A 57671-nucleotide genomic window follows, 5' to 3' on the forward strand; every position below is an offset into this window, starting at 1 on the left:
GTCATCCTGATTTACTGAACTTTATCCACCGTCTGAGTGCGCAGGCTGAGCAACATCGCTTGGGAACGGTATTGATTGGCGATATGGCAATGCCCGCCGGTGGGCGCTTTAGTAGTGGGCATGCCAGCCATCAATCTGGTCTGGATGTGGATATCTGGTTACAACTGCCAGTACAGCGCTGGAGCCAACAGCAATTGCTGAAACCGCAACCTGTTGATTTGGTGGCAGCCGACGGCAAACGGGTCGTCCCCGCACTGTGGCAACCTCAGGTCGAGAGCCTTATCAAGTTAGCGGCTAACGATAACGAAGTGACGCGTATTTTCGTCAATCCGGCGATTAAAAAGCAACTGTGTCTGGATGCCGGAACGGATCGTAATTGGTTGCATAAAGTGCGCCCGTGGTTCGGCCATCGTGCACATATGCATGTAAGATTGCGCTGCCCGGCAGATAGCCTGGAGTGTTTGGATCAAGACACGCCTCCTGCGGGGGATGGTTGTGGTGCAGAACTGGAAAGCTGGTTCCAGCCCCATCAACCGAGTGCTAAACCGGGTAAAACCTTACCCCCACCATTGCCGCCTTCATGTCAGGCTTTGTTGGATAACCATTTTGCTGCGGAATAAATCATGGATTGGTTTACGCTGGGCCCTGAGGTTTTAGGGATACTGTTTGTCGTCGCCTTATTGGCGGGTTTTATTGATTCCATTGCGGGTGGCGGAGGCTTGCTCACCGTGCCGGCATTACTGGCGGTTGGATTACCACCGGCACAGGCGTTGGCGACCAATAAATTGCAATCGGTCGGCGGGTCATTATCCGCCAGCCTCTATTTTATCCGCCGTGGGGCGGTGAATTTAAAAGAGCAAAAGCTGACCATTGCTCTAACACTGGTCGGCTCAATGCTGGGTGCTATTTTGGTTCAGCATATGCGGGCCGATATTTTGCGGCAAATTCTGCCATTGCTGGTGATAGGGATTGGTGTTTATTTTCTGCTCACTCCCAAGCTGGGTGAAGTTGATCAGCAGCGCCGTCTATCCGCACTACCCTTTGCCTTGATTGCTGGCGGTGGTGTCGGTTTTTATGATGGTTTCTTTGGCCCCGGAGCCGGTTCTTTCTATGCGCTGGCCTTTGTGACGCTGTGCGGATTTAATCTGGCAAAATCCACCGCTCATGCCAAAGTGCTTAATTTTACCTCCAACTTGGGTGGCCTGACCTTCTTCATCGTCGGCGGCAAAGTAGTGTGGAGTATCGGGTTGGTGATGCTAGTAGGGCAGGTGTTGGGCGCACGCCTTGGTGCACATATGGTGTTGACCAAAGGCCAAAAATTAATCCGCCCAATGATTGTCGTGGTGTCATTCGTAATGAGCTGCAAGCTGCTGTATGACAGCCACGGTTCTGAGATCTCCTCCTGGTTGGGGTTACACGTTTTCGCATAACTTAAGGTGTCAAAATAGCAGTGAGCCTGACTGTCGCTGACGATACCGCTCTTACGGACCCAAGTATGACCCATGATTATCAGCAATTAATCGATGTTTTTAATGCCTGTTTTAGCGACCAATATAATACCCGGCTGGTAAAAGGTGACGATGAGCCTATTTATCTGCCTGCCGATGACGAATTTCCCTATCATCGGGTGATTTTTGCCCATGGTTATTATGCCAGCGGAATGCATGAGATCTCCCATTGGTGTATTGCCGGTGAAGAGCGGCGCAAGTTGGTCGATTTTGGTTATTGGTACTGCCCGGATGGGCGTGATGCATTAACCCAGAGCCAGTTTGAAGTGGTTGAGATCAAGCCACAGGCACTGGAATGGATGTTCTGTGTAGCGGCGGGTTTCCCTTTCAACGTCAGTTGCGACAACCTGGAGGGGGATTGTGAGCCGGATCGCATAACATTCCAGCGCAAAGTACGCGAACAAGTGTTGTGGAATTTAGAAAACGGTATATCCCCACGATCTGCGGGCTTTATTCAGGCACTACAATCGTTTTACAATACGCCGCCGTTGGTAGCCGCGCTTTTCCCTTACCCGGAAGATCTCGTGTAGCTTGCAGCCTGGCTGTAACGCCATTATTTTTGGATATAGAATATAACCCAATAGATTTCAAGGTGTAGGAAGGCGGCAAGCAAGATACAAATTGGGTGTAAATCATTTTGAATAGCGCTTGCGCTGGCCCGCAGGGTGAGCCTCTGATGAGGCTCATAATCCCGATGAGCCCACGACGGTAAGTGATTCGGGTTAATGAATGCTGCCAACACACCTGCGCTTTGAAATATGACGGGTTATTGAGGAAAGTTGATGATCGCAGAGTTCGAAACGCACATATTAGCGCAGATTGATGACATGGTAGAGCACGCCAGTGATGATGATTTATTTGCCGGCGGCTATCTGCGCGGCCATCTGACCCTAGCCGTGGCAGAATCTGAAGAGTTTGGTGAACATACGGCTGAGCAGTTACATGCCCGCGTGCAGACCAGCCTGGAAAAAGCGATCAAAGCCGGGGAGCTTTCCCCACCGGATCAGGTTTTGGTATTGGGTTTATGGGATCGTTTACTTGAGCAAGCTATAAAATAGCGTTCATTGCTGGAGTCGCGGGGGGGTAGCGATGTTCGTTATTTGGCCTCGCCTCTGCGACTCCAATGACTTTGACGTCGCTGCAAGCCACCCCGCGAGCTGCCCGCTAAGATAACCTCGCAACGCGCTGTTGTACCGGCCTGCCTTTTAGCAATTTTCGAATCCAAAATCGATTGGGATTGAGTGCCGCCAGCGTCGGCGCATCTAATGGCTGCGGTTCCCCAAACATTTGTGCGGCCAAAATTTCTGCCACCAATGGCGCACTGCACAACCCCCGTGACCCCAATGCCCCCACCATGAATAATTCCGGCCATACCGGCGCTGGCGCTATCTCATCACCACGCTGAATTTTGCGTGGCAGATCCTGATATTGTGCCAGTGTTGCAGCATAATCCGGTACCGCGCCCACCATCGGTAAGTGATCACGAATAGCGCAACGCACCCCGCAGCGCGCTTGATTATCACTGATATCAACCTGATGCGGCCAATTTACTTGTGGCAGACAGCGTAACAGGCGGTCCCGGTTCTCTTGCTGCTCATCGGCACGAAAATCAGTGGCAATATCGCCGCGCTGATAACTGGCACCAATACAGTGATGCTGGTTAGCCGGGTTCACTGGCGTCAGATAGCCGTCATAGCACAGCACTTGCTGCAACTGACTGAGTACTGAGGTCGTGGGAATGTGCGAGACCTGCCCGCGCACGGCTGACAGTGGCAGATGCTGGGTTTGTTGCCACTCAGCTAAGCGGTGGCCGGTGGCCAGCACCACTGTAGCATGTTGTTTCGCCGTCAGTGGTTGTTGGGTATCGTGTTGTTGGCTATCGATGGGTTGGGCACTGAGTTGCTGGAAGCTGAGCTGCCATTGCCCGTCAACATGCTCTAACTGACTCAGTTCATGCTGATAGTGGCATGCCATGCCTTTTTGTTGGGCCAGCAGCAGCAGCGCTGTGGTGAGGTCTGATGGGCATAACCAGCCTCCGGCGGGATAATGTATACCATCGTGGGCGCAATCCAGCCCCGCGAGCGCACTGAGCTGTTCACGGCTCATGGCTTCGGCGAATGACACCGGCCAGCTTATTTGCAGCATTTTATCAATCTTGCCACGGCTTTTTTCATCAAATGCCAATTGGCTGACACCGCACCATTGATGATCAAAATGAATGCCTTGTGCTAACAATTGATCATATTGGCGGCGGGCAAAGGTAAATGCGCTGGTGAAAAAGTTTTCCAGTGCATCATCTTTGCCGTTTAGCAGGGGATAGAGCGCACCTTGCCGGTTACCTGATGCACCTTGCGCCGGTTGTGCATCGGCGCAATAGAGCGTGACCTTGGCCCCACGGCGCAATAAGGCTAATGCTGTCAATGCACTGACGATACCGCCGCCAATGATCGCGATATCATCACAACGGACCGCGGCTGGCCGATGGTACCAAGGCGCTGAGGCTGACCCGATGCTTTGCGGCAATCTGCCCGTGAGCATTTCACGTTTTTGCCCAAAACCTTTCACTTTAGCTACGTCAAAACCTGCTTGTTGCAAACCACGGCGAACAAATCCGGCGGCAGTAAATGTGGCAAAAGTGCCCCCCGGCCTTGCCATCCGCGCCATGGCATTGAACAGCATATCATTCCACATATCGGGGTTTTTCGCCGGGGCAAAGCCATCAAGAAACCAGGCATCTACTTGATTATTCAGGCTGGCATCCAACTGGGGCAGTAAGGTATTGACATCACCAAACCACAGATCCAGAGTGATACTCCCCTGCGCTAGCAGAATACGATGGCAGCCAGCAAGAGGTAACGGCCATTGCGCGCGCAATTGTTCGGCAAAAAATGCCAGTTCTGGCCAGCGGTCATGGGCGGCAGCTAAATCTGCCACCTGTAGGGGGTATTTTTCGAAGCTGATATAGTGTAATCGCTGGAGTTTTGCACTGGCGTGTTGCTGTTTGAACTGAGCGAAATCGCGCCATAATGTCAGAAAATTTAAGCCAGTCCCGAAGCCCGTTTCGGCAAAAATGCAGTTATCCCACGGGTGTTGAATGAAACGCTCAGGGAAGCCATTCCCCTTAAGAAAAACGTAGTGAGTCTCTTCCAGCCCATCTTCATTGGAAAAATAGATGTCACCAAACTGTTCCGATACAGGTGTACCCTGTTCATTCCAGCTTAATGTCGCGGTTTGGATTGGGGGATGGCTCACGTTGAAAGACTCGTATCTCAAGGGGTAGGGCGATTCTAACTATGTGACCGGCCGCGTGCAAATCGTAAAATTATCTGGGTATATTACGCTGATCGGACTTGTTCGGCGTACAACTGTACGCTAAAGTGCGTTGCAAAATCCCGAATGTAAAATAAGTGGAAGAGGTATTGAATGAAGCGTGCAGTAATTACTGGCTTGGGTATTGTCTCCAGCATTGGTAATAACCAGCAGGAAGTTCTGGCATCTTTGCAGGAAGGCCGCTCTGGCATTACTTTCGCTCAGGAATTTAAAGACGCAGGTATGCGTAGCCACGTATGGGGCGATGTAAAGCTGGCATCTGAGCCTAAAGACCTCATTGATCGCAAAGTGCTGCGTTTTATGAGCGACGCCTCAATTTATGCTTTTCTTGCGATGGAAGAAGCGATAGCAGACTCTGGCCTGTCAGACGATCAGGTATCTAATTTCCGCAGTGGGCTGGTGGTGGGTTCCGGTGGTGGTTCACCCCGTAATCAGGTTGCCGGTTCTGATGCAATGCGTACCCCGCGCGGTTTGAAAGGTGTTGGTCCTTATATGGTGACCAAAGCCATGGCATCTGGTGTGTCCGCGTGCCTGGCAACCCCCTTTAAAATCAAAGGTGTTAACTATTCAATCAGCTCTGCCTGTGCGACGTCTGCGCACTGTATTGGCCATGCTTTGGAGTTAATCCAACTGGGCAAGCAGGATGTAGTGTTTGCGGGTGGTGGTGAAGAACTGTGCTGGGAAATGGCCTGCGAGTTCGATGCCATGGGCGCGTTGTCGACCAAATACAATGAAACTCCGGCTAAAGCTTCCCGTACTTATGATCAAGACCGTGATGGCTTCGTAATCGCCGGTGGTGGCGGTATGGTGGTGGTTGAAGAACTTGAGCATGCTCTGGCGCGTGGTGCTCACATCTACGCTGAGATTGTTGGCTACGGCGCAACCTCTGATGGTGCTGATATGGTTGCACCATCAGGTGAAGGTGCTGTTCGTTGCATGCAGATGGCAATGGCAGGTGTTGATACACCAATTGACTACATGAACGTACATGGCACTTCTACACCGGTTGGTGATGTGAAAGAGCTAGGCGCGATTCGTGAGGTGTTTGGTGATAACACGCCAGCTATTTCCTCAACAAAAGCCATGACCGGTCACTCTCTGGGTGCGGCGGGTGTGCATGAAGCTATCTTCAGCCTGTTGATGGTAGAGCACGGCTTTATCGCACCAAGCATCAATATTGAAAATCTGGATGAGAAAGCGGCAGGGATGAATATCATCACTGAGCCAACTCAGCGCGAACTGACTACTGTTATGTCTAACAGCTTCGGTTTTGGTGGTACTAACGCCACTCTGGTCATGCGTAAATACCAGAAATAAGGTCAATCGCAGATATTTCTGCTCATTGATACTGAGTCATTAAGGCCCGCGAGCAATCGCGGGCCTTTTTATTCGCTATAAATAAACACTTCTACAGAAAAATACTATAATCATCAGGTGATTAACCTTTTTTAGTAATTTCATCTTTTTGTATCAAAGAAGACTAGTTGATCACTGACTATTCATAAAAATATCTTATACTCAATAACCAAGGTGAATAACATTATAAAATGTAGGTGATTGAATATTAATGCGTTAGCTCTAATTTCAGCTATTTTTAATGTTTTTTATTCCTTTAAAGCCAAATTTGAAGTTAAAAAATCCTTGCCTGCTCAAAAACGTCAATTACAATATTAGAACAATAATTAAACAATTTTATTTTTGTCTTTTAATTTACCAACACAGCAGGGTAGTTCAATGAGCCATAATCCAAGTGATCAGAAGGTTAAGATTGCCGATTTAAACGAGCGCGTTGTTCATGAAATTCTGGAAGTGATAAGTGATGGTATCTGGGATTGGAATGCCAACAATGGATTTGTTTATCGTAATACTGGCTGGTATGAAATGCTGGGCTATCCCGCCGATGCATTTGAAAATACAGTCCATACTTGGGAGAAAATCATCCATCCAGATGATTTTGACCGAGTGATGTTTCAGTTTGATGCCTATATTAATAATCAGGCCGAGAGATACCAGATTGAATACCGTTGCCGGACTCATGATGGCGATTATGTGTGGATTGAAGATCGCGGCAAGGTGATTGAGCGTAATAGTGATGGTTCAGTATCGAGGATGATCGGCGCTCACCGTAATATCCATGACAAAAAGCATCGTCTGGAAAAGTTAGAGTTAAAGAATAAATCTCTGGAAGCGTTAGTCGAAGAGCGAACCGTTGAATTACGCGAAACCAATTTCCGCTTACAACAGCAACTCGATATCAAAAAAAGTCTATCTGAAACAGATGTATTAACCTCTGCGGCTAACCGTTATTTGCTGGAAAAAGTACTCAAGCACGAATATAACCGCGCAAAACGATTTTGCCAGCCGTTGTCATTGCTTTCGTTGGATTTAGACAATTTTAAATCTATTAATGATAAGTATGGCCATTCTGTTGGGGACTTAACCTTGACGCATATTGTTGATGTGATTAGGAATAATATTAGGGAAATTGATGTTTTAGGCCGTTGGGGCGGCGATGAGTTTATGATTGTGTTACCTAACACGCAATTAAATGAGGCTAAATGTATCGCCGAGAAAATCAGGCAACGTATCGAAACCATGCCCGTGGAAGGGAATATCAATGTGACAATGAGTTTAGGTGTGGTGGAGCTGGGGCAAAATGAAGCACAGGAACAACTATTAATTCGCGCAGATAAAATGCTCTATAACTCAAAAGCGGCGGGACGGAATATTATTAGCGGTTGATATTTTTCGAACGTAATGGTGCATTGATGTAGCAGCCTTTATTACCCGGCCTATTGCTGAGCTTTGCAAGGGAGGCCGGAGTAAGCGGTGTTAAGCTCTGCTGCCATTGGGAAATGGGGCATGGGGCATAATCACCATTAGCATTTCAGTGCATATTCTGCGGCCGCACAGGCATGTATTGCGGTGGTATCAAATACCGGCACGCTCGCGTCTTGTGCGTTAACCAACAATGTTATTTCAGTGCAACCAAAGATAATCCCTTGCACGCCTTGCTGTTCTAATTTGCCCATAATGCGGCGATATTCCTGACGGGAAGTTTCACTGATAACGCCCAGACACAGCTCTTCATAAATAATACGGTTAACAATCTCGCGATCGATACTATCGGGGGTAATCACCTCAATACCGTGTTTTTGCGTCAATCGTCCCCGATAAAAATCTTGTTCCATGGTGTAGCGGGTACCCAATAAGCCAATTTTATTGCTCCCTTGCTGCTTAATTTGTGCGGCAGTGGCATCGGCAATATGCAATAACGGTAATCCGCTGGCCGCTTCAATGTCATCAGCCACTTTGTGCATAGTATTGGTGCATACCACGATGACGTCAGCCCCGGCATTTTTTAATGAAACGGCGGCATCAGACAGCAACTGTGCTGCGGTTTCCCAGTCACCCTTGGCCTGAAGTTGTTCAATCTCATGGAAGTCGACACTGTAGAGAATGATTTTGGCACTGTGTAAACCGCCAAGTTGTTCTTTAACCTGCTGGTTAATCATCCGGTAATAAGGGATGGTTGACTCCCAACTCATTCCGCCAATAAGACCCAAAATTTTCATTAGTTTATTCCTATGCAAACATCAGCACTGAGTATGGATAAGAGTTTAACGATGCGGAAACACCCGGATACGTTGTAACGAAGCAATTAGCGGAACTGTGACAAGACTCCGACTATAGCTGTTATCTCTGTCTATCATGTTTGTTGTAACAAATCTGTAGCAATAGAAAAATCTATTTATTCTTCTATCTATTTTTACACTATTACCATCAACAGGATGACGGAGATTAGGATGATAAAAATAAAGACGGCATACACCCTGACACTATTAGCGCTACTCTTGCCAGCGTCAACCCATGTTGTAGCACAGGATAAAAGTGACAACTATAAACTTGAACAAGTGCTGGTGATGAGCCGGCATGGTATACGCGCACCTTTAGTTAATTATGGCGATATGCTTTCCAGTGCGACACCAGATAAATGGCCACAATGGACCACCCCAGGAGGGTATCTGACACCGAAAGGGGCAGAGCTTGAGGCGATGATGGGGGGGTATTTCCGCGAGTGGCTGGTTAATGCCAAATTGCTGAAAGCGGCAGGATGCCCGGCAGATACCACGGTATTTACTTATGCTAACAGCTTGCCAAGGACCATTGGTACCGCGCAGCATTTCTTATTCGGCGCTTTCCCTGGTTGTAATGTGCCAGTGGCGCACCAAAAAGATATCGGCAAAATGGATCCGGTTTTTAATCCGATCATCACGCTAGATGTCACACCAGAATTTAAAGAAAAAGCCTTGGCATCGATTAATCAACACGCCGGGCCGGGTGGGGTCGAAGGGCTGAATAAACGTTTACAGCCTAATTACGACTTACTTTCCCGCGTATTGGATTATAAAAAATCACCCGCCTGTTTAACGGATAAGAAATGTGACTGGAGTACCCAGCCAACCAATATTGTATTGGTACAAAATAAAGAGCCAGGCATTACCGGCCCGTTAAAATTAGGTACCGGTGCATCAGATGCGTTTATGCTGCAATATTACGAGGGTTTTCCGATTAAAGATGTGGCTTGGGGACGGATTCAGTCAGCGGAAGAGTGGCGTAAATTAATCGATATCAAAAACCTCTACCATGAGACGTTATTCGGTTCTCCTGCCATTGCGGATAATGCGGCTGAGAAGTTAGTCGGTTTTATCAGTGCTGCTCTTGATCCCGTCGGTGAGAAAACGCCTAATGAATTAGCAGCGCAGAAAGCTAAATTGGCGGTATTGGTTGGGCATGACTCTAATATTGCATCATTGTTGGCAGCCCTTAAGACTAAAGAGTACCAATTGCCAGACCAATATGAGAAAACGCCAATCAGCGGCAAAGTGGTATTTGAGCGCTGGAAAGATACGAAACAAAATAAAGATATGATGAAGATCGAATATATCTATCTGTCGACTGAGCAAATTCGTAATAAGACGCCGCTGACCCTTCAGGCACCACCAAAACGTGTCACGCTGGAAATTAAGGGCTGTCCGATTGATGCTAACGGGTTCTGTTCAATGGATGATTTCAGAAAAGCGATAAAACACAACACGCAAAGTTAAGTTCACACTACCTCGCCGCAGGTTGCGGCAGCCAGTAGATAATAGGGGCTGGCATAAAATGATAGGCTACGCTAACGTAATCTCTCTTTGTCAGCCCCAGGCCGTTTGTAGATTTTCTGATGACATTATTTGCCACGACTCAGCGAGCAGTAAAAACACTATTCAGACCTTTTCTGGAAGATCGTCTATTACATATTCTATTGATCTTTGGGATAGGGTTAACCGTCTTAATGCCGGCCCAAATTGTCTCCTTTCCACAGTTTATTGACTGGACCACCATTGTTACTTTATTGGGATTAATGCTACTGACTAAAGGGGTTGAGGTTAGCGGTTACTTCGATTTTATTGGCCGGAAAATTATTAATACACTCCACACTGAGCGGCATCTGGCGCTGTTTTTAGTCTTAGCCGCGGCGCTGTTGTCATCCTTTCTAACCAATGATGTGGCGCTATTTATCATCATTCCACTGATTTTGACGTTGAAAAAAATATCGTCTTTGCCGGTTTCTCGTCTGATCATTTTCTCGGCGCTGGCAGTCAATGCTGGGTCGCTATTAACACCGATCGGCAACCCACAAAATATTCTGTTATGGAGCCGTTCCGAACTCTCTTTTATCGGTTTTACTCGCCAAATGGCACCTTTAGCAGCCATTATTCTGCTGACATTATTCGCGGTAACATGGTGGCGTTTTCCGGCGCGTAAGATAAAGAAACAGGCCTCAAGCCCGATTTATCCTTACCAGTTCCGCCTGTTGCTGAGTTGTTTGGCGCTGTATGTGATTTTTATTATCTGCGTGGATTTGGGCTGGGAAGGTTATGGGCTACTTATCGTTTTTGCCGGTTTATTGCTATTGGCGCGGCGGGTGTTACTGGCCATTGACTGGAGCTTGATTGTGGTCTTTATGGCGATGTTTATTGACGTGCGCCTACTGACGGAATTACCTGCTTTACAATCGCTGTTCGGTGAAATCAAAACATTGTCTACGGCTGCCGCCTATATTTTGGCTATTGGCCTATCGCAACTGATCAGTAATGTCCCCGCCACAATATTGCTGCTTAATTATCTGCCTTCCAGCGCGCTGGTGGCTTATGCGGTCAATATTGGTGGTTTTGGTTTTGTGTTGGGTTCTATGGCTAATTTAATTGCGCTGAGAATGGCGGCAGAGCCGGCCATTTGGTTAAAATTCCATGCTTACTCACTACCATTTTTGTTGTGGAGTGCTCTGGTTGGCTGGTGGTTATTATGATAGTCACAGGCGCGGCTCAGCGGGAAATAACCTGAGCCGACATCTGTCATTAGAAGAAGATAGCCAACAAAAAGACCATCACTATAATCAGCGCCACAAATGCCAGTGACGGTTTTTGCAACAATGGCTGTAATGATTGAGGTAAGGCGGCAATTAGCGGGTTAATCACTGGTTGCAGAATTTTTTGATCTTCTGCTAAACGTTGGGCTGCATTGGCCCGATCCAATCTGGCGGTAAACAGGACATTGATAATGTCGTTCAACTGCGCTTGCGTCAGCGGCGTGGTGGGACTGGCCTGGAAGCGACTCTGGCTGTAATCAATTAATAATTGTTGTTCCTGCGCATCAGCGGGCTGTTTCAACGCGGTTTGCAAGTTAACCAATGTCGGTGCTGTTTGCTGGCTGAGTGCCACTTTGGTCTGTAAAAACTGGCTGAGTATCTGGAAATGGCGTGCAGGTAACGGATCATTACTTTTCACCCCCACCATATCAAATAATGCCTGCCATATTTTGGCCGGTTGCTCGCCGGTTGCGGCACTAAGTTTTGCTACTAGCGATTGAATATTCTGATGCTCCGCCGGCAGTAACGGCCGATCAGTTATTGTTGCCAGTTGTGGCTGTGGAATATTCAGTGTCCCGGATTGCAGCAGCACCAGAACTTGTTGTAACTCTGAATGGCTTAACTGACTTAATACAGTATGACCAAAGTGCTGGCGGATAAAATCACTGACAGCTTGCCGGTTGTTGCCTTGAGGCAGCAGTTCGGTCAGTTGTTGGCGCAACTGGTGATTGGCATGATTTTCCTGTGCCTGCGCCAGACGGGTTTGCAGCAATTGCTCAGCGGGCTGGAAGTGGCGTGCCAGTAAGTCGCTAGTGCTACCCAAGGATAAATCATGACGCAGACCGGCCCAGATCTCAGCAGATTTGATTGGGCTAAGGGCCATGATCCGCACAATTAGCTTCTCCAGCGTAGTGCGTTGCGCAGGGGTAAGTGCCTGATCTTCCACTTGGCCCTGATGAGGTATTTTGGTCGGTGCGACATTGCGATCATTGGCAATCGGCACACTTGGGCCGTTCAAAGGTTGCATATAACCGGTCCTTCGCTGTGGAGGCGATACTGTGGAAATTCATAAAGTACCCGGCAATAGATGCAGGCTACCAATATGATACGCGCAAATGTGGGCGACCCATACCGTCAGATTATGTTTTTTTTGTTAACTACGTTTGTAATTAAATGTCACTTTGAGTGATTGTTTAAGTTCAGACATTGATAATCTTGATTATGCCGCTAAGATGGGCGCTCGGTCTTGAATGAGACTAATTTATCAATTTTACTGATGAATTATATGGATTAGAATTAAATACGGATAATGGTTAAACACGAATAATGGTTAAACAACAGCGCGCGGCAAAGTGGTTCCTCTGCCTGGCTTGCTTGGTCATATTAGTTTGTATGACACAACGCATCGCCAGCCTGCACGCGTTGGAAAAAAACCTCCTTCAGACATCATCATCACAGGTTGCTGCCGATGCTGATGAGGCACCCACCCCTTGTGAGCTAAGTGCCAAATCCCTGTTGGCATCCCCGCCTGTTCTGTTCGAATTAGCGATTTTTTCTCTGGGTTTATTACTCTTGCTATTGGGGCCGGTGATCCCGACCCGCATGAGGTTTCCACCACCCCGAGTGATATCACCCAGCCGTTTGAGGGTGCATCTGCGATTGTGCATTTTCCGGGAATAGAGATGCTTTTGGCATAAATACGGCATCCCTTGCGGTTGCTGTGATTAATCTATTTCTGGAGAAGAATCATGTTCAATTTAAGCAAGACAGCGTTGTTCTGTCTGTTACTGCTATGGATGCCCACCCTTTGGGCGGCAGACAGCGGCTGGTTGGTCAGCCCACAAAACTCACATGCTAAGGTGCGGATTCGTGCCGAACCTTCAACGAGCGGTGAAACCCGCCTGTTACTTTCCGTTCAACTGGAGAAAGGCTGGAAAACCTATTGGCGCTCACCGGGTGAAGGGGGCATTGCACCGACCATTGTCTGGAGCACCGCTCTTGATGCGGTAAAATGGTACTGGCCTGTACCACAACGGTTTGATGTTTCTGGTATCTCTACTCAGGGCTATCACGAGCAGGCCATGTTGCCGATCGTCATTTCCGCTAAGGCACCCAAAACGCTAAGTGGCATCTTGACCCTATCGACCTGTAGCAATGTCTGCATTTTGACTGACTACCCGTTTAGCATCGATCTTTCCTCGCCGTTAAGTGGCGAAAACCAACAGCAATTCCAACATGATTTTGCCCAGGCGATGGGGCAGGTACCCATTGCCAATGCCCTGACCCAACAGATCCAAGCTGGTTTTGATCATGGCGAGGTGCAAATTCTGGCGGTGCGTGACGAAGGTTGGCAACAGCCCGAGTTGTTCTTCGATACCTTGGCGGACGTGGATCTCGGTAAACCGCTGGTCAGTGTGCAGGGTAATCAGTTATCGGTACGGGTTCCTGCGACTGATGGTTGGGGGGAGGGCGTGGGGGATCTACGTGGTAAACCCCTGACGATGGTGATTACTGATGCGGGTCTGGCGCAAGAGACCACGGTGACCATTGGGCAAGCGCTCACTTTACCGCAATCCTCCACTCGTTTTTGGTCTTGGATAGTGATGGCGCTGGCGGGCGGATTTATTCTTAATCTGATGCCTTGTGTGCTTCCGGTCCTTGCAATGAAACTGGGGTCTATTTTGCAGACTGGGCAGCAAACCCGCCGTCAGATTCGTTGGCAGTTTCTGGCATCGTCTGCTGGGATTGTGACTTCGTTTTGGTTGTTGGCATTACTGATGACCGCCTTGCGTTTAGGTAATCATGCCCTTGGCTGGGGAATTCAGTTCCAAAGCCCTTGGTTTATCGGCTTTATGGTGTTGGTTACCGCACTCTTTACGGCCAACCTGTTCGGCTTGTTCGAAATTAACCTCTCCTCATCGCTCAATAGCCGTATTGCCGCGCCTCGTGTGGAGCAATCGGGGGCTCGCGGTTTGGCCGGCCACTTTGGACAGGGCGCATTGGCGACGCTACTGGCAACCCCGTGTTCCGCGCCATTTTTGGGGACGGCGGTAGCCTTTGCACTGGCCGCCCCTTTACCGGCGCTGTGGGGCATATTTACCGCCCTGGGGGTTGGTATGAGCCTGCCGTGGTTGGCGGTGGCGCTATGGCCTAGATTGGTGCTGTTTTTGCCCCGTCCAGGTCGTTGGATGAACCGTCTGCGTATCGGGATGGGGGGGCTGATGCTGGCATCAAGTCTGTGGTTACTGAGCCTGATGGTGAGCCATATTGGCTCACAACTGGTGATGGTGATTAGCGGAGTGTTGCTGTTAGCGCTATTACTGGCAATTGGCTGGCGCTATGGCGTGCGTGTTGCCGCAATCGTCAGCTTAATCGGGGTGTTGATTATCGGCGGATTACTGTTGGCGGGTTCGCTGACGGCTAATCTATGGCGCAAACCGCTACATGACACCATCCCGTGGCAGCCATTAACTGAATCAGCCATTAAGAAAGCCTTGATGGAGCATAAGCGGGTGTTTGTCGATGTCACTGCCGATTGGTGTGTGACCTGTAAAGTTAACAAAATACACGTCCTGATGCGTGACGATGTGCAGCAGGCGTTGCAAGCACCTGATGTGGTGGCGTTACGCGGTGACTGGACGCGACCTTCTGCTGATATTACTGAGTTTTTGCGCCAGCGCGGCAGTGTCGCAATCCCATTTAATCAAATTTATGGGCCACAGCAACCACAGGGTGTGGTGCTCTCGCCACTGTTGGACCGTGACGTGTTATTAAAAATTTTGGCCGATGCTAAAGGAAATAAAGAATGAAAATTATCATGGTTGTGTTGTTAGCGCTGATCTCGACCTCACTGTGGGCGGCTGCACCTTTTACGCCGGAGCAGGAAGTGCGGATTAAAGCGTTAATCCGTGAAACGCTGGTCGCCAATCCAGACATTCTTGAACAATCCATCAATGCCTTGCAACAGCAAGCTAATGAAGCGCAAGGGCAGCAAATGGATCAATTTATCGCAGCCAATAAGCAGGCGCTGTTCCAAGACCCTGGTAGCCCACGTTTCGGGGCTGCAACTCCAGCCCTGACATTGGTTTCATTTACCGATTACAACTGCCCATTTTGTAAAACTTTTGATCCGTTGCTGGAAAAGGTAGTGAAGGAGTACCCGCAAGTGGCGGTGGTGATAAAACCGCTACCGTTTAAAGGGGAAAGCTCGGTGACCAGTGCACGGTTGGCGTTGACACTGTGGCAACAACATCCGAATCAATTTCTGCCATTTCATCAGCGCTTGATGGCGAAAAAAGGTTTCCACGATGCTGACAGTATTGCCGCGGCGCAGAAAAAAACCGGTGTTACGCCGGTAGCACCAAGCGAGCAGAGCTTGAATGTGTTGCGTACCAACCTGAAATTAGCGGATCAACTGGGTATCCAAGGCACACCTGCCACTTTGATTGGTAATCAGATGATCCCAGGTGCTATTTCCTATGAGCAACTGGAGGAGATAGTGAAGCAGCAACTGGCTAAGGCGGGTAAATGAGTCGCTTGAAGCGGTGGGGTAAAGAGCTGGTTATTCTGCTGGTACTGGTCACGGTGGTCTCTTTGGCGATGGATTGGTTGCGTAGCCCGCAGGTACCTGCTGATTGGGGCGATGTGTCATTACAAACCCTGGAGGGCCAGACTGTCTCGCTAAAGGCGATGAGCCAGGACAAACCGTTGCTCATCTATTTTTGGGCAACATGGTGCGGCGTGTGTAAATTCACCAGCCCCAGTGTCAATCAATTGGTGCAGGAGGGGGAGAATGTGATGACAGTGGCACTACGCTCTGGTGAAGCACCACAGCTTGAGCGCTGGCTGACCAAAAAAGGCTACCGGTTACCGGTGATAAATGACCCACGCGGCGAGTTGTCAGCGCAGTGGCAAGTCAGTGTTACACCGACGTTAGTGATCCTTTATCAAGGCAAAATGGTACAAAATACCAGCGGATGGAGCAGCTATTGGGGCATGAAACTGCGTTTATGGCTGGCCTCGTTCTGAGGTAACGCTGTTTAGCCAACGCCACAGTGAAACGCACGCCAAAAGTTGGACTCAGTCTGACTTTTGGTGGTGCGTTTTTTTGATTAATATTATGCTTGGCACTGACCAATCGCCGCACTTAATCTGGCTATTCCTTGGCTAATCAGCTCGGGCGAATTAGCGGCAAAATTCAAACGGAGGGTGAACTCTCCATCTGACTCTTCGCGGTAAAACCCGCCACCTTTAGCGAAAGTGACCCCCGCCTGCCACGCCAGCGGCATTAATTGAGTCATTGGCACGTTTGCTGGCAATTGTAGCCAGATAAATAATCCCCCATCAGGAACTTCAAACTGGCAGCCGAGTGGCAGTGTCTGCTGGAGGGCATCGACCATGGCATCACGGTGCTGGCGGTACAAACGGCAAGCCCGACGAAGTTGTTTGTCATAGCGCCCGACAGTGACAAATGCATCCAACGCCCGTTGGATCAGGTTCGAGCTGGTAAAACTGTCAACATGCTTTAAGCGCGCCAGTTGGATGTAATGGGGCGCGTCTGCCACCAGATAACCAATGCGCATGCTGGGCAGTAACATTTTGGAAAAAGTACTGACATAGATAACTTCACCCGCGGCTGCCAGTGAACGCAGCGAAGGCAGCTTTTTGCCGCTGTAACGCAAGTCACCCACATAATCATCTTCAAGTATCGGCACCCCAGCAGTTCTGGCTATTTGCACTAACTGATGGCGGCGTTCTTCACTCATACAGCGTCCGGTGGGGTTATTAAAGTTGGGAATGCAATAGATAAGTTTCGGTTGATGCCTGGCTAACAGCGCAGGCAGGGTCGCCAGATTCATGCCTTGTTGGTCGCTGGGCAGAGCAATAATATTCACTTTATGCAGGCGGAACAGGGCTAATGCTTCGGCATAAGTGGGTTCTTCTACCAGCACACTATCACCTGGGGCCAGCAGTGATTGACTGATCAGACTGATGGCGTGTTGTGAACCGTTGGTTATCAACAGTTGCTCTGGCCGTGTTGGGATACCTTGTGCGGATAGAATGCGGCTGAGTGTATCGCGCAATGGATAATAGCCACAGTAATCGCCGTAACTGAATGCTTCTTCAGCATGGCGGCGCAGAATTGAATGCAAGATCTGGCGGAATTCATCCAATGGGAAAATTTTGGGGCTACCGATGCCAGCAGCAAAATTAATGGTATCTGGCGGTAAGGGGATATCGGCATACCCGTCCAGCCTTGAGGTGACAGTGGTAAAACGATCCAGTGGAAACTCACCATGTAGCCGTGGATGCGGATGGCTTGGCGGCGGCGAGAGGTGACAGACATAGGCACCGCTGCCGCGACGTTGTTGTAATAACCCCTTTGCCGCCAGCTCGGCATAAGCATTATCCACTGTGAGGCGGCTCACTGATAATTCTGCTGCCAAGGTGCGGGTTGAGGGCAGTTTGTCGCCATCAGCAAACACCCCACTGAGGATAGCACGGCGCAATGCCTCTTCGATTTGTAGATACAGTGGAATGTCTTGCTGGCGATCTAACGGAATATGCATGTCTCACCGACCAAAAGTGGCTCACTGTGGATAATATATTGTCACTATACTCAAGGTTAACAAGGCTTCAAGAGGAAAAAGTGGCCTGTATCAATCAGTGGGAAAGTGGCTCTGGTGGCAGAGAACATGGGGGGTACAATCGCTATCTGATTAATATCCTGAAAGTAGTTATGAGGTTGTTATGGCGATTCCGGCAGATTTATTCCCATCAGCATTTGGCTCTATCGGGGCGGGCAACGGCGGGTTTAGTGGCAAACGACAAGGCTATCTGCTGGCGATTATTAGTGCCATGTTGTTGGGTTTTACCGGCATCATAATTCGCATCCTCACGGCGCATTATCATCTACCCACTTCGGTATTGGCTTTCTGGCGGGCAGCACTGGTCGCCATGGTGTTATTACCTATTTTACTTCTGACCAAACCGGAATGGGCCAAATTACGCGGGTGCCAGCTAAAATTCTATACGGCATATGGCTTATTGCTGGCGGTCTTTAATGGGCTATGGACTGAATCTGTCGCTTTAAACGGTGCGTCGATCTCCACCATTCTGGTCTATTGCTCAATCGGTTTTACCGTGTTTCTCGGCTGGGTTTTCTATAACGAATATATGGGCTGGCGTGAATTACTGGTTATTATTATCAGCCTGTTGGGTTGTTTCTTAGTCAGCGATGGCCTGAATATTACTGCATCAGACTTTAATTTTGTTGGCTTATTTATCGGATTGGCCTCCGGTATTGGTTACAGCTTTTATACTCTGGCTGGGCGCATTGCGACTGAACGCTGTTATCCGGTCTGGAACACTATTCTTTACGTCTTTGGTTTCTCCGCCATCTACCAACTGATATTTAATCAGTTATTGCTGTGGTTTCCATTGTCTGGGTTACAGCCAATGGTGGGTGATCTATTTTTCTTATCCCATGGAGCTAATGGCATTCAATGGTCTGGTTGGGGGCTATTGTTAATTTTAGCCGCCGGTCCAACGTTACTGGGGTTTGGCCTGTTTAATCTCAGTTTGAAAACACTCTCTTTGGCGGTGGCTAGCCTACTATTAACGCTGGAACTGGTCTTCACTGCGGTGATTGCATATTTCTTGTTGGGCGAAACACTCTCTCCCTCCCAATTGTTGGGCAGCGCGCTGGTATTACTGGGGGTGTTGATGTTGCATCGTAAAGATAAGGCTCAAGCAGCAATGGTGGCGGTTAGCGCGGAATAAAAACAGGGCCGGGGTAGCTGCGCAGAATATACGCCGCTACCTTATTTTTACTGCGCCGCCGCTCTTCGCAATGGGGTGCGCAGGCGCTGAGCTAATATCACCCCAGCCAGCGTGATACCCCCGCCAATCAGGTGATAGCTGTGTAATTGCTCATGAAGGAAGGCCACGGCAATAATGGCGGTAAATACCGGTGTCAGATTCATAAATATCGACGCAGTATTTGCCCCTAACCGCATCACACCGTGGATCCACAAATAAGGCGCAATAATTGAGGCTGGGATCCCAGCAAATAGCACCAATGGAATATTCTGCGCCGTCAATTGCACATCTGAAGCCATCAGGAAATTAGGCAATAATAGCACCACGCCGAAAACGATCTGCATATAAAGGGACTGCCAGTTGGGTAATTGAATCGCCCAGCGTTTGGTTAATACGCCATACAGCGCATAGGATGCCGATGCGCCGAACATCATCAATTCGCCTTTGCCGATACCATGTTGCAACAGTTGTGCCGGGTTACCTGCACTAACCAACCACACTAGTCCCCCTAATGACAGCACGCTACCTAATGCAATGCCTACCGTGGGGGCGACTCGTAACACCACAATGCTAATAAGCACAGTCAGTAAGGGAATTAACGAACTGAGAATCCCCATAAACAGGGCGCTAACACTGTGAGCCGCGTAGTACGCCAGGCTTTGGTACAGCACCATCCCCAGCATCCCCAATATCATCAATTTCCACCAATAAACGCGGATTGCCTGCCAATTGCGGATAACACCCAGCAGCAAGAATGGGGTTAACGTTAGCAACGCCAGCACCCAGCGATAAAACGAGATGGCGGCGGGATCAATTGCGGTGGCAGAGACCTTACTGACTACGGCATTGATGGACCAGATGATCACCGCGAACAGGGGGAATAACATATTCATGATAATAATTCTCATCTAAATAACATGTGACGTAGTCTACAGTTGTCTGATTTATTCTATATACTGAAAATCAGACAATAACTGCTGCGATTAGGACAATCTCGGCAGGAATCATTTTTTACAGGAGACAGTTCACGATGGCAGAACCCTCTTTCCCGGTGGTTGCCACAACCGTGCCACTGAGCCTTTCCTTTCGCTGTGAGGCCTTTAATGCCAATACTGAGTTTTTGCCGCATACCCATCCTTACGGGCAGTTGATCTGCGTAAAGTCAGGTGTGGTAGCGATGAGTATCGGCGGGCAGCGTTTTCTGGCCCCCCCTGAATTCAGTGTCTGGATACCGGCCGGCATGGAGCACTCCAGCCATAACCGTAAGCCGATGCAATTTCGTGCCATTGATATTGCACCTACGCTGTGTGATGAGTTACCGCTATCAGCTTGCCTGATTAATGTCAGTCCAATCTTTAATACCATTGTGGAAGATTGCTTCTCCCGTGGTTTATTGATGCCGGAAAGCGAGCAAGATATGCGCTTAGCCCACGTATTAATTGATCAACTCAGGTTGTCACCGGTACAACGCACCTATCTGCCCACCTCACAGGATAAATTACTGTCACCTATTCTGGCGGCGCTAGAGCGCTGCCCGGCGGACAATACCTCGCTGGCGCAGTGGGCTAAGCGGGTCTATACCACCGAGCGGACGTTATCGCGCCGCTGCCAACAAGAACTGGGTATGGCTTTTAGCGAATGGCGGCAGCGGCTGCGTTTTTTACATGCGATCTCATTGTTAGAAAAGGGCAAAACCGTGCAAAGTGTCGCACTGGATGTTGGGTATAGCTCCTCATCGGCTTTTATCGCCATGTTCCAGCAAATTGCAGGGACTACGCCGGAGCGTTTTCGTCGCAACAATCCCCTTCATCCTTGACGCCGCAGGGGTGTTGGCTATGCTCACGCACCCGAATCACTGACTTGAGTCAGCTCATCGGGATTTATTCGCTTGCCGCCTACCTGCAACGCCAATGATTTTGGGGATCGTCTTCATCCTGAAGCTGTAGGGGGTTGGCTATGCTCACGCACCCGAATCACTGACTTGAGTCAGTGATTCGGGATTTATTCGCTTGCCGCCTACCTGCAACGCCAATGATTTTGGGGATCGTCTTCATCCTGAAGCTGTAGGGGGTTGGCTATGCTCACGCACCCGAATCACTGACTTGAGTCAGCTCATCGGGATTTATTCGCTTGCCGCCTACCTGCAACGCTAATGATTTTGGGGATCGTCTTCATCCTGAAGCTGTAGGGGGTTGGCTGCAACTCTAACTTCTTTGGGTATATACTAAGTCCCTGCTTTTCATCTATAGGGCAGTAAGCTGCCGGAGAATAAAGTGAAAATCCTGGTTGATGAGAATATGCCGTACGCAGATGTGCTATTTCGGCGTTTAGGTGAGGTACAGGCAGTGCCGGGGCGGCCAATCCCCCGTGAAGCACTGGCTAATGCTGACGCACTGATGGTGCGCTCGGTTACCAAAGTGAATGAGGCGTTGCTGCAAGGTACGTCAATTGGCTTTGTGGGCACGGCAACCGCCGGTACCGACCATGTCGACGATAACTGGCTACAGCAACAGGGAATCGGTTTCTCCGCAGCTCCCGGTTGTAATGCCATTGCGGTTGTGGAATATGTTTTTTCCGCACTGATGATGATGGCCGAACGTGATGGTTTCCAATTGCGTGACAAAACTGTCGGTATTATTGGGGTGGGGAATGTCGGGGCCAGATTGAATACCAGGCTACAAGCCCTTGGTGTGCGGACTTTACTGTGCGATCCACCACGAGCAGACAGAGGTGATAACGACACTTTCTGGCCGCTGGAAAAACTGGTGCGAGAGGCAGATGTTCTCACTTTCCATACGCCGTTGAATAAAACCGGCCCTTATCAAAGCCTGCACATGGCGGACGATGAATTACTGGCAGCCTTGCCGGATGGCCGTATTCTGATTAATGCCTGCCGCGGAGCCGTGGTGGATAATGCTGCGCTGCTTGGTGCGTTGGAAAAAGGTAAAAAACTCAGCGTGGTTCTGGATGTATGGGAACCGGAACCGGAATTATCTTTGCCGCTGTTAGGGCGGATTGATATCGGGACGCCACATATCGCCGGCTATACGCTGGAAGGTAAAGCACGTGGTACCACACAAGTGTTTGAAGCTTTTAGTCAACATCTGGGGCAGCCGCAGTCGGTAGAGCTAGCTTCTTTATTGCCTCAACCGGAGTTTAGCCACTTGAGACTGAACGGTGCGTTGGATGAAGGCAAATTAAAACGATTGATGCACTTGGTGTATGATGTGCGCCGCGATGATGCGCCACTGCGCCATGTGGCCGGTATCCCCGGTGAGTTTGATCGGCTGCGTAAGCACTATCAGGAACGCCGTGAGTGGTCATCACTCTGCGTGCAGTGCGATGATGCTGCCAGTGCTGAACTGTTGCAGAAATTAGGCTTTAGTACACAGTTATTATAAGCGCGGTATAAACGTTAATTTATTGATTGTCAGGCGGTTTTTTTACCGCCTTTCTCTTTCAATCGATCTTAGTATCTGAATGAACCCTTGTAATTTAATGAACGTTAGTGGAGAAAACCAACATGTCTGACGGCTGGAATATTGCTCTGTTAGGAGCAACGGGCGCAGTAGGTGAAGCTTTGCTGGAGCTGTTAAATGAGCGCCAGTTCCCGGTTGGTGAATTGTATCCGCTGGCCAGCGAACGCAGCGCCGGTGCTTCTGTGCGCTTTAATGGTAAAAGTTTACTGGTTGAAAATGTTGCTGAATTTGACTGGTCTCAGGCGCAGTTAGCTTTCTTTGTTGCCGGGCGCGAAGCCTCACAACTCTATGCGGAAGAAGCGGCGAATGCCGGTTGCTTGGTTATCGACAGCAGTGGCCTGTTCGCGATGGAACCAGATGTACCGCTGGTGGTGCCAAGTGTGAATCCTCAGGTGCTGGCAGAATATCGCAATCGCAATATTGTGGCGGTAGCCGATAGCCTGACCAGCCAGTTGCTGACGGCGATTAAACCACTGACGGAACAGGCTGGCTTGTCCCGCGTGCATGTCACTGCATTGATTTCAGCCTCCGCCCATGGCAAGGCCGCTGTGGACGATCTGGCCGGTCAAAGTGCCAAGTTGTTAAATGGCATTCCTGCGGAGCCAAGTATCTTCGCCAAACAACTGGCATTTAACGTGTTGCCGTTGCTGGCTGATGAAGAGGGCAGTGTGCGTGAAGAGCGCCGTCTGGTTGATCAGGTGCGCAAAGTATTGCAAGACGAAGGTCTGCCTATCTCGGTGAGTTGCATTCAATCACCGGTATTTTACGGTCAGGCACAAGTGGTTCATCTGGAAGCCTTGCGCCCAATCTCCGCAGATGAAGCGCGCAGCGAACTGGAAAATTGCGAAGATATCCAATTATCTGAAGAGGATGATTATCCAACACAGGTCAGTGATGCCTCGGGCAGTGAGGTGCTGAGTATTGGTTGTGTGCGTAATGACTATGGCATTCCCGAAGTGTTGCAGTTCTGGTCAGTGGCCGACAACATTCGTTTTGGTGGCGCATTGATGGCGATTGAAACGGCGGAGCACCTGTTGCAGGAGCAACTGTACTGATGTCCGAACTCGAGTTGGCTCAGCCACAAGACATAGTGGCTGAAACGGCCGGTATAAAAATTGCGCTGGGTATTGAATATAACGGCAGCCGCTATTTCGGCTGGCAACGGCAGTTGGAGGTTGCCAGTGTGCAGGCTTGTTTGGAGGCTGCCTTGTCAAAAGTTGCCGATGAATCCATTGGCGTATTTTGTGCTGGGCGCACTGATGCTGGTGTACATGCCACCGGGCAGGTGGTGCATTTTGTCACCTCGGCGGTGCGTAAAGATGCCGCCTGGACGATGGGGGTCAATAGCCATTTACCTCCAGATATCGCCGTACGCTGGATAAAAACAGTGGATGACGATTTTCACGCCCGTTTCAGCGCTACTGCCCGCCGTTATCGCTATATCATCTTTAACCATCGCTATCGTCCAGCGGTGTTGGCGCAAGGGGTAACCCATTGCTACCTGCCGCTGGATGCTGAAAAAATGGAACGAGCGGCGCAATGTTTACTCGGCGAGAATGATTTTACCTCGTTTCGTGCGATACAGTGCCAGTCGCGTACCCCATGGCGAAATGTAAAACATGTCAAAGTTACCCGACATGGCGCGTATATCGTGGTAGATATCAAGGCCAACGCTTTTGTTCATCATATGGTGCGTAATATTGTTGGTAGCTTGATTGAGATTGGCTGTGGTAATCAGGATGTCAACTGGATGGCCCAGTTGCTGGCACTGAAAGACCGATCACGTGCTGCGGCAACAGCGAAAGCCGAAGGGTTGTATTTAGTCGCGGTTGATTACCCCGAACGCTTTGCGTTACCAACAGCGCCAATGGGACCCCTTTTTTTGGCAGACGACTGATTTCTCTACATTGATGAGTGAGGTCGCCTTGGGCTAAGGAATACCTAAGGAAGTTCAGCTAATCTCACTCACTCAAAGCACAAGTATGTTTACCATTTGAGAGTATTTATGGAATTTATACGTTTCGTTATTGATTTTATTTTGCATATTGATGTCCATCTGGCGGAGCTGGTGGCGCAGTATGGGGTTTGGGTTTACGCCATTTTATTCCTGATCTTATTCTGTGAAACCGGTCTGGTGGTGACGCCGTTCCTGCCAGGAGATTCTTTGCTGTTTGTGGCCGGTGCGTTGGCAGCATTACCGTCCAATGATATCAATGTGCACATTATGGTGGCACTGATGGTTACCGCCGCTATTTTGGGCGATGCTATTAACTACACCATTGGGCGGGTGTTCGGAGAGAAACTATTCAGTAACCCGGACTCCAAAATTTTCCGCCGCAGCTATCTGGAAAAAACCCATCAGTTCTACGAAAAACATGGCGGTAAAGCGATTGTTTTGGCACGTTTTGTCCCGATTATCCGCACTTTTGCGCCGTTTGTCGCCGGAATGGGTAAAATGTCTTATCGCCACTTTGCGGCTTATAACGTGATTGGGGCGTTGGTATGGGTACTGTTATTCACCTATGCTGGTTATCTGTTTGGTAACGTACCTATCGTGCAGAACAATCTGAAATTGCTAATTGTTGCCATTATTGTGGTGTCAATTTTGCCGGGTGTATTTGAGGTATGGCGGCATCGGCGCGCGCAATCACGGCAAAAAAATCAGTAAAAACGTTACCTAAGCCGTGGGTTCGACCAGTTTTTTATCTACACTGTCGAGCCAATATGGTTTAATGAGTGACATTTATGGTCTGTTCCTGCGGACAACCCGAGTTCCAGTGCCTTAGCCACGTTGTAATGGCGTGTATCTCAGGCATTTTTTGTTGGGATGTTTTCAGGGAGATGGTTAAAGCATGAACAGCGGACTGGCAACAGCCAGGTTCAAACAGAAAGGTCATCGATGAGCTGGATTGAACGAATTCTTAACAAAAGCAATATTACACAAACCCGTAAAGCGAGTATTCCTGAAGGGGTGTGGACGAAATGTGACAGTTGCGGTCAGGTGCTTTACCGTGCCGAGTTAGAGCGTAATCTAGAAGTTTGTCCTAAGTGTGATCACCATATGCGTATGACAGCCCGTGCACGGTTACATATGCTACTGGATGCAGGCAGTGAAGTTGAATTGGGTAGCGAACTGGAGCCGAAGGATATCCTGAAATTCAAGGATTCCAAAAAGTATAAAGATCGCATTTCTGCCGCACAAAAAGATACCGGCGAAAAAGACGCTTTGGTTGCCATGAAAGGGACCTTACAAGGGATGCCGATCGTTGCCGCTTCATTTGAATTTGCCTTTATGGGTGGGTCAATGGCGTCAGTGGTGGGTGCCCGTTTTGTGCGTGCAGTTGAGCAGGCGCTGGAAGATAATTGCCCGTTGGTGTGCTTCTCCTCCAGTGGTGGTGCTCGTATGCAGGAAGCATTGATGTCACTGATGCAGATGGCAAAAACCAGTGCTGCTCTGGCTAAAATGCAAGAGCGTGGCTTGCCGTACATTTCTGTGCTGACGGATCCTACCATGGGTGGTGTCTCCGCCAGTCTGGCAATGTTGGGTGATATCAATATCGCAGAACCAAAAGCCTTAATCGGTTTTGCTGGTCCACGGGTTATTGAGCAAACCGTTCGGGAAAAACTGCCGCCGGGCTTCCAGCGCAGTGAGTTCTTGATTGAAAAAGGCGCTATCGACATGATCGTTCGCCGCCCGGTGATGCGTCAGACAATTGCCAGCATCTTGTCTAAATTAACGCATCAGCCACAACCCAGTGTGATTGAGAGTAAAGCCGATACTGCTCAGGCGGATAATCAGGCCGAAGCCTGATTATCCACGCGGGCATCACCCTGATAAGGTGATGCTCGGTTGTTGTGCATTGTCGCAACTTAAGCTTTATAGCTTTAAAAAAGAAAATATTTACCCAAAATAATTTGAGTTGCAGGAAGGCGGCAATTGAGTGACAACTTGGTTGTAAACCATGTTGAACATCGCTTGCGCTGGCCCGCAGGGTGAGTCTCATTAGAGGCTCATAATCCTGATGAGTTGACGCTAGTCATTGATTCGGGTGACAAATCGGTCAGGAACCGATTTGAACGCTGCTTGCAGCGGCCTCGCAGAGGCGAGGTCCATGGACGGGGCCGAGCAACGAAAGCAGTCAACGCACATGCAGCTTGAAGTATGATGGGTATAAAGGCCAGTGACGGGACTCATGAAAAACCATCAAATTCCCCAAGCCACGTCGCCTTTGGCCGCGTGGCTTTACTATCTTGAACGTTTGCACTCTCAACCAATCGAGTTGGGTCTGGAACGTGTTAAACAGGTTGCTGAGCGTTTGGATCTGCTTAACCCTGCCCCAAAAGTCTTCACCGTTGCCGGTACTAATGGCAAAGGCACCACCTGTTGTACCCTGGAATCAATTTTACTTGCAGCGGGTCTGCGGGTCGGGGTTTACAGCTCACCTCACCTTTTGCGTTACACCGAGCGAGTCCGTATTCAGGGGCAAGAACTGTCTGAGGCTGAACACAGCCACTCTTTTGCTCAAATTGAAGCCGGGCGCGCGGGTATATCACTGACTTACTTCGAATTTGGCACCTTATCTGCGCTGCAATTATTTAAGCAGGCTAAGCTTGATGTAGTGATTCTGGAAGTGGGGCTGGGTGGACGTTTGGATGCGACCAATATAGTCGATTCTGATGTTGCGGCTATTACCAGTATTGCCATAGACCATACTGACTGGTTGGGCTTCGATCGAGAAAGCATTGGCCGCGAGAAGGCTGGTGTTTTCCGTGCGGGGAAACCTGCCGTGGTTGGCGAACCGGATATGCCGCAGTCGATTGCCGATGTTGCGGCGCAATTGGGGGCACAACTGTATCGCCGTGATGACGCATGGCGGTTTAGCCAACAACAGCCAGGTGAACAACAAGAAAATGCCTGGGATTGGCAGTGTGGCAACCATCATTGGACCAATCTACCCTTACCAAACGTACCTTTGGCAAATGCGGCGACAGCTTTGGCCGTATTGCACTATTCTGGCCTGCCTTTAAGCGATAAGGTTATTCGCCAGGGCTTGTTGGCTGCCAGTTTGCCAGGGCGTTTTCAGGTTGTCAGTGAGCAACCACTGCTGATTTTGGATGTAGCCCATAACCCGCATGCAGCACGTTATCTCACCGACAGGCTGGCTCGATTGCCAAAACACGGTAAAGTACGGGCTGTGGTAGGTATGCTATCAGATAAAGATATCGGCGGGACGCTGGCCTGTTTATCTGAACAAGTCGATGAATGGTACTGCGCGCCGCTTGAAGGGCCGCGTGGGGCGACGGCGGAGCAATTAGCCGGGCATTTGGAGTTATCACGCCAGTTTAGCGATGTAGAAACGGCCTGGCGTCAGGCTATGTTGGATGCAAAACCACAGGATGTGGTTATTGTCTGTGGTTCTTTCCATACTGTCGCTCATGTGATGGCTGTATTGGATTTATGACAGCCTGAATTTGTGACAACTTGAGTTTATCAAGGCATTGAATTGGGAGTGCGAGTGGCAAGTAAGTTCCAGAACCGTTTAGTCGGGACCATAATTCTGGTGGCGTTAGGCGTGATTGTGCTGCCGGGGCTACTGGATGGTAAAAAGAAGCATTATGAGGATGAGTTCGCCGCTATCCCATTAGTGCCAAAACCAGGTGATAGTCAGGAGATCGATGCGGTTGGTCCGGTCAGTCAACCTCTGCCTATTGCTCCACCGGAAGGTGCGGCGCAAGCCGTGGATGTCCCCAAAGATGATTCCGCCTCTCAGGCTGCTAATGATGCTGGTAACCCTCCGTCTGAACCGACTATCGTGGCACCGCCAGTGATACAGAGTAAGCCGGTTGAGGTGAAACCTGTTGAGAAGAAACCGGTTGAGGTCAAACCGCTACCGGTAGAGAAAAAACCGCAGGAAGTGAAACCTAAACCTGAGGTTAAACCGGACGTTCAGCCGGAAACTAAACCGGTCACAGAAGAAAAAGCACCGGTAGGGCAGGCTTATGTCGTCCAACTGGGCGCGTTGAAAAACGCAGCTAAAGTGAATGAAATCGTGGCGACGCTGCGCTTGTCAGGTCATCGGGCGTTTACGGTGCCTGCAACGCCGGTTCAAGGCCAAATAACCCGTGTGTATGTCGGGCCAGATGCGTCAAAACAAAAATTGCAATCTGCGCTGCCAGAGCTTAATTCATTAAGCGGCCTGAATGGGCAAGTTAAGCCCTATGGCACGGCGCGTTAAGGTTTATGCCGAGAGTTAAGATATCAGGGTGTACGGGGTTTTTGAGCTAAGTTTGTGCGGCGATTGTTGTTTTTAAAATCGCCGCACTTTAATTTGTCGCGGGTAAGAATTCCCCTACGCAAACGTTTTCTTTTTCTGTTAGAATTCGCCGCGAACAGGATGCAGCGGCGATTTCGTCATTGGAATAGTCATGGTCTGGATTGATTACGTCATTATAGGGATTATCGGATTTTCTGCATTGGTCAGCTTAATCCGGGGTTTTGTCCGTGAAGCATTGTCACTTGTAACATGGGGATGTGCGTTTTTTGTTGCCAGCCATTTTTACACTTACCTTGCTGTCTATTTCACGCGTTTTGAAGATGAAGTAGTTCGCAACGGAATTGCCATCGGCATTTTGTTCATCGCGACATTGATCGTCGGGGCTATTGTTAACTATGTGATTGGTTCGTTGGTTGAACGTACTGGTTTATCAGGAACTGACAGGGTGCTGGGTGTCTGTTTTGGCGCGCTGCGAGGTGTTCTGATAGTCTCTGCCATGCTGTTCTTTCTGGATACGTTTACCGGCTTCTCACAGAGTGTTGACTGGAAACAGTCACAATTAATCCCGCAGTTCAGTTATATAATCAGGTGGTTCTTTGACTACCTGCAGAGCACGTCGAGTTTCTTACCGAATCAATTACCGATTCGGAGCGGCTTATGAGGAAAAGACAACATGTGCGGTATTGTCGGTATCGCCGGTTTTGCACCGGTAAACCAGTCGATTTATGATGCGCTGACGGTGCTTCAGCACCGAGGCCAGGATGCTGCGGGCATCGTTACCATTGATGCCCATAATGGGTTCCGGCTGCGTAAAGCAAACGGCTTGGTGAAGGATGTATTTGAAACCCGGCATATGCTGCGCTTACAGGGGAATATGGGTATTGGCCATGTTCGTTACCCGACGGCTGGCAGTTCCAGTGCTTCCGAGGCTCAGCCTTTCTACGTTAACTCACCGTTTGGCATCACTCTCGCTCATAACGGTAATCTGACTAACGCTCACCAACTGAGAAAGAAATTATTCGAAGTTTCTCGCCGTCATGTGAACACCACTTCTGACTCGGAAATTTTGCTGAATATTTTTGCCAGTGAATTGGACCGTTTCCAACATTATCCATTGGAATCAGACAATATTTTTGCTGCTGTTGCCGCAACACATCAGTTGATCCGTGGGGCATACGCTTGTGTTGCGATGATTATCGGCCACGGGATGGTCGCGTTCCGTGACCCTAACGGTATTCGCCCGCTGGTTATTGGTAAACGCACGTTAGTTGATGGCCGCAATGAATATATGGTCGCTTCTGAAAGTGTGGCATTGGATACCCTTGGCTTTGAATTCCTGCGGGATGTTGCGCCGGGCGAAGCTGTGTATATCACGGAAAAAGGCCAGTTGTTTACCCGCCAGTGTGCTGAAAATCCGAAATACAATCCGTGCTTGTTTGAGTATGTGTATTTTGCTCGCCCAGACTCCTTTATGGATAAAATTTCTGTTTACAGTGCGCGCGTGCGCATGGGCCAGAAGTTGGGTGCCAAAATTGCCAAGCAGTGGGAAGATCTGGATATTGATGTTGTCATTCCTATCCCGGAAACATCTTGCGATATCGCGCTGGAAATTGCCCGTATTCTAGATAAACCGTACCGCCAGGGGTTTGTGAAAAACCGTTATGTTGGCCGTACCTTTATCATGCCGGGTCAGCAGGAACGTCGTAAATCTGTGCGCCGTAAACTGAATGCCAACCGCGCAGAGTTCCGTGATAAGAACGTCTTATTAGTGGATGACTCTATCGTGCGTGGCACCACATCAGAACAGATTGTCGAGATGGCGCGTGAGGCTGGGGCGAAGAAGGTCTATTTCGCCTCTGCGGCACCGGAAATTCGTTTCCCGAATGTGTATGGCATTGATATGCCAAGTGCGAACGAATTGATTGCCCATGGTCGTGAAGTGGATGAAATCCGCCAGTTGATTGGTGCCGATGCACTGATTTTCCAGGACCTTAGCGATCTTATCGAGGCAGTACGCGAAGATAACCCAGACATCACCCAGTTTGAGTGCTCGGTCTTTAACGGCGTTTACGTGACTAAAGATGTCGATCAGAGCTATCTGGAATATCTTGAATCGTTACGTAACGATGATGCGCAGGCATTACGTAATCATAACGAAGCCGAGAATCTGGAGATGCATAACGAAGGGTAATACCCGTTATCTTTCAGGTTGCAGATGTGTTGGCCTCGACCAATCCACGGATCTTGCGATGCGGTCGCTGTTTAGTGCCTTGCTGCAACTTGAAATTTATTGGGTATCTTCAGTTATCGGCAGAGTGTGAATCAAAAAGGTGCAACCAGCGTTCCGGCGCGGTGCACCTTTTTTGTTATCTAGCCGAGGGCCATGGGTATTGTGGCAAAACGGGGCCAATAACTTGCTAATCCGTACTTGATACGGCAAAGTCGGGCGATATTTCTTTATGTTATGCTCACTCTATAAGGCATAACGTCAGTGCGAGGCTATACCCCATGAAACGACTTATTATCGGCATTAGCGGTGCCAGCGGTGCCATTTATGGCGTACGGCTGTTACAGGTGCTGCAACATGTCGAGGGTGTGGAAACTCATCTTATTCTCAGTAATGCGGCGCGCCAGACGCTGGCGCTGGAAACGGAATTTAGCGTGAAGGATGTGCAGGCACTGGCCGATGTTGTACATGACTCACGTGACATTGCTGCTTGTATCTCATCCGGATCATTCAAAACGCAAGGTATGGTTATTTTACCCTGTTCAATCAAAACGTTATCTGGAATTGTCCATAGCTATACCGAGGGTTTGCTGACCCGCGCCGCGGATGTGATCTTAAAAGAGCGCCGCCCGCTAGTGTTATGTGTGCGTGAAACCCCGTTGCATTTAGGGCATTTACGCCTGCTGGTACAAGCCGCTGAGCTGGGCGCTACCATTATGCCGCCAATGCCTGCGTTTTATCATCGACCACAAACCATTCAAGATATTGTTGATCAGACCGTTAATCGGGTTATCGATCAATTTGACATCGAACTGCCTGAAGACCTGTTTACACGATGGCAAGGCAATAATTAACATTTTTCCCTTAATTGATACATTTGTGCAACATCGCACTGAAATGGGGCGGATTATGCACCACAATGATCCTGTTTTAGAACGCGTATCATGGCATGAGTGTGGTATTCGATTTTTGTATACGACTTGATGCCTGTATTTCGTGGTGATCGTGCTAGTTAAGCGGTGGTGGAATTAGCTTTCCTACCAGATGATTACTGGCACGATTACTGCAAATTGATTTATGAACGCTCTGGGTTGTACAGAACATTAACGCGCTTTCTGGCATCGAAAATCAATTTGAGGGTTATGTATGAATAAGAAGATGTTGGTTCTTCCGCTAGTCTTAGCATTAGCTGCTGCCAGCAGTGCTTTTGCTGCCATTCCGAAAGATGTCAAAATTGGTACTGATCCAACTTATGCTCCTTTTGAATCCAAAAATGCCAGTGGTGAATTGGTAGGTTTTGATATCGATATAGCAAAAGAGTTATGCAAACGTATCGATACTAAATGTACTTTTGTTGAAAGTGACTTCGATGCATTAATCCCATCACTCAAAGCCAAAAAAATCGATGCCATTATCTCCTCACTCTCCATCACGGAAAAACGCCAGAAAGAGATTGCTTTCACCGACAAACTCTACGCTGCCAATGCCCGTTTAATCGCGACCAAAGACAGTAAAATAGAGCCAACATTAGTCGCCTTGAAAGGCAAACGTGTTGGGGTGTTGCAAGGCTCTACGCAGGAAGCATTCGCCAATGCTGAGTGGCAGCCAAAAGGTATCGATGTGGTTGCCTATCAAAATCAGGACTTGATCTACGCTGACTTGGCTTCAGGGCGCATTGATGCGGCTTTCCAGGATGAAGTTGCAGGCAGTGAAGGTTTCCTGAAACAAGAAGCGGGTAAAGGCTATGCTTTCGCTGGCCCATCAGTAAAAAATGATCAGTTCTTTGGCGTAGGTACCGGTATGGGCTTGCGTAAAGATGATGCGGAACTGAAAGCGGCGCTGGATAAAGCCTTTGCAGAAATGCGCAAAGATGGCACCTACGACAAGCTCGCGAAAAAGTATTTCGATTTTGATGTTTACGGCGGTTAAGCACCTTTGCCGTTAGAGCCTCTGCCAAGAGTGGCAGGGGCCTCTACATGCAATTAAACATAGCAATTAACCAGACTCCTTACTCAGTAAAACAGGATAACCCAGATGCTGGATGGATATTCGAAACTGATATTTGAAGGTGCGCTGGTGACGCTGGAGTTGGCACTGTGTTCAGTGCTGCTGTCAGTGATTATCGGCTTGATTGGTGCCGGTGGAAAGTTATCATCAAACCGGCTGTTATCTGGCTTGTTTGAGTGTTACACCACACTTATCCGTGGTGTACCCGATTTAGTCTTAATGCTGCTTATCTTCTATGGTTTGCAGATAACCCTAAATAGCATTACTGAATCAATTGGTTTTGAACAAATCAATATTGATCCTCTCTCCGCTGGGATTATTACCCTTGGCTTTATCTATGGTGCTTATTTCACTGAAACCTTCCGTGGCGCATATATGGCCGTACCCAGCGGCCAAATTGAGGCAGCGACGGCATTTGGTTTCACCCCTAGCCAGATTTTCCGCAGAATCATGTTTCCTGCCATGATGCGCTACGCACTGCCGGGTATTGGCAATAACTGGCAAGTCATTCTAAAGGCAACGGCACTGGTCTCTATTCTGGGATTAAATGATGTGGTTAAGGCCACACAGTTGGCAGGCAAAGGGACTTACCAGCCGTTTTTCTTCGCTTTAGTGGCCGGAGTGGTCTATCTCATCTTCACCACGGTATCGAATGGCGTATTACTGTGGCTAGAACGGCGCTATTCCCATGGGGTGAAGAGGGCTGAGCTATGATAGAAATCCTGCAACAATATTGGCAAGCGTTGCTCTGGAGCGATGGCTACCGCTTTACCGGGATGGCTGTCACCTTATGGTTACTTATTTCCTCGGTAGTGATGGGCGGGTTACTGGCAATTCCTTTGGCAGTCGCAAGGGTAGCCGAACGGCGTTGGATTCGTTTACCGGTCTGGGTTTTTACTTATATCTTTCGTGGCACGCCTCTATATGTACAATTATTGGTATTCTATTCCGGTATGTACAGTTTAGAGATTGTCCGAGGCAATGACCTGTTAAATGCCTTTTTCCGCAGTGGCTTGAATTGCACTATTTTGGCGCTGACACTGAATACCTGTGCTTATACCACTGAGATTTTCGCCGGTGCCATTCGTTCGGTGCCACACGGTGAAATCGAAGCCGCCAGAGCCTATGGTTTTTCACGTTTTAAATTGTATCGCTGTATTATTTTACCTTCTGCACTGCGTATTGCCTTACCGGCCTACAGTAATGAGGTAATCTTAATGCTGCACTCTACCGCTCTGGCATTTACTGCCACAGTGCCAGATATTCTGAAAATAGCGCGAGATATTAACGCCGCAACTTATCAGCCGTTTTATGCTTTTGGTATTGCTGCCGTACTTTATCTGATTATCTCCTTTACGCTAATTAGCCTGTTCCGCCAGGCAGAGAAACGTTGGCTGGCTCATATAAAACCTCAGGCATCGCATTAAGTACGGAGACCTTATGACTGACACATTAGAAACTAAAATAGCTGAAACCAAACTGTCTGTGACGGAATTGCATAAGCATTACGGTGAACACGAAGTACTCAAGGGCGTTTCACTTTCAGCTAAAGCAGGGGATGTTATCTCCATTATTGGTTCTTCCGGTTCAGGGAAAAGCACTTTTTTACGCTGTATCAACTTTTTGGAAAAACCCAGTGAAGGCTCGATTAGTGTAAATAATCGTGATATCCGTTTGGTACGAGATAAAGATGGGCAGTTGAAAGTTTTTGATAAAAAAGAGCTGCAACTGTTACGCACTCGCCTGACGATGGTATTCCAACATTTTAATTTGTGGAGCCATATGACGGTGTTGGAAAATGTGATGGAGGCGCCGGTTCAAGTCTTGGGGCTGAGTAAGTCAGTAGCCAAAGAGCGAGCTATCCGTTATCTGGATAAAGTCGGAATTGATGAGCGCGCACGCGCCAAATATCCGGTGCACCTATCTGGTGGGCAACAGCAACGCGTCTCCATTGCCCGGGCATTGGCGATGGAACCGGATGTATTACTGTTTGATGAACCCACCTCCGCACTGGATCCTGAATTAGTCGGCGAAGTATTGCGTATTATGCAAAAGCTGGCAGAGGAGGGGAAAACTATGGTGGTGGTAACCCATGAAATGGAGTTTGCCCGTCATGTCTCCAGCCATGTTATCTTTTTACACAAAGGCGTAATTGAAGAGGAAGGCCCGCCGGCTGAACTTTTTGGTAACCCAAAGAGTACCCGCTTGCAGCAGTTCCTTTCTGGTGCACTGAAGTAACCTGAGCACTAAGCCACTTATGGGAAATTTTTTTATCGACCATAAGTGGTTCCTATCTCACGACCTCTACTTATTTAGCCGATCACATCATAGGCTTGTTAATTAATAGATATCTTAAATATAAGATTAGATATTTATATTATTATATAAATAGATATAATAATAATTATGATTCTTTGAAATTATAGTATTCTTTTAAAGATATATTGAGATGTTATTTGATTTTTTAATATTGTTAATTAGTTAATAGATAGTATGTTCACTATTGGTCATCAAGATTAGTTGTTTGCATAATGAATGCAGCTTGATGATGTCTTTTTTTCTTAAGTGAACATACAATTTAAGGTTTTTCAATGCCAAATATAAAGTTAATTGCAAACGGTTTTTTTGAATTCAGCCAAGGATATGATCTTCTTTTACCCGAAAGTAAAAAAATATTTGATATTGCATTTTCTGTTGTTACTCATGGGAATACTATTTCTGCAAAAGAATTTAATAATGGCTTATGCCGGGCGTTATCTACAAAGTTTTTAATTGAGGACAGTAAATACGGCCCAGGTGGAGGTCAGGCGTATCTTTCTTGGTTAAAGAGAATTGTGCTTAATGATATAACTGACACAAGGATAACAGATCTAGATTCAAAATATTTAATAAATAACATAAGAACTCAATATTACAGGCAATTTGTTTCTGACGAGTTGAAATCACTCTTATGGGTCCAATACTGTGAAAGGAGATATCATAACGCAAAGTTTATCGGTGATATTATTCAAGATTTCAAAGTAGCCTTAGTAAATGAAGATAACACACAACGTCATGTTAATTTAGAGCAGTTCATTAAATTGTTAAAAAGAAAATCCTCCAAAGGTACTATTAATAATGAAAGATTAATAAATTCCCTCGGAAATACGATCAAAGATAAAAGTGGTGCGTTTAAACGTGTTTTGGCCGATTTACGTAAAACAGGTAAAGGTAGTGAATATATAATTGATGGTCTGGTAAATAATTTACTTTATGAGCAAAAAGTAAGAAATAATGATAATTTATCAATCAATGATTTTCTGAATATATTAACTGATACTACCATTAAAGAAAAAAATATCGCTGATAATGACTACACAAAAATTCTAATAGAAGGTGGTTTGTATGATGGGGAAGACTCGCTGAGTAAAACAAAAACAGAAGGTATGGTAAATAAATTAAACCCAGAAAAAATAGAATTTAATAAATTAATGGAGATTCTAAAGCGGACTAAAGAAAATACATTTTTCAGTTTTGACTCACCTAACCATGCTATGAGCATATCTATTTTTATGGAGAATGGGAGATTTCTCTATAAGTTTTTCGATCCTATTATTGGAATATACACATTTGATAAGATAAATTTATTTGAAAACTTTCTTGACCAATATTTAAAAATTAATGGTGACATGTATCTATTTAATGAAAAGAGTAATTTAACAGAAGGAGGGAGTGACTTTAATATTGAATATCAGAAATATCAATCTAATCCTAATCATATCAACCAGGACTCAATGTGGAAGATCTCCAGAGATGGAGAGAAGGAATATATATTAAGGTCTCTCAAAGAAAAGAATTATAAATTTAGTATAAATAAACATCATGATGCGCAAATAGTCGATTTCAACTTTGAGACAGGTGTTGATGGCAAAAGGGTTATGAAATCTATAATCATGGAGCTAAATACTGGCGACAAACTATCCCGGATACTTATACAACCCGATTATTTTGATGGAATTCTGAAAGAAGGTGAAAAAAGGAATGTCCTTAATTCTGATATAACCGATAAAGTATCTGCGTCAAAACAGCTAGCCGACTGGAATCGGGTAAAACCGGAGCTCATAAAAAGCCTGGATAATGATGATGGTGCGGGAACTCAGTACGACTATCAAATTATTTTCCAGTTGTCAGGTGAGCGTGAGATTATTGAAGGCGATGAAAGGCTTGCCAGCAAGCATCCGGATAAAACAGTAATCATTCAATATGACATTAATGCCGGGGAACATAAAATTGTCTACGGCGATTTAGAGAAATCACAAGGGGATAATGTTCGTTGGGTATTAAGCAGTCATGGCAGTGATGTGGTAGATGGGACGAATACCACTCTGGCAGGTTATAAACCCAATGAGGTGATTTCGGCTCTACAAAGAATACAAGAAAAATTAAATTTAACTAAACCTAAACATGTTGTTATTGCTGGCTGTAATTTAGGTAATGAACGCAGTATTAGCCATTTTGGTTTGGATTTTTCCAGGGGCTTATGGGCAACAGGTATTAATGCGTCGGTCAAGGCTTATAATCAGGATTTAACCGTTAATATTATTGGACAGAAAAATACAATAGATTCAGCAAACCAGCAACATAGTAAGAATAAATATCATCGCATTAAATATAGCAAGGACGAACACGGAAATATTATTGTCAATGATGTCATAGCAACATCTCTATTGATAAATGATATAATAAATGAAAGAGTTTCAGTTGATGATGCGATCAACATTTACCCTGATATATTACAAAAAGACTTTTCTCAGGATGGCGTCATATCCCGTGAAATGATATTAGATGTGATTGATAATGATGATAGCTATTTAAAATTTAATGAATTCCTTGATAAGAAGCTAGATAAAGATATTTCAGGTGATCAATCATTTGCTGATTGGTCAATCAGAAGGAGTAATAATAAAAGTGTACTGAGTTCATGGGGCTATGTTAATGCGGAAGAGATTTATGACAACAAATTAATTAAGCCTACTCCGCTAGACTACGACTATCAAGTCATTATTCAATTAGCAGACGATGAAGTGATCGTTCGTTCAACTCAAGAACTTGCCAGCAAGCATCCAGATAAAACGCTAATCATTCAATATGATATTACCAGTGGAGAGTCACGATTTGTATATGGAAATCCCAATGCATTAAGCGGTGATAAGATTAAATGGATATTAACTGGCCATGGGGATGACGATGAAAATACATTAGATGGTCACTCTGCTGATAAAGTTTATAGTGCACTACAAGATTTAGCCAAACAGAAGAAATTAACAATACCTGAACGGATGGTTATACTATCATGTGAGTTGGGGAAAAACCCTGATACCGATGGAATTGTGCCTCACTTCGCTTTGAAATATGCAGAAATTGCACAAAAAAATGGAGAAAATTTATCATTACGTGCCTACACACAAGAGGTTATTGTTGATGATGATGGGCATCGTAAAACAATTGTTTATGGTCAAAATGAAAGTGAAGGTCAGCTATATACCAAAGAAAGTAGCCATAGAGTTGATTACCAGACAACTAAAAATGGTCAACTATTAATTAATGATATGCCAGTGGCTAGCTATATATTACTGGATATTGCTGCAGATAAAATAACACCAAATGAAGCCATAGAAAAATATAGCCAATATCTAGAATACTACTTTGCTGATGAAAATAATAAGATTGATAAAAAGCTGTTGGCTCAAGCTGCGCACGATCCCTTGGTGTGGCAACGATTTGCTGAGTATGCAGAAAAAACACAGCAGGATCCTGCAGCTCATCAATACAATAATTGGGTCGAGTCGACGGCTGGACATAAGAGCCGAACGCTTAGCCAGCGTGCACGCAGCGCTGTAACCGTGTTAGATGCTTTAGCTGAAAGCAGAGTATCGATAACTCAGTTGCATAAAGACTCTAAAAAACTATTAGGAGATTTTATAGCGGATTCTGATAATCCTCTTTTAAGTAGAGAAATACTAAAAAAAATAAATGATCCTGACTCTTATCTCGATTTACGTTTGGATTTACTGGAGTTACAGCAGCTAAGTGATAATAATTCTAACCTGACACAACTGACAGATGTAGAAGCATTAAATTTGAGTGTGGCATGGCATAAAAGTCAGGCGGACAATAACTTAAGATTAATGGAGATAGCGGGTGATTATCATACCAAAAATAGTGATATTAAATATTCTGCTCTAAGTCAATCGATCACTTTATCAGGAGATCTCAATAGGATAAAAAAACGCACTATGGATCTGGGCGTTACTTATTTATATTTTTCGTCTAAAGGGAATACTTCCGGTTTTCATGATCTATTATCCCGACATCAGGATATTTGTCACAATATAACCAATGAGTATGCTTCTATTGATGAAGTTAAACAGTTAGATAAAATAAATCAAAAGATAAACACTTTAGAAAGTAACACATATAATGATATTGCGCTAATGGGGGCCAGAGGAAATTTAAATAGAGGTATTGAAATCAATGCTAATGGGTATTATCAGGTTGTTTTTGAAAATAAAACCATCAACCTGGTTGTCGAAAATGATGATGGGAATTATCGTTATCGTATTTATGATCCAGAAGCTGGAGAGTTAGTTTTTCGTGCGAATAGTATAGATGATGGCAATAAAGTTCTTACGTCACAATTAACTAAATATGTTTCGGCTACTAATCAAAACAACTTATCATTTGAAATTAACAGTTTTGACTTTTCAAGTGCAAAAAATTCTAATTATGGTTCTACATTAGATTCTTTATTTAAAACCAGATTAGAGACTGAGAGATACAAGCTAAGTTTACAGAACGATATTATACTTAAAGGGCAGCCCATTTCTCTTAGTACATTATATGATATGGGTGCAATGATTGATGGTAAGTTGATTACTGTTGATGTTCTTTCAACTAACCCAGAATGGAGTAAAAAAGTTTGCTTTGATCCTGCTAAATTAAATGAATTTTATACATTGCCTGATCAAACATCTGTTGAACAACAACAGTCGGTTAAGGTGATTAAGATATTATTAGATAATAATAAAAATTTATTGAATTCTCACCCTGATCCTAATGTGATGCAAAATGCAGCGCGGTATATAGCTGCGATTAATAAATCGGTTGATTTAAACTGCAATATCCGCCCAAAACTGTGGGATAGCCTAACCCAGGCAACAGTTAAATCAAGTCGTTTCCAATCATTTGGCCAAAAATTAGGGGCTGGTACACAGGCTATTGGGATACTCACGTTCTCCATATCCTCTTATGGAATGACAAAAAGATTACAAGACCCTAATATAACAGAGGCAGAGCGTGCTGAAATAATCAAACAACTAGCAATTGGTTTGAGTTCTCTCGCTGTTGATTTTGGCACTGACCTTATGCAGCCTGCTTTTGATAAAGCCTATAATTTTTTCACTCGTAAACTATTATCTGGATCGAAATCAGGTATCGGGCGTATGGGTTATAAGGCCTCCGCTAAAATAGTAAAACACATGGGGGCGGCATTAAATGTAGCCTCAGCAGGTTTTGATATTCGTGAAGCTATTGATAATTTTACTAAAGCGTTGCAAGAAACGAACCCAGATTTGAAAAGAGACTACATCGTTAATGGTAGCCTTTCCGTAGTGGGTGCCGCAATAAGCATAGCCACTGCGGTAGCATTAGCGATGGGGCTGAGCGCTGCTGGCCCTATTGGAATCGCAGTCGGTGCCACTCTTATGTTAGGGGGGATGATATATAACGCAGTTCGGCAAGTTGAGTATATTAAACGTGAAATTGAACTCACTGGTTGGCAGGAGTTTAAAACTGGCTTCCGTTTGGCATTCGGGGCAGAGCCGGAGAAGGAGATACTCAATAAGCTTAGTGCTGAGCAAAAACGTAAAATGGATAATTTCAGGCTTGAGTTAGTTAAAAATACCTATACTAAAATAATTGAACCTATGGGATTTAATACTCTTTTATACGTTAATGAAGAAGTTGATATTACCCCAGTTAAAAAATATATTTTCATCTATAAGGCAGACTCAGTATATAGTCACTCCACTGAGAAATGGCTTAGAATGTATACTAATGATACTGCAACAGGATATCTGCCTGATAAGGAAGTCAGTGATTCCATATCAAAAGATCCGACTAAGTCGGATATAGAAAGATATTATCTGATGCGTTATAAAACAAAACCATTATCTGAAAATGATTATAGGAAATGGCTTGATGATAAAAATGTTGACCATTTTAAATTTGATATTGTAGAAATACATGAATCTGATATTGATAATCGTCATGCTCAGGATAATGTAATTATTAAAAATCATGAGCTATTTATGAGTCATGAATATTTTAATGGAATAAGAAATCTTTGGAGGTATAATGAAGTAACTCCAACTATAGAAATTTCAAAAAATATTGATGGCAGTATCAATACGAACTTTAATTATTATGAAAATGTCACAGAGTCAATACATGCTCCTTCGTTTGGAAATAATCCGGATAAAAGTACACACTTTAATCCGGGCCGAGGAAGTGATCTTATTATTGGTTATAAAGAACACAGGAACAGCTTTGATGTAGGGGAAGGTGAAAAAACTTTTTTTGGCGGGGATAAAGAAGATACGTTTTATCTAATGGGGGATGTCAGAGCTAGTACACATAGCTTGACTACAGTATTGGACGGGCAAGGGGGGAGTGATACACTCGTCCTACTGGGGTTGCGTTTTGGTAACGGATATGATGTTGATCTGGCTAAAAACGATGTAAGATATATTGGCGATGAGTTAAGATTGCTATCAGTTTATAATATAGAAAATGTTTATGGTCATGATGGTTTTTTCAATAAAATAAAAGGAAATGCTAGCGATAACTTTCTTAAGGTTGGCAATGGGTTGGCCTGTCTGGACGGTAGAGAGGGTAATGATATATTGGCATTGAACAGAGGAACGGCTATAGGGGGGAGTGGCATCGATACTTATATTATATCATCTAATGAAAATATACCGATTGATGTGACAATTATTGATTCTGGGATTGATGAAGTAAGTACCATTATATTACCTGTTAATGTTGAAGATATACGCGTTATTTTACTCGAAGGGAATGATGTTATTATATCTGTAGATGAAGAAAAATATTTTGGTAGCAAAATTAGATTAAAGGATGTTTATAAGCTAAAAGACACTGGTGATAAAAAAATATTATCTCATAACTTTATTATTAACACGGCTGATAGCTTAATATTAGTACCTAATTGGCCTAAGGAGTTAGATAAAAATGTAAATGAATTACCATCATCCCTTGAAATGATGGCATATTATAATCCGATGATTAAACAAGCTGAAAAACCATCAGGGAAACAAGAGGTTACTATATATAAAAGGTCCTATAGCCAGGACTCTATCATTATTGATAAGGAGGTTAATAAATTACCTGATTTTATAAAAGCTTCACTTAATGGTAGTGTATTAACAAAAAATATCATTTTTAGTGATGGTCTTTATCATAAATTTGAAAATTTAGGAGCAGGAGATACTGTTACTGCTAATGGTGGTGATAATGAATTTCACATACCTAATTTATTACTTACAGAGAGCGATGGGGATAGTGTATTAACTATTGATTGCCGTCTTTTGATAAACAGCAATAATCCTGATAATACTGTCTATTTGTCATTTGGTGATGTCACCGGTTATGATCTTAATGTCACTAAAAATAGGTTAGGGGATTTAATAATCAGTCATCGTGATAAGCCTAATGAGTTTTTAAGTATTGATATTATTTATCTGGATAAGCTTAAATACAAAAATAATAAAGTTATTACATTTTCTGATAAAAATGGCTCGACATTCTTCGTTGAACAAAGTGGTGAGGGATATAGTGTTTATGAAGAGAGTGCTGTGGATATTAAGGCCACAGAAGGAAATGATAATATCAATTTACCGGAAGGTTATCGCTTATTAAATAACGTCATCGATCTTTTAGATGGCGATGACGTTATATTCGATGGAAGTGGCAGAGGTAATACCATCAATGGTGGCATAGGTAATGATATTCTCCATGCAAAATCAGGGAATAATCGTCTCAATGGTGGTCAAGGTCATGATCAGTTATTCAGTGGTAATGGTAATGATCATTTACATGCAGCGCAGGGCAACGATACGTTGTGCAGCGGTGGTGGTATCGACTTTATGGATGGTGGTAAAGGTAATGATACTTTTGTCATTGAAAAAGGTCAGGGTATAACCACTATCCGTGATGGTTACGGCAAGAATAGGGTACATTTTGAAGGTATTGATTATAGAGAGCTGTGGTTTAAAAAACAGAATAGCCAACTGTTGATTACCATAAAGGGAACCGAGAAAGAGGTCATTATTGATGATTACTATTCAGGGCAAGAGGTATCTTCCCATTTTTCTTTTCAAACAAATCATCATAAAATTGAAGGTGATAACCTTGCGTTGCTGATTGATAATATGTCTAATGTTCCCGATAAAACTCGGGAACTTATACAAGGCGTAGGTCACAAAATGTACGGCGCTGATCTTAATCGAGCCTGGGCTCTGATTGCCGCCTGATAAAAGTAGGGTAGTGTAGATATTCCCCCGAGGGGGAATATCTACTGAGATTATCACCTGAATTTAATAATTCGATCTGGCCGCAGGTTTATTCAGCACATTGCGCAGTGCTTCTTCCAATTCAAAATAACGAAAACCAAAACCGGCTTCTTCCAATCGTTTCGGCACTGCCCGTTGCCCGCCCAGCACTAACGCTGCGGATTCACCCAGTAATAAACGAATCGCGGCGGCAGGTGTGCGGATAACCGCTGGTCTGTCTAACACATCGGCCAGAGTGGCAATAAATTGCTCGTTATGTACCGGATAAGGCGAAACCATATTAAATGGACCCTTGAGGCCATCGGTGGTCAGCAAATAATGGATACCATGTACCATATCATCGATATGGATCCAGGGTAGATATTGGCGACCATCCCCTATCGGGCCACCCAATCCAAGACGTAATAGCGGGACCATTTTGGCTAGTGCACCGCCGTGTGGCGCTAATACAATACCGGTGCGTAACAGGCAAACACGGGTATGACTACTTTCAGCCGCCCGAGCCAGATTTTCCCAGCGTTCGCACAACTGATGGGTAAATTCATCATGTGGCGTCTCTTCTTCGGTAACCAGAGCTTGCCCCTGATCACCATAAAAGCCAACGGCGGACCCTGAAATAAATACTGCTGGCGGTGTCGTGCTGGCCTGTATTAGCGTGGTCAGGCGCTCGGTTATCTGCCAGCGGCTTTGGCATAGAATCTCTTTTTGCTGCGGGGTCCAGCGTTTTTCCGCAATAGGCTCACCGGCCAGGTTGATTACTGCATCAAAATCATTGAGATCATGTTTATCATCCAGCGTTGACCAGCAGGTGACTTGTGCGCCGAGTACCTGATTTGCCCGCTGAGTGTCACGGGTCAGTGCGGTTACTTGATGGGCTTGCGATAAAAGGAAGGCAGTCAGACTGCGCCCTATTAGGCCTGTAGCTCCGGTTATTAATATACGCATAGCCAACCTCCATTTATTCCCTTCTTAATTTGAAGCCGCAGAGGTGTTATCTGCGTTCACTTACCCAAATAACTTACTTGATGCCTGAATAGTGGCAGTCTGGTGTCTCTTTCAGCATAGGCTAACCTACGCTCTTCTCCTACGATACTGAGCATATCTTGAGATTAAAATTTTTATCTCATCAGAGCGTCTGGTGAGTCACATCATTTGGAAAAATAAAAAATTTTAACTAAATAAATGCACCAATCTGTCCGATTAATACGGTATTGAGTGCTTAAGTAATACCACTTCGACGGTAGAAAACGGCCGAAATGGTTATTTTTTCTGAGCAACAAGAACGACTATAAGCCATACGCTGATTATTTTTAAAACACTGATTTTGCGAATTTCTGCTAGAGTGAACAGACTAACCTGAATGGACGAGAGGGCAGTTGGCCTTCTCCCTTGTGAAGTTTGGATGTTTTATAAATAAATATTGGGTGTTTTATAAAAACTCACGGTGGCTTATAAATCCTCCGGCTGAGATCTGGTTGTGATCTCATTGTTGTCCATACACTTTTTCAGGTGCGCATGAAGCTAAATATCGAAGTTAATTGTTCTTATGTATGCGAACCCATACATAGACAAGATGGTAGCTTACTGGCAGTAGAGCTATTAAGCCGATTTTCAGCTAAATCGGTTGATTTGCCCATCGATGTTGAAAAGTTTATTAAAGAATTAGATGTCGACGGAAAGACTAATTTATTCCAGGATCAATTGCGTGCAGTAAAAGCCTATAGCGCTTGGTTTATCACTCACCATGTTTTGCTCTCAATCAATATTGATTTTGATTTGGCGGGAGTGATTGTGACTGATGCCGCAACGCGCCAGTTGTTGGATGAGATGCCCTTCCTACGGTTGGAGATCATGGAGACTTTTTCTAATTTATCCGATGGTATGAATAACCCATTGTTACGGGAATTGGCGCAGCGGTATCCGTTATGGCTGGATGATTTGGGCAGCGGCGGCTCCACCTTGAATGCGGTCACAGCCAATATTTTTGAATATGTAAAAATCGATAAGCATTTTTTCTGGCAGCACAATAAGCATACCTTCCCGATCTTAATCAATAACATTAAGAAATATTGCTTCGGTGTCATTGTGGTGGGCGTGGAAAATGAAGACGAGTCGGCGCAACTTAAGGGTAGCAATATTGATGCAATGCAGGGATATTTATTCAATCCTGTGACATTGGATGAATTGGTATCTCAGCCCTCATTATAACGGTTTCCTCGTATTGTCGTTCACCTTGCGCTGATATTATTTTTTCATGTCGGCGCTGCTTTTTGCGATAAAATTTTTGCATAACAGATATCGATTTTTATCGGATTAATCCGATCAATTGGATGATAGAATAGGCTTCTTTTATCTCTCATTGAGTGCCATGGCGTTTACGTCGCCTGATTTGCTGAGAGTAGACCTAAGAGAAGACGATATCATGAAGTTAATGTTTGCTTCTGACCTGCATGGTTCGTTGCCCGCAACGGAAAAGGTGCTGGCTACCTTCGAGCGCAGTGGTGCGCAATGGCTGGTGCTATTGGGTGATTTTCTTAACCACGGGCCACGTAATGCGTTGCCCGCGGGTTATCAGCCAGCAGAGGTGGCACAGCGCCTTAATGCCTATAAAGAAAGGATCATTGCGGTTCGTGGCAACTGCGACAGTGAAGTGGATCAGATGCTATTGCAGTTCCCGATGATGGCGGGTTGGCAGCAGATTATTATGCCAGAAACCCGTCTATTTTTGACGCATGGTCACCTTTATCACCCTGGCGCACTTCCTCCGTTGCGTAATGGTGATGTCTTAGTCTATGGTCATACTCATCTGCCTGAAGCTCGGTGGCAGGGAGAGGTTATTTGCTTTAATCCAGGTTCGGTCAGTATCCCCAAAGGTGGGTACCCGGCAAGTTATGGCATGTTAGAAGAGGGGGTTTTACAGGTTTTGACCCTACATAATGATGAATCTGTCACCCAATTGAATTTAAAAAAATTATTATAAATAGTTAGTTACCTAAAGTGATTGACGTTATGTCAGAGGGTAAACATATAATTAACAATTGCGCGAGTCTCACCGCGCCCAGATAGAAGGTTTCAGAGGATGGTGGAGCAAAATCCAGCAGCAGTCATCGAGTGGGTTGATATTGTTGATGAGCAAAATGACGTTATTGCTCAATCCAGCCGTCAACAAATGAGAGCTCAACGACTACGCCACCGTGCTACCTATATTGTGGTGCACGATGGAATGGGGAAAATTCTGGTACAACGTCGTACCGAGAGTAAAGATTTCTATCCCGGTAAACTGGATGCCACTGCGGGGGGGGTGGTGCAGAGTGGTGAAAACTACCTGGAGTCTGCGCGGCGTGAGGCAGAGGAAGAGTTAGGGATAGCCGGTGTCCCGTTTGCCGAACATGGCCTGTTTTATTTTGAAGAAGAGTGCTGTCGGGTATGGGGCGGATTATTCAGTTGCGTGTCCCATGGGCCGTTTGCACTACAGGCTGAGGAAATTGAAGAAGTATGCTGGATGGTACCGGAAGATATCACTGCCCGTTGTGACGAATTTACCCCAGACTCTCTGAAAGCGCTGTCACTGTGGCTGACGCGCAACAATGAGCAGGATTACGGTAAAATTACCCCACGCGAAGATTGATTCCCGCTTAGCCATAAAAAAAGCCCCTTTGCAGGGGCTTTTGTGTATCTCACCTTCATCTCACTGATTATCTTACAATAATACCCAGCAAGATACCCAGCGCACCAAAGTCGGCATCACTGAATGTGGTATTGGCAAAGCCGATATCACCCAGCACTGGCAGTAGGAAGACTGGCAGGAAGGTAATCAACAATCCCTGTGCGAAGGCACCTAAAATAGCGCCACGGCGGCCACCGGTTGCATTACCAAATACGCCCGCTGCCGCACCAACGAAGAAGTGAGGAACGACGCCTGGGATAATCACGGTCATGTTCATCAAATAGAGCGCGAACATACCGATAAGGCCTGCGGCAAAGCTGCTCAGGAAGCCAACCAGAACCGCATTAGGTGCATAAGGGAACACCACCGGGCAATCCAATGCAGGTTTTGCGTTAGGAACTAACTTATCTGAAATCCCTTTAAATGCTGGCACTATCTCAGCAATAACCATACGTACACCTTGCAAGATGATGTACACACCCGCGGCGAAAGTGATGGATTGCATCAGCGAGAACATGAACCAGTTCTTACCACCACTCAGGCTTTTCACTACTTCCGGCCCGGCGAACAGGCAAGTCACGATGAAAATGATACACATGGTGAATGAGATAGCCACTGGCGTATCACGCAGGAACAGCAAGCTTTTCGGCACATTCATATCTTCAGTCGAATGTTCTTTATTACCGAATTTGCTACCAATAAAGCCAGCCAGCACATAAGACAAGGTAGAGAAGTGGCCAATTGCCACATCATCAGAACCGGTCACTTTTTTCATGTAAGGGTGGGCAATGGCTGGGAAGAACACCATCGCAACCCCAACCACCAACGAACCGATCACAATCAGTGTCACGCCACTGATACCTGCGGTGGCTAGAATTACTGCCACCATCATCGACATAAACAGGGTGTGATGACCGGTCAGGAAGATAAATTTCCATGGCGTAAAGCGGGCAATCAGAATATTGATCACCATAGCGAAGAACATAATCATCGCCATCTCTTTACCAAAACTCTTTTGTGCCACAGAAACGATCGCTTCGTTATTCGGCACCACGCCCTGAATACCGAAAGCGTGTTGGAAGATATTGGCAAAATCACCCAAAGATGAAACCACCAGGCCAGCACCCGCACCTAAAATCACAAAGCCCATGATGGTCTTTACGGTGCCTTTAATACACTCTGTCACCGGTTTTTTCTGGGCAATCAGGCCAATTAACGCAATCAAACCGACCAGAACAGCCGGCTCAGAAAGCACATCACTCATTAAGAAACGAAAGAAATCCATGCCAGCCTCCGCTTACAGCGCGCCTAATTCAGTTAATGCCACAGACAAACGTTCTTTCATGGCTTTTTTATCAATCATGTTATCAAGAGCAACGATTTTGCCACCAACGGCCTGAGCAATCAGCTGTTCGGCAATATCTTTGGTACCGATGAAGATGTCGCTTGGTGTCCCTTTGGCAGAGCCAAGATCCACATGATCCACTTCGGCTGTGACTGCCAGTTCTTTCAGAATACTTTTGATGCTGATTTCCATCATCAGGCTGGTACCTAAGCCGTTACCGCAAACCACTGTAATTTTCATTTTTTTTTCCCTTAAAATTATTATCCGTACAGAATGCTGTGATTAATAACGCGCAATGACAGATTGGATCTCTTGCGGCGTTTGCGCATTAAGTAGGGTTTGTACATCGTTATCGTTATCGAACAACTGAGCGAGTTGAGAAATAGCCTCGATGTGGCTGTTGCTGTCTGTCGCGGCTAACACTATGAGCAGTTTGACCGGGTCATTACCTTCAGCATTGAAAGTGACACCCTCGGTAATGACGGTTAATGCCAAGGCGAGTTTATTCACACCTTCTTCCGGGCGGGCATGTGGCATCGCAATGCCGGGGCCGACTACGTAATAAGGGCCAATCGCCTCATGGGAGAGATAAATAGCCTCGACATAACGCGCTTCAATAGATCCATTATCAATCAGTGGCTTACATGAAATGGCGATGGCATCACGCCAGTCTTTTGCCTGGCTAACCACCTGAATGACGTCTGACGTTAACAGTGTTTTTAACATGATATTGATGACTCCCGATGACTGTTAACCTGAGAGTAGATAGTTATCGTTGCTATTAATGTGACGAATATCTCAATTGGTAGCGCTACCTGATAGCGCTATCAAATTTTGTGATAGCGCTATCATTTGTCGCGTCAGGGCCTTTGGCTATCTCGGAATAAGCCATATACAATGCAATGTATTGTCGAGACCCCGCAGACTGGCTTGTTTTATCCAGACAGAAAATTTTAATCCGACAAGAAATTTTAATTAGGCAGGAACTCAGCATGGAAAAAACGCGCAAGCGCCGTAATACCGGGCGGGTCACTCTATCGGATGTGGCGAATTACGCTGGGGTAGGGTCGATGACTGTTTCCCGAGCGCTGCGAACGCCGGAGCAGGTTTCAGATAAGTTACGTGAGAAGATAGAGCAAGCGGTTGAAACATTGGGATATATTCCTAATCGCACGGCAGGGGCTTTGGCTTCGGGGCATAGTGATACCGTGGCGGTTTTGATTCCGTCGCTGACCGATAAAGCCAGCTCCCGATTTATGCAGGCGCTGCAACAGATTCTGAACAAAAATGAATTTCAGTTATTGCTGGGTTGCCATGAATATAGTCAGCGGAAAGAAGCTGAAATACTGATGACGTTACTGCAAAGCAATCCGGCAGCCGTGGTGATATTTGGCTCACAACTGGCAGATAAAACCTATCAACTGCTTGAACGGGCCAATATTCCTACCGTTAATGTGGTGGGGTCCTATTTTAAAGGGGCGAAAATTACCCTTGAGGCGGCATTTTTTGAATCCGCTTATGCATTAAGCCGTCATTTACTGGAGCGCGGTTATCACAATATTGGTTTTATTGGCGCTCATATGGATAACCGCTTACAACGTCAGCAACTGAATGGCTGGCATAAAGCGATGCTGGAACATTATAAAAATGCTGATCAAACCGTCACCACACCAGAAACAGCCAGCTTACAGTTTGGTCGCTATGCCTTGACGGAAATTCTGCAACGCCAGCCTGAGCTGGATGCGGTTATTTGCAGCCACGAAGATATCGCTTTGGGGGTACTGTTTGAATGCCAACGTCGCTTGCTGAAAATTCCCGGCGGGATCGCGGTTGCCTGCCTGGATGGTTCTGATAACTGCGATCAGACTCACCCGACGCTGACGTCGATGCGTATCGATTACCGGAAGATGGGTAAAGATGCTGGCAAGATGTTGATCGAACTGCTCGAGAGTGAGGACGATGGCGAGTTGAGTGAACCGGTTAGCCAGAGTTTCAGCTATAAATTTGAACCACGGCAGAGTACCTGAGGCTAGCGCCAAACAATAAAGGAAAACCGCCCCGCAGGGCGGCTTACCGGGCTTACTTGCCTGACGTGTTGATTATCACCGTGATTGAGTTGTTGAAAATACGCCAACCCCCATTCCCGGATGTTAACAATGCGCCAAATACAACGAGCACAATACAAAAGTACCGTTTCATTGTGCGGTCCATGCTTAGACCGCTTCACGCCAGCACCACCGGTGATACTAGCGTGAATACAAGTACAGGGTTGCACTTGCGTTACGGCCAATGGATATCCTTCCCTTAAACCGATGCCCGCTTGCTTAAGGCGGCGAAAAGGTCCGCCGCGATTGTACACGAATGCACCCCAGCCGATACTTGACAGTGAATAGCAACTGGCCCAAAATATCAGAACAGGGTTGCACTTGCGATATGTTGGTAACAGTTATTTTGATACTAACAACCCCGCTGGAATGGCCGCTTACCGGACCAGCACAGAGAAACCGCCTATATGGCGGTTTTTTTGTTGGCGTATTTTAGGGATACGGTCTTTTGGCGAGTGTGGTTGCGAGGTGAAAACGTTCTAACCCCAATTTATACATCGCTTTGCCAACAAACAAAAACACCAGCACAAGGCTGGCGTTTCTTAGACAACGTAATCTTAGAATTAAGATGCGCTGGCGTCAGCCTGAGCGGATTGAATCGCCGTCAGTGCTACGGTATAGACGATATCGTCAACCAATGCACCACGGGACAAATCGTTAACTGGCTTACGCATACCTTGCAGCATCGGCCCGATAGAGATCAGGTCAGCAGAGCGTTGCACCGCTTTATAGGTAGTGTTGCCGGTGTTCAAGTCTGGGAAGATGAACACGGTGGCTTTACCTGCAACCGGTGAGTTAGGCGCTTTGGATTTAGCCACATCCGCCATGATTGCCGCGTCATATTGCAACGGACCATCGATGATCAAATCTGGGCGTTTTTCCTGTGCCAGACGGGTCGCTTCACGTACTTTTTCGACATCGCTACCCGCACCGGAATTACCGGTAGAGTAAGAGATCATCGCCACACGTGGTTCAATGCCGAATGCCGCAGCAGAATCCGCAGATTGGATAGCAATCTCAGACAGTTGTTCAGCCGTAGGATCTGGGTTGATTGCACAGTCACCATAAACCAGAACCTGGTCAGGCAGCAGCATAAAGAACACCGAAGAAACCAGTGAACTGCCCGGTGCGGTTTTGATCAACTGCAATGGTGGGCGGATGGTGTTTGCGGTGGTATGTACTGCACCGGAAACCAGACCATCAACTTCACCTTTTTCCAGCATCAGGGTGCCGAGAACGACGTTGTCTTCCAACTGTTCACGCGCGACCACTTCGGTCATGCCTTTGCTCTTACGCAGCTCAACCAGACGCGGAACATATTGCTCACGTACAGCAACAGGATCGATGATTTCAACGCCTTTGCCCAGCTCAACACCTTGCGCGGCAGCAACGCGTTGGATCTCTTCTGGGTTACCCAGCAGCACACAAGTTGCGATACCGCGTTCAGCACAGATAGAAGCGGCTTTAACGGTACGTGGCTCATCGCCTTCTGGCAGCACGATGCGTTTACCCGCTTTACGGGCCAATTCGGTCAGTTCGTAGCGGAATGCTGGTGGTGACAAGCGACGTGAACGCTCAGACGTTGCGCTCAGAGAGTCAATCCAATCACTGCTGATATGGCTGGCAACATAGTTTTGCAGCTTTTCAACACGCTCATGGTCATCTGCAGGGACTTCCAGATTGAAGCTTTGCAGGCTCAAAGAGGTCTGCCAAGTATTGGTATCAACCATAAATACTGGCAAGCCAGTTTGGAAGGCACGTTCACACAGGCTGTTGATACGCTCATCAATAGCGTAACCGCCAGTCAACAGGATGGCACCAATTTCAACGCCATTCATGGCTGCCAAACAAGCAGAAACCAACACATCAGGACGATCGGCTGAGGTAACCAGCAGAGAACCCGGGCGGAAGTGTTCCAGCATATGCGGAATGCTACGAGCACAGAAAGTCACAGATTTAACGCGGCGAGTGTTGATATCACCTTTGTTAATGATGGTGGCTTTCAGGTGCTTGGCCATATCAATGGCGCGAGTTGCAATCAACTCGAAGCTCCACGGCACACAGCCGAGAACTGGCAGTGGGCTGTTGGCAAACAGTTGGCTTGGATCGATGTTCGCGACGCTGGCCTTAGTGGAGTCATCAAAGATTTCAGACAGGTCAGGGCGGGTACGACCTTGTTCATCAACCGGCGCATTCAATTTGTTAATGATAACGCCAGTGATGTTTTTGTTTTTACTGCCACCGAAACTGGAACGAGCCAGTTCGATACGCTCTTTCAACTGATCTGGTGAGTCATTACCCAGAGCAATAACAAAGACGATTTCAGCATTCAGGGTTTTAGCAATTTCATAGTTCAATGCATTGGCAAACTGATGTTTGCGTGTTGGCACCAAGCCTTCGACCAGAACCACTTCTGCGTCTTTGGTATTTTCGTGATAACGGGCAACAATCTCTTCCATTAACACGTCTTGCTGGTTAGAACTCAGCAAGGTTTCCACATAACCCATATTCAGCGGCTCAGCAGCAGTGATGCTGGAGTTCGCACGAATGATGGTGGTGGTTTGGTCAGGTGCATCATCACCGGCACGAGGCTGGGCGATTGGCTTGAATACGCTCAGGCGTACACCTTTTTGTTCCATGGAACGGATGACACCCAAGCTTACGCTGGTTAAACCAACGCTGGTGCCGGTAGGAATCAACATTATTGTACGGGACACGGCTAAACCTCTTTACGGTTATGCCCTTCGTCCTTGAAGCCGCAGGGTTGTTGGCTACGCTCATGCACCCGAATCACTGACCTGAGTCAGCTCATCGGGATTTATTCGCTTGCCGCCTACCTGCAACTCCAATGACTTTGGGGACATCCTTCGTCCTTGAAGCCGCAGGGTTGTTGGCTACGCTCATGCACCCGAATTACTGACCTGAGTCAGCTCATCGGGATTTATTCATTTGCCGCCTACCTGCAACTTCAATGACTTTGGGTATATGTCAAAAACTCTTACGCAGTCAGACGGGCTGCGTCTTGTGCGATGACCAGCTCTTCATTGGTTGGGATAACCAGAGCCAGGCGGCTGCCCTCTTTGGTGATGGTGCCTGATTTACCAAAGCGTGCTGCCAGGTTGCGTTCGTGGTCAATTTCAAAGCCCAACAGGCCCAATTTGTCCAAAGTCAGTTCACGTACCATTGCGGCGTTCTCACCAATACCGCCGGTGAAGACCACGGCATCCAGACGACCATCCATCAGCGCAGTATATGCACCGATGTATTTCGCCAGGCGATGACAGAACACATCCATTGCGCGGCGTGCATCTGCTTTAGTTGCATAGTTGTCTTCAACATAACGGCAGTCACTGGTGACTTCAGTCAGGCCCAGCAGGCCAGATTCTTTGGTCAACAGCTTGCTGATCTGTTCCATGCTCATGCCCATGGCATCATACAAATGGAAAATGATCGCCGGGTCGATATCACCACTACGGGTGCCCATGACCAAACCTTCCAGTGGTGTCAGGCCCATAGAGGTATCAACACATTTACCGTTACGAACAGCAGTGACAGAACCACCGTTGCCCAAATGGCAAGTGATGACGTTCAGTTCTTCCAGCGGTTTGTTCAGGGTTTTAGCGGCTTCCTGGCTGACGTAGAAGTGGCTGGTGCCGTGTGCGCCATAGCGACGGATACCGTTTTCTTTGTATAAACGGTACGGCAGGGCGTAGAGATAAGATTCTTCCGGCATGGTCTGATGGAAAGCGGTGTCAAAAACAGCGACATTTTTATCAGCCAGATTTGGGAATGATTTCAACGCTTCAGCGATACCAATCAAGTGAGCTGGGTTATGCAGTGGTGCAAATGGGATGGAATCTTTGATACCCTGAATAACTTCTTCGGTAACGATAGCTGATGCTGTAAATTTCTCGCCACCATGAACAATGCGGTGACCGATAGCTGTCAACTGAGCGGAAAGCTCTGGTTTTTGTGCCAGAATAGTATTAACAATGAAATTCAGTGCTTCGCTGTGTGCTGCACCAGCACCCAATGCTGCTTCCTGTTTGCCACCATCAAGTTTCCATTTGATGCGGGCTTCAGGCAGATGGAAGCATTCGGCTAAACCAGAGAGGTGTTCTTCACCGTTGGTCGCGTCGATGATAGCAAATTTTAGGGAAGAGCTACCGCAGTTAAGAACCAGTACTAGCTTACTCGACATGGAAGTACCTATTTTATAGTCGTGTTCAACATTTGTTTTGCAAAAACAGCGCGCATGCGACATTGATGATGCAAAAACAGCGAAAAACATATGGTTAATAAAACGTCAATCATTCCAAAAGCGTAGCGCATATTGGCGTCGACATTAATGATTAACATCATGCGATAGAGAAAAAGGCATGATGATGGAAAAATCGCGGATTAAACGTTAAGTGCAAACGTTAAAACCTGGTGGTAAAAATCGGTGCGATTTAACAAAAATGATTTAAAAGCTGCAAAAAGTTGACATATTTAGCGTCATCTTCTAGCGGCCAAAAGGCCGAGTTAGGATACCGATAGCGGAGCCTAAAAACAAAATATATTTAACAGACTAATTTTTAGTTTGTGGATTACAAAAAAATTTTAATTTTTGCTTGTGAAGTTGAGGTGAGCCATGACAACAAAACCCTCTGATTCTGTAAGTTGGTTTCAGGTACTCCAGCGCGGCCAGCTTTATATGAAGACCTGGCCTGCCGATAAGCGCTTGGCGCCGATGTTTCCCGAAAATCGCGTGGTTACGGCGACACGCTTCGGTATCCGCTTTATGCCACCACTGGCCATTTTTACCCTGACCTGGCAGATAGCCCTCGGTGGCCAGTTGGGACCCGCCATCGCTACGGCGCTGTTCGCCTGTGGTTTACCCTTGCAAGGGTTATGGTGGTTAGGCAAGCGAGCGATAACCCCGTTACCGCCAACCTTACTCCAGTGGTTCCATGAGGTACGTAACAAGCTAACAGAAGCGGGGCAGGCTGTTGCGCCTATCGAGCAGACGCCGACTTATCAATCCCTGGCCGATGTGCTGAAACGGGCCTTCAAACAGTTGGATAAAACGTTTCTTGATGACCTCTAGTGGCGGTTTCATGCCAGCGGGCTTTTATGCCTCAAAGGATTAGTGGTGCAAAATCCCCTGTCAAATCAAAGTATGGCCCAAGCCTGTGTGCGATGATTTCCTCATTATTTATGTCTTAGGAGTTAGTGATGGATATGACCAACGCCCAACGACTGATTCTGTCGAATCAGTACAAAATGATGACCATGCTGGATCCGGAAAATGCTGAGCGTTATCGTCGCCAGCAAACCATTGTCGAGCGCGGCTTTGGTTTGCAGATGCGTGAATTGGACCGTGATTTTGGTGAGATGAGCGAAGATACTTGCCGTACTATTATTAATATCATGGAGATGCACCACGCCCTGCAAGTCTCCTGTGGTAACCTGAAAGACAAGCAAGACTTGGATGAACGCCGTATCGCGTTCCTCGGTTTTGATGCTGCTACCGAATCCCGTTACCTGAGTTATGTGCGCTTTATGGTCAATACTGAAGGGCGCTACACCCATTTTGACTCAGGGACTCATGGTTTCAACTCTCAAACCCCAATGTGGGATAAATACCAACGTATGCTGGCTATCTGGCAATCATGTCCACGCCAATACCATTTGAGTGCTGTTGAAATTTCGCAAATTATCAATGCCTGATAGCGCGTAACTTGTTTGCTATCAGTAAGTTGAAAAATAGTTTTACTGATGAGGATGTGCTTGTGGAGTGTAAAGGTTTTCTTTTTGATTTGGACGGGACTTTGGTTGATTCTTTACCTGTTGTCGAACGAGCCTGGATTGGCTGGGCGCAAGGTCGAGGCATCAATCCAGCAGAAGTTCTTGATTTTATCCATGGCAAACAAGCAATTACCTCTTTACGTCATTTTATGTCGGGTGCAAGTGAGGCTGAAATTCAGGCTGAGTTTCTGGCATTAGAGCAGGTTGAAGCTAATGATACCGATGGTGTGAGCGCATTGCCGGGGGCGGTGGCACTGTTGGAGCGACTAAACAGCCTGTCTATTCCGTGGGCTATTGTCACTTCAGGCTCAGTACCGGTCGCTTCTGCGCGCCGTGCCGCCGGCCATCTGCCGGTACCTGAAGTGTTTATCACCAGCGAACAAGTTAAGCACGGCAAACCGCAACCAGATGCTTATCTGCTGGGGGCCGAGCGCTTAGGGCTGGCACCGGCTGATTGTATCGTAGTGGAAGATGCCCCTGCGGGGATTTTGTCAGGCTTGGCTGCGGGCTGTCAGGTGATTGCGGTCAATGCTCCGGCTGATACTCCCAAACTTGAGCAGGTTGATTTAGTGCTCAGTTCGCTGGAGCAGATTAGCGTTGAGGTTACCGCTAACGGCGCGCGGGTTGTGCGAGTAGGTTAATTCTTCGCCAGATACCTTAATATCACCACTGAGAGCGCCTGATGGCGCTCTTTTACTGTCTGGCACATCACAAGTTGATAAACTTTTTTCAGGAAAAAAACACAATAAAACCCTTTGTGGGATGGTAAGCACATAAATTTGCAGTCATTATTGATCTCAGACAGCGGCCGCTGCTGATTTTAATGTTTTACTGCCAGAGCCGGATATTTCCTTTCACTTTTTGCCAACGAGGCCATTTTGAACCGCGAACTATTGTGGGTGTTGACGCTACTTCTAATAGCTATTGTGCTGTTTACTACCAATAAACTGCGCATGGACGTGGTAGCACTGTTGGTCATTATTGCCTTTGTGATGAGTGGTACGTTGTCATTAGGTGAGGCGACCAGCGGATTCAGTGATCCTAACGTGATATTGATTGCGGCACTGTTTG

General features: G+C 46.5%; 48 protein-coding genes (2 of these 48 cut by a window edge). 37 read left to right on the forward strand and 11 right to left on the reverse strand.

What is annotated here, in order from left to right; translation table 11 throughout:
* The 4 genes from mepA to V1953_RS06410 all read left to right on the forward strand — a co-directional run.
* Window positions 1-620 carry the 3' portion of a penicillin-insensitive murein endopeptidase gene (mepA, locus tag V1953_RS06395; RefSeq protein WP_420072863.1) on the forward strand. It extends 226 nt beyond the left edge of the window, so 620 of the gene's 846 nt are visible here — the last part of the coding sequence; its start codon lies beyond the left edge, outside the window; the stop codon is at window positions 618-620.
* A 3-nt stretch (window positions 621-623) separates the two neighbouring features.
* On the forward strand, window positions 624-1430 hold the full coding sequence (locus V1953_RS06400; protein ID WP_083158214.1) for a sulfite exporter TauE/SafE family protein: 807 nt from the start codon (window positions 624-626) through the stop codon (window positions 1428-1430).
* 65 nt (window positions 1431-1495) lie between these two features.
* A complete protein-coding gene (locus tag V1953_RS06405; RefSeq protein ID WP_083158215.1) occupies window positions 1496-2038 on the forward strand; it encodes an elongation factor P hydroxylase in 543 nt (180 codons plus the stop codon).
* A gap of 252 nt (window positions 2039-2290) precedes the next feature.
* Entirely contained in the window at window positions 2291-2566 is a 276-nt protein-coding gene (locus V1953_RS06410) for a YfcL family protein (protein ID WP_005183422.1), read from the forward strand.
* Window positions 2567-2672: 106 nt separating this feature from the next.
* On the opposite strand, the gene mnmC is transcribed toward V1953_RS06410, so the two are convergent.
* On the reverse strand, window positions 2673-4760 hold the full coding sequence (mnmC, locus tag V1953_RS06415; protein ID WP_442850767.1) for a bifunctional tRNA (5-methylaminomethyl-2-thiouridine)(34)-methyltransferase MnmD/FAD-dependent 5-carboxymethylaminomethyl-2-thiouridine(34) oxidoreductase MnmC: 2088 nt from the start codon (window positions 4758-4760) through the stop codon (window positions 2673-2675).
* A 171-nt stretch (window positions 4761-4931) separates the two neighbouring features.
* Here mnmC and fabB point away from each other — a divergent pair, with 171 nt between their 5' ends.
* Entirely contained in the window at window positions 4932-6155 is a 1224-nt protein-coding gene (gene fabB, locus V1953_RS06420; protein WP_083158217.1) for a beta-ketoacyl-ACP synthase I, read from the forward strand.
* Window positions 6156-6572: 417 nt separating this feature from the next.
* The gene (locus V1953_RS06425) at window positions 6573-7580 is read left to right on the forward strand and encodes a sensor domain-containing diguanylate cyclase (RefSeq protein ID WP_083158218.1); all 1008 of its coding nucleotides are present in this window, start codon (window positions 6573-6575) and stop codon (window positions 7578-7580) included.
* Window positions 7581-7717: 137 nt separating this feature from the next.
* Here V1953_RS06425 and V1953_RS06430 read toward each other — a convergent pair whose 3' ends face one another.
* Window positions 7718-8413 (reverse strand): aspartate/glutamate racemase family protein, encoded by a 696-nt coding sequence (locus V1953_RS06430; protein ID WP_442850768.1) that lies wholly within the window; start codon window positions 8411-8413, stop codon window positions 7718-7720.
* A 231-nt stretch (window positions 8414-8644) separates the two neighbouring features.
* Between V1953_RS06430 and agp the strand changes: the two genes are divergently transcribed.
* Together agp and V1953_RS06440 are read left to right on the forward strand one after the other, a co-directional pair.
* On the forward strand, window positions 8645-9946 hold the full coding sequence (agp, locus tag V1953_RS06435; RefSeq protein WP_083158220.1) for a bifunctional glucose-1-phosphatase/inositol phosphatase: 1302 nt from the start codon (window positions 8645-8647) through the stop codon (window positions 9944-9946).
* Between the two features lie 119 nt (window positions 9947-10065).
* A complete protein-coding gene (locus tag V1953_RS06440; RefSeq protein WP_372569395.1) occupies window positions 10066-11193 on the forward strand; it encodes an SLC13 family permease in 1128 nt (375 codons plus the stop codon).
* Between the two features lie 49 nt (window positions 11194-11242).
* On the opposite strand, the gene flk is transcribed toward V1953_RS06440, so the two are convergent.
* Window positions 11243-12280 carry a flagella biosynthesis regulator Flk gene (gene flk / locus V1953_RS06445; RefSeq protein ID WP_420072977.1) on the reverse strand — a complete coding sequence of 346 codons (1038 nt, stop codon included), beginning with the start codon at window positions 12278-12280 and terminating at the stop codon, window positions 11243-11245.
* A gap of 299 nt (window positions 12281-12579) precedes the next feature.
* Between flk and V1953_RS06450 the strand changes: the two genes are divergently transcribed.
* The 4 genes from V1953_RS06450 (at window position 12580) to V1953_RS06465 (ending at window position 16281) form a co-directional block, all read left to right on the forward strand.
* Window positions 12580-12933 (forward strand): copper resistance protein, encoded by a 354-nt coding sequence (locus tag V1953_RS06450; protein ID WP_372559498.1) that lies wholly within the window; start codon window positions 12580-12582, stop codon window positions 12931-12933.
* A gap of 68 nt (window positions 12934-13001) precedes the next feature.
* On the forward strand, window positions 13002-15062 hold the full coding sequence (locus V1953_RS06455; protein WP_083158224.1) for a protein-disulfide reductase DsbD family protein: 2061 nt from the start codon (window positions 13002-13004) through the stop codon (window positions 15060-15062).
* Window positions 15059-15784, forward strand: coding sequence for a DsbA family protein (locus tag V1953_RS06460; RefSeq protein ID WP_083158225.1), 726 nt, complete (start codon window positions 15059-15061; stop codon window positions 15782-15784). The genes V1953_RS06455 and V1953_RS06460 overlap by 4 nt, the downstream gene beginning before the upstream one ends.
* Window positions 15781-16281, forward strand: coding sequence for a protein disulfide oxidoreductase (locus tag V1953_RS06465; RefSeq protein ID WP_083158226.1), 501 nt, complete (start codon window positions 15781-15783; stop codon window positions 16279-16281). The genes V1953_RS06460 and V1953_RS06465 overlap by 4 nt, the downstream gene beginning before the upstream one ends.
* An 89-nt stretch (window positions 16282-16370) precedes the next feature.
* Here the strand turns inward: V1953_RS06465 and pdxR are convergent, their stop codons facing one another.
* Window positions 16371-17822 (reverse strand): MocR-like pyridoxine biosynthesis transcription factor PdxR, encoded by a 1452-nt coding sequence (pdxR, locus tag V1953_RS06470; protein WP_083158227.1) that lies wholly within the window; start codon window positions 17820-17822, stop codon window positions 16371-16373.
* Between the two features lie 181 nt (window positions 17823-18003).
* Here pdxR and V1953_RS06475 point away from each other — a divergent pair, with 181 nt between their 5' ends.
* Window positions 18004-19035 carry a DMT family transporter gene (locus V1953_RS06475; protein ID WP_420072976.1) on the forward strand — a complete coding sequence of 344 codons (1032 nt, stop codon included), beginning with the start codon at window positions 18004-18006 and terminating at the stop codon, window positions 19033-19035.
* A 47-nt stretch (window positions 19036-19082) separates the two neighbouring features.
* Here the strand turns inward: V1953_RS06475 and V1953_RS06480 are convergent, their stop codons facing one another.
* On the reverse strand, window positions 19083-19967 hold the full coding sequence (locus V1953_RS06480) for a DMT family transporter (protein ID WP_083158229.1): 885 nt from the start codon (window positions 19965-19967) through the stop codon (window positions 19083-19085).
* A gap of 137 nt (window positions 19968-20104) precedes the next feature.
* On the opposite strand from V1953_RS06480, the gene V1953_RS06485 reads away from it, so the two are divergent.
* The 16 genes from V1953_RS06485 (at window position 20105) to V1953_RS06560 (ending at window position 43654) form a co-directional block, all read left to right on the forward strand.
* Window positions 20105-20890, forward strand: coding sequence for an AraC family transcriptional regulator (locus V1953_RS06485; RefSeq protein WP_372569390.1), 786 nt, complete (start codon window positions 20105-20107; stop codon window positions 20888-20890).
* 457 nt (window positions 20891-21347) lie between these two features.
* Window positions 21348-22475 carry a 4-phosphoerythronate dehydrogenase PdxB gene (pdxB, locus tag V1953_RS06490; protein ID WP_083158231.1) on the forward strand — a complete coding sequence of 376 codons (1128 nt, stop codon included), beginning with the start codon at window positions 21348-21350 and terminating at the stop codon, window positions 22473-22475.
* Window positions 22476-22597: 122 nt separating this feature from the next.
* Window positions 22598-23608 (forward strand): aspartate-semialdehyde dehydrogenase, encoded by a 1011-nt coding sequence (locus V1953_RS06495; protein WP_083158232.1) that lies wholly within the window; start codon window positions 22598-22600, stop codon window positions 23606-23608.
* The gene (truA, locus tag V1953_RS06500; protein WP_083158233.1) at window positions 23608-24450 is read left to right on the forward strand and encodes a tRNA pseudouridine(38-40) synthase TruA; all 843 of its coding nucleotides are present in this window, start codon (window positions 23608-23610) and stop codon (window positions 24448-24450) included. Before V1953_RS06495 ends, truA begins: the two co-directional genes overlap by 1 nt.
* Before the next feature lie 108 nt (window positions 24451-24558).
* On the forward strand, window positions 24559-25221 hold the full coding sequence (locus V1953_RS06505; protein WP_083158234.1) for a DedA family protein: 663 nt from the start codon (window positions 24559-24561) through the stop codon (window positions 25219-25221).
* Window positions 25222-25452: 231 nt separating this feature from the next.
* The gene (gene accD, locus V1953_RS06510) at window positions 25453-26364 is read left to right on the forward strand and encodes an acetyl-CoA carboxylase, carboxyltransferase subunit beta (protein WP_083158235.1); all 912 of its coding nucleotides are present in this window, start codon (window positions 25453-25455) and stop codon (window positions 26362-26364) included.
* 382 nt (window positions 26365-26746) lie between these two features.
* Complete coding sequence (gene folC, locus V1953_RS06515; protein WP_372569388.1) at window positions 26747-28015, forward strand: bifunctional tetrahydrofolate synthase/dihydrofolate synthase; 1269 nt, start codon at window positions 26747-26749, stop codon at window positions 28013-28015.
* Between the two features lie 54 nt (window positions 28016-28069).
* Window positions 28070-28789 (forward strand): cell division protein DedD, encoded by a 720-nt coding sequence (dedD, locus tag V1953_RS06520; protein WP_372559486.1) that lies wholly within the window; start codon window positions 28070-28072, stop codon window positions 28787-28789.
* A gap of 190 nt (window positions 28790-28979) precedes the next feature.
* Window positions 28980-29489, forward strand: a complete 510-nt coding sequence (cvpA, locus tag V1953_RS06525; RefSeq protein WP_050112971.1) for a colicin V production protein — start codon at window positions 28980-28982, stop codon at window positions 29487-29489.
* A 12-nt stretch (window positions 29490-29501) separates the two neighbouring features.
* Window positions 29502-31019 (forward strand): amidophosphoribosyltransferase, encoded by a 1518-nt coding sequence (gene purF, locus V1953_RS06530; protein WP_083158238.1) that lies wholly within the window; start codon window positions 29502-29504, stop codon window positions 31017-31019.
* 317 nt (window positions 31020-31336) lie between these two features.
* A complete protein-coding gene (locus tag V1953_RS06535) occupies window positions 31337-31909 on the forward strand; it encodes a UbiX family flavin prenyltransferase (RefSeq protein ID WP_083158239.1) in 573 nt (190 codons plus the stop codon).
* 292 nt (window positions 31910-32201) lie between these two features.
* Window positions 32202-32984, forward strand: a complete 783-nt coding sequence (hisJ, locus tag V1953_RS06540; protein ID WP_083158240.1) for a histidine ABC transporter substrate-binding protein HisJ — start codon at window positions 32202-32204, stop codon at window positions 32982-32984.
* 105 nt (window positions 32985-33089) lie between these two features.
* Entirely contained in the window at window positions 33090-33776 is a 687-nt protein-coding gene (locus V1953_RS06545; RefSeq protein ID WP_083158241.1) for a histidine ABC transporter permease HisQ, read from the forward strand.
* The gene (locus tag V1953_RS06550; protein ID WP_083158242.1) at window positions 33773-34489 is read left to right on the forward strand and encodes an ABC transporter permease; all 717 of its coding nucleotides are present in this window, start codon (window positions 33773-33775) and stop codon (window positions 34487-34489) included. The genes V1953_RS06545 and V1953_RS06550 overlap by 4 nt, the downstream gene beginning before the upstream one ends.
* A 13-nt stretch (window positions 34490-34502) precedes the next feature.
* The gene (gene hisP, locus V1953_RS06555) at window positions 34503-35300 is read left to right on the forward strand and encodes a histidine ABC transporter ATP-binding protein HisP (protein ID WP_005192680.1); all 798 of its coding nucleotides are present in this window, start codon (window positions 34503-34505) and stop codon (window positions 35298-35300) included.
* Window positions 35301-35653: 353 nt separating this feature from the next.
* Window positions 35654-43654, forward strand: coding sequence for a C80 family cysteine peptidase (locus V1953_RS06560; protein WP_442850769.1), 8001 nt, complete (start codon window positions 35654-35656; stop codon window positions 43652-43654).
* A gap of 63 nt (window positions 43655-43717) precedes the next feature.
* Here the strand turns inward: V1953_RS06560 and V1953_RS06565 are convergent, their stop codons facing one another.
* Window positions 43718-44638, reverse strand: coding sequence for a TIGR01777 family oxidoreductase (locus V1953_RS06565; RefSeq protein ID WP_442850770.1), 921 nt, complete (start codon window positions 44636-44638; stop codon window positions 43718-43720).
* Between the two features lie 570 nt (window positions 44639-45208).
* Between V1953_RS06565 and V1953_RS06570 the strand changes: the two genes are divergently transcribed.
* From V1953_RS06570 to yfcD, 3 genes are all read left to right on the forward strand, one after another.
* The gene (locus tag V1953_RS06570; RefSeq protein WP_442850771.1) at window positions 45209-45901 is read left to right on the forward strand and encodes an EAL domain-containing protein; all 693 of its coding nucleotides are present in this window, start codon (window positions 45209-45211) and stop codon (window positions 45899-45901) included.
* 214 nt (window positions 45902-46115) lie between these two features.
* Window positions 46116-46673 (forward strand): phosphodiesterase, encoded by a 558-nt coding sequence (yfcE, locus tag V1953_RS06575; RefSeq protein ID WP_442850772.1) that lies wholly within the window; start codon window positions 46116-46118, stop codon window positions 46671-46673.
* Between the two features lie 99 nt (window positions 46674-46772).
* Window positions 46773-47321, forward strand: coding sequence for an NUDIX hydrolase YfcD (gene yfcD / locus V1953_RS06580; RefSeq protein ID WP_083158246.1), 549 nt, complete (start codon window positions 46773-46775; stop codon window positions 47319-47321).
* A gap of 67 nt (window positions 47322-47388) precedes the next feature.
* On the opposite strand, the gene V1953_RS06585 is transcribed toward yfcD, so the two are convergent.
* From V1953_RS06585 to V1953_RS06595, 3 genes are read right to left on the reverse strand one after another with little or no spacing between them, the layout of a single operon-like run.
* Window positions 47389-48645 carry a PTS ascorbate transporter subunit IIC gene (locus V1953_RS06585; protein ID WP_005277900.1) on the reverse strand — a complete coding sequence of 419 codons (1257 nt, stop codon included), beginning with the start codon at window positions 48643-48645 and terminating at the stop codon, window positions 47389-47391.
* 12 nt (window positions 48646-48657) lie between these two features.
* The gene (locus V1953_RS06590; RefSeq protein WP_083158247.1) at window positions 48658-48945 is read right to left on the reverse strand and encodes a PTS sugar transporter subunit IIB; all 288 of its coding nucleotides are present in this window, start codon (window positions 48943-48945) and stop codon (window positions 48658-48660) included.
* 42 nt (window positions 48946-48987) lie between these two features.
* Window positions 48988-49431, reverse strand: coding sequence for a PTS sugar transporter subunit IIA (locus V1953_RS06595; protein WP_083158248.1), 444 nt, complete (start codon window positions 49429-49431; stop codon window positions 48988-48990).
* 266 nt (window positions 49432-49697) lie between these two features.
* On the opposite strand from V1953_RS06595, the gene V1953_RS06600 reads away from it, so the two are divergent.
* Window positions 49698-50732: a LacI family DNA-binding transcriptional regulator gene (locus V1953_RS06600; RefSeq protein ID WP_083158249.1), complete on the forward strand. Its 1035-nt coding sequence runs from the start codon at window positions 49698-49700 to the stop codon at window positions 50730-50732.
* A 641-nt stretch (window positions 50733-51373) separates the two neighbouring features.
* Here V1953_RS06600 and pta read toward each other — a convergent pair.
* Both pta and ackA read right to left on the reverse strand, forming a co-directional pair.
* Window positions 51374-53512, reverse strand: coding sequence for a phosphate acetyltransferase (gene pta, locus V1953_RS06605; protein ID WP_193784805.1), 2139 nt, complete (start codon window positions 53510-53512; stop codon window positions 51374-51376).
* Between the two features lie 296 nt (window positions 53513-53808).
* Entirely contained in the window at window positions 53809-55011 is a 1203-nt protein-coding gene (ackA, locus tag V1953_RS06610) for an acetate kinase (protein ID WP_083158251.1), read from the reverse strand.
* Window positions 55012-55443: 432 nt separating this feature from the next.
* Between ackA and yfbV the strand changes: the two genes are divergently transcribed.
* From yfbV to V1953_RS06630, 4 genes are all read left to right on the forward strand, one after another.
* On the forward strand, window positions 55444-55899 hold the full coding sequence (yfbV, locus tag V1953_RS06615; RefSeq protein ID WP_083158252.1) for a terminus macrodomain insulation protein YfbV: 456 nt from the start codon (window positions 55444-55446) through the stop codon (window positions 55897-55899).
* A 128-nt stretch (window positions 55900-56027) separates the two neighbouring features.
* Window positions 56028-56522, forward strand: a complete 495-nt coding sequence (locus V1953_RS06620) for a YfbU family protein (RefSeq protein WP_083158253.1) — start codon at window positions 56028-56030, stop codon at window positions 56520-56522.
* A gap of 62 nt (window positions 56523-56584) precedes the next feature.
* Window positions 56585-57241 carry a sugar phosphatase gene (locus tag V1953_RS06625; protein WP_193784624.1) on the forward strand — a complete coding sequence of 219 codons (657 nt, stop codon included), beginning with the start codon at window positions 56585-56587 and terminating at the stop codon, window positions 57239-57241.
* Between the two features lie 237 nt (window positions 57242-57478).
* On the forward strand, window positions 57479-57671 hold the 5' end (the start) of the coding sequence (locus tag V1953_RS06630) for an SLC13 family permease (protein ID WP_372569382.1). It continues 1643 nt past the right edge of the window; 193 of the gene's 1836 nt are visible here — the first part of the coding sequence; the start codon lies at window positions 57479-57481; its stop codon lies off the right edge, out of view.

It is taken from the genome of Yersinia sp. 2541 StPb PI, assembly GCF_052217145.1.
In the GTDB taxonomy this organism is placed as follows: Bacteria; Pseudomonadota; Gammaproteobacteria; order Enterobacterales; family Enterobacteriaceae; genus Yersinia; species Yersinia enterocolitica_E.

What these genes read in the sequence shown, in the direction of transcription:
- truA (WP_083158233.1), top strand. Translation starts at nt 23,608, where the DNA reads ATGTCCGAACTCGAGTTGGCTCAGCCACAAGACATAGTGGCTGAAACG.
- V1953_RS06455 (WP_083158224.1), top strand. Translation starts at nt 13,002, where the DNA reads ATGTTCAATTTAAGCAAGACAGCGTTGTTCTGTCTGTTACTGCTATGG.
- folC (WP_372569388.1), top strand. Translation starts at nt 26,747, where the DNA reads ATGAAAAACCATCAAATTCCCCAAGCCACGTCGCCTTTGGCCGCGTGG.
- V1953_RS06465 (WP_083158226.1), top strand. Translation starts at nt 15,781, where the DNA reads ATGAGTCGCTTGAAGCGGTGGGGTAAAGAGCTGGTTATTCTGCTGGTA.
- V1953_RS06560 (WP_442850769.1), top strand. Translation starts at nt 35,654, where the DNA reads ATGCCAAATATAAAGTTAATTGCAAACGGTTTTTTTGAATTCAGCCAA.
- V1953_RS06485 (WP_372569390.1), top strand. Translation starts at nt 20,105, where the DNA reads ATGGCAGAACCCTCTTTCCCGGTGGTTGCCACAACCGTGCCACTGAGC.
- hisP (WP_005192680.1), top strand. Translation starts at nt 34,503, where the DNA reads ATGACTGACACATTAGAAACTAAAATAGCTGAAACCAAACTGTCTGTG.
- yfcE (WP_442850772.1), top strand. Translation starts at nt 46,116, where the DNA reads ATGAAGTTAATGTTTGCTTCTGACCTGCATGGTTCGTTGCCCGCAACG.
- V1953_RS06430 (WP_442850768.1), bottom strand. Translation starts at nt 8,413, where the DNA reads ATGAAAATTTTGGGTCTTATTGGCGGAATGAGTTGGGAGTCAACCATC.
- V1953_RS06585 (WP_005277900.1), bottom strand. Translation starts at nt 48,645, where the DNA reads ATGGATTTCTTTCGTTTCTTAATGAGTGATGTGCTTTCTGAGCCGGCT.
- pdxR (WP_083158227.1), bottom strand. Translation starts at nt 17,822, where the DNA reads ATGCATATTCCGTTAGATCGCCAGCAAGACATTCCACTGTATCTACAA.
- ackA (WP_083158251.1), bottom strand. Translation starts at nt 55,011, where the DNA reads ATGTCGAGTAAGCTAGTACTGGTTCTTAACTGCGGTAGCTCTTCCCTA.
- V1953_RS06505 (WP_083158234.1), top strand. Translation starts at nt 24,559, where the DNA reads ATGGAATTTATACGTTTCGTTATTGATTTTATTTTGCATATTGATGTC.
- V1953_RS06620 (WP_083158253.1), top strand. Translation starts at nt 56,028, where the DNA reads ATGGATATGACCAACGCCCAACGACTGATTCTGTCGAATCAGTACAAA.
- V1953_RS06550 (WP_083158242.1), top strand. Translation starts at nt 33,773, where the DNA reads ATGATAGAAATCCTGCAACAATATTGGCAAGCGTTGCTCTGGAGCGAT.
- V1953_RS06405 (WP_083158215.1), top strand. Translation starts at nt 1,496, where the DNA reads ATGACCCATGATTATCAGCAATTAATCGATGTTTTTAATGCCTGTTTT.
- V1953_RS06440 (WP_372569395.1), top strand. Translation starts at nt 10,066, where the DNA reads ATGACATTATTTGCCACGACTCAGCGAGCAGTAAAAACACTATTCAGA.
- pta (WP_193784805.1), bottom strand. Translation starts at nt 53,512, where the DNA reads ATGTTGATTCCTACCGGCACCAGCGTTGGTTTAACCAGCGTAAGCTTG.
- hisJ (WP_083158240.1), top strand. Translation starts at nt 32,202, where the DNA reads ATGAATAAGAAGATGTTGGTTCTTCCGCTAGTCTTAGCATTAGCTGCT.
- V1953_RS06535 (WP_083158239.1), top strand. Translation starts at nt 31,337, where the DNA reads ATGAAACGACTTATTATCGGCATTAGCGGTGCCAGCGGTGCCATTTAT.
- V1953_RS06565 (WP_442850770.1), bottom strand. Translation starts at nt 44,638, where the DNA reads ATGCGTATATTAATAACCGGAGCTACAGGCCTAATAGGGCGCAGTCTG.
- V1953_RS06480 (WP_083158229.1), bottom strand. Translation starts at nt 19,967, where the DNA reads ATGAATATGTTATTCCCCCTGTTCGCGGTGATCATCTGGTCCATCAAT.
- V1953_RS06595 (WP_083158248.1), bottom strand. Translation starts at nt 49,431, where the DNA reads ATGTTAAAAACACTGTTAACGTCAGACGTCATTCAGGTGGTTAGCCAG.
- purF (WP_083158238.1), top strand. Translation starts at nt 29,502, where the DNA reads ATGTGCGGTATTGTCGGTATCGCCGGTTTTGCACCGGTAAACCAGTCG.
- V1953_RS06495 (WP_083158232.1), top strand. Translation starts at nt 22,598, where the DNA reads ATGTCTGACGGCTGGAATATTGCTCTGTTAGGAGCAACGGGCGCAGTA.
- cvpA (WP_050112971.1), top strand. Translation starts at nt 28,980, where the DNA reads ATGGTCTGGATTGATTACGTCATTATAGGGATTATCGGATTTTCTGCA.
- accD (WP_083158235.1), top strand. Translation starts at nt 25,453, where the DNA reads ATGAGCTGGATTGAACGAATTCTTAACAAAAGCAATATTACACAAACC.
- V1953_RS06570 (WP_442850771.1), top strand. Translation starts at nt 45,209, where the DNA reads ATGAAGCTAAATATCGAAGTTAATTGTTCTTATGTATGCGAACCCATA.
- V1953_RS06590 (WP_083158247.1), bottom strand. Translation starts at nt 48,945, where the DNA reads ATGAAAATTACAGTGGTTTGCGGTAACGGCTTAGGTACCAGCCTGATG.
- V1953_RS06450 (WP_372559498.1), top strand. Translation starts at nt 12,580, where the DNA reads ATGGTTAAACAACAGCGCGCGGCAAAGTGGTTCCTCTGCCTGGCTTGC.
- yfbV (WP_083158252.1), top strand. Translation starts at nt 55,444, where the DNA reads ATGACAACAAAACCCTCTGATTCTGTAAGTTGGTTTCAGGTACTCCAG.
- V1953_RS06410 (WP_005183422.1), top strand. Translation starts at nt 2,291, where the DNA reads ATGATCGCAGAGTTCGAAACGCACATATTAGCGCAGATTGATGACATG.
- yfcD (WP_083158246.1), top strand. Translation starts at nt 46,773, where the DNA reads ATGGTGGAGCAAAATCCAGCAGCAGTCATCGAGTGGGTTGATATTGTT.
- flk (WP_420072977.1), bottom strand. Translation starts at nt 12,280, where the DNA reads ATGCAACCTTTGAACGGCCCAAGTGTGCCGATTGCCAATGATCGCAAT.
- V1953_RS06600 (WP_083158249.1), top strand. Translation starts at nt 49,698, where the DNA reads ATGGAAAAAACGCGCAAGCGCCGTAATACCGGGCGGGTCACTCTATCG.
- V1953_RS06475 (WP_420072976.1), top strand. Translation starts at nt 18,004, where the DNA reads ATGGCGATTCCGGCAGATTTATTCCCATCAGCATTTGGCTCTATCGGG.
- V1953_RS06400 (WP_083158214.1), top strand. Translation starts at nt 624, where the DNA reads ATGGATTGGTTTACGCTGGGCCCTGAGGTTTTAGGGATACTGTTTGTC.
- agp (WP_083158220.1), top strand. Translation starts at nt 8,645, where the DNA reads ATGATAAAAATAAAGACGGCATACACCCTGACACTATTAGCGCTACTC.
- V1953_RS06425 (WP_083158218.1), top strand. Translation starts at nt 6,573, where the DNA reads ATGAGCCATAATCCAAGTGATCAGAAGGTTAAGATTGCCGATTTAAAC.
- V1953_RS06460 (WP_083158225.1), top strand. Translation starts at nt 15,059, where the DNA reads ATGAAAATTATCATGGTTGTGTTGTTAGCGCTGATCTCGACCTCACTG.
- V1953_RS06545 (WP_083158241.1), top strand. Translation starts at nt 33,090, where the DNA reads ATGCTGGATGGATATTCGAAACTGATATTTGAAGGTGCGCTGGTGACG.
- fabB (WP_083158217.1), top strand. Translation starts at nt 4,932, where the DNA reads ATGAAGCGTGCAGTAATTACTGGCTTGGGTATTGTCTCCAGCATTGGT.